This is a genomic window from Rhodococcus cercidiphylli, from assembly GCF_033042225.1.
GTDB lineage: Bacteria > Actinomycetota > Actinomycetes > Mycobacteriales > Mycobacteriaceae > Rhodococcoides.
In genome coordinates, this window is sequence record NZ_JAWLKE010000004.1 from 487,604 (window position 1) to 545,274 (window position 57,671).

The window sequence follows — 57,671 nt, forward strand, 5'->3', positions numbered from 1 at the left end:
CCAATCGCCGAAGTGTCGCTAGAGCCAGTCGTTCTTGTGGAACGTCCGCCACAGTCCGATACACACGCACAACACGACCGCGACCATCAGGTGATAGCCGTACGTCCAGTGCAACTCGGGCATGTTGTCGAAATTCATCCCGTAGATGCCCGCGACCATCGTCGGCACAGCGGCGATCGCCACCCACGACGAGATCTTGCGCATGTCCAGGTTCTGCTGCATCGTCACTCGCGCCAGCGCGGCGTCGACCAGTGAGCTGAGCACCTCGTCGTACTCGGAGATACGTTCGGCGACGGTCGTCTGATGGTCCTGCACGTCGCGCAGGTAGCGTCGCACCGCCTTGGGGACGCTCGGCTCCTGCACTAGACGCGCCAACGGCGTGGACAGCGGTGTCACCGACCGGCGCAGCTCGACGACCTCCCGCTTGAGGAGGTAGATGTTCTCGATGGGCACGTGGTGGTGCGGCGAGAAGACTTCCTCTTCCATGCCGTCGACGTCTCGCTCGATCGAGTCGGTCACCGCGAGGTACTCGTCGACGACGTGGTCGGCCACCGCGTGCAGTACCGCCGACGGACCGAGCGCGAGCTGTTCCGGGTTCGCTTCGAGGCGCTGACGCACGCCGGCCAACCCCGAATGCTCCCCGTGCCGAACGGTGATGACGAAGTCGCGGCCGACCATCACCATGATCTCGCCGCTCTCGACGATCTCGTTTGCGGTCGTCACCGACTCGTGTTCGACGTACTTCACCGTGCGCAGCACCAGAAATGCGACGTCGTCGTAGCGCTCGAGCTTGGGCCGCTGATGGGCGTGCACGGTGTCCTCGACCATCAGCTCGTGCAGGCCGTAACACTGGGCGATCGCGCTCATCTGGTGTTCGTCGGGTGCATGCAGACCGACCCACACGAATCCCTCGCCGCGGGCACGGACCTCCGCGATGGCCGAGGTGTGCGTGAATCTCCCGGGCAGTCGAGTCCCGTCGACGTAGACCGCGCAGTCGACGATCGCCCGGGCCGTGGGCACCGGAATGCGCGGTATCGGCTCGGGACCGGCCTTGGCCGAACGTCGATGCAGCGACGGCAGCGACGGGCGTGGTGGAAGGGACGGCATGGCGGGCAATCGTACGCCAGCAAAACGACGAGAGAGTGGGCCTGGAACACTGTGCAGGTGCTCATCGATCTCCACACCCACTCGACGGCGTCCGACGGGACCGACAGCCCGGCCGAGCTGGTCCGCGCCGCAGCCGAGGCGGGACTGTCGGTGGTGGCTCTGACCGATCACGACACCACCTCGGGGTGGGACGAAGCGGCCGCCGCACTGCCGTCCGGCCTCACGCTCGTGCGCGGCATGGAACTCTCCTGCACCGGGCGAGGCGAGGACGGCGAGCCGGTTCCTGTGCATCTGCTCGCGTATCTGTTCGACCCCGCGAACGAGGCGTTCGCGGGAGAGCGCGCACGGTTGCGCGGCGAGCGGGTCACTCGATTGCGTGCCATCGCCGAGAAGATGGCGGCGGACGGTCTGCCCATCGATCCCGACGCGGTGCTGGCCTCGGCCGGAGCGGCAGCCGGACGACCGCACCTGGGCCGCGCGCTGATCGATGCCGGTTACGTTCCGAACATGGACGCCGCGTTCGCCGGTCCGTTGGCGACGAGCGGCAAGTACTACGTCGAGAAGGTCGACACTCCCCTCGAGGTCGCGGTGGACATGATCGCCGCGGCAGGCGGTGTCAGTGTGCTCGCGCACGCCAGAGCTCGTGCCCGCGGTCGCATCCTCGACCTCGATCACATTCGCGAACTCGCAGCGCGCGGTCTCGGGGGAGTGGAAGTGCATCACATGGACCACTCGCCGCAGGACACCGCGGTGATGGCCGATCTCGCTGCCGAACTGGACCTGATCGTCACCGGATCCTCGGACTACCACGGCACCAACAAGACGGTGAAATTGGGCGAATACACTACGGCCCCAGAGCAATACGACCGTCTCGTAGCGGCGGCACGCCCATGACATTCGACGTGACGCTCTACCTGACGGTGCTCATCACCCTGTTCGTCATCATGGACCCACCGGGCGCGATCCCGGTGTTCCTGTCGCTGGTGGGCCGCAAGAGCAAAGAAGAACGCAACAAGGCCGCGTGGCAGGCACCCGCCGTCTCACTGACCGTCATCTCGGTGTTCGCGATCGGCGGCCAGGCGATCCTGAGCTACCTGCACATCGGCATTCCGGCACTGCAGGGCGCAGGTGGGTTGTTGCTGCTGCTCATCGCGTTGTCACTGCTCACCGGAAAGGGCGCGGGCGGAGACACCGCCGCGGAGGACGTCAACGTCGCGCTCGTGCCGCTCGGGACTCCGCTCATGGCCGGCCCCGGTGCCATTGCCGCGGTGATCGTCTACGTCAGCCAGGCCGACGGTGACGTCGGTTCGTTCCTGGCAATTGCGTTGGGCATCATCACCATTCACGTGCTGTTCTTCCTGGTGCTGCGATTCTCGACGGCGCTGATCCGGCTCCTCGGAGAAGGCGGCATCTCGCTGTTGGCCCGCATCGCCGGCCTGTTGCTCGCCGCCATCGCGGTGCAGCTGATCGCGGATTCTGTTCGCGGATTCGTGGCCGGCGGATGACCGGGGGATCGTTCGGGCTCCGATTCCTGCGCGGGCTCAGCGGCGTCGTCACCGCAGGACTGGTGGTGCTCGCCATCGGCGTCGCCGTCACGCAGTATCTGGGGCACTCCCGCGGATTCCCCGGTCCTGGTGGTCTCTCGGTCGCCGCACACATCGTCGCCGCGATCGTTGCCGTGTTCGCGCAGCGCGTCACCGATCACCGTCGCGGATTCTCGGCCGTTCTCGGGGCGATCGTGGTCTTCGTCGCCACCGGCCTCGTCCTGTGGACACAGTGGTGGCAGTGAGCGTCCGTTCTGACTCTGTGGTCAGGTGGGGTGGCGATGTGGCACACTGGGGCACCGACAGGGCTACAGCCCATCGCTGATCGTGCAGGCGCACCCGCCTCACATGCGAGACACGCTCTCGGCAGTTTGCAGCCAGCACTGGCGCACTCCGACGGCCCTCATCTCCACCACTCACTTCGTTGACATTTCGTCGCCTCGCCGGTCGAGGTCGACAGTGCGAGGAGCTTTCACCGTGACGGCAGTCGAAGACACCGCAGCAACACCCACAACGCCGGCCCTTCCCGCCGGAATCACCGACGAGGAGATCTTCGCCGGGCACCTCGGCGGGAAGCTGTCGGTCGAGTTGGCAGCGCCGCTCGAGACCCAGCGCGATCTCTCGATCGCCTACACTCCCGGAGTGGCCCAGGTCAGCCGCGCCATCGCCGCCGAACCCGCGCTGGCCAAGCGATACACCTGGACCGATCGCCTCGTCGCCGTCATCTCCGACGGTTCCGCAGTGCTCGGCCTGGGCGATATCGGTCCCCGCGCGTCGTTGCCGGTGATGGAAGGCAAGGCCGCACTGTTCAAGAAGTTCGCGGGTCTCGACTCCATCCCGATCGTGCTCGACACCAACGACGTCGACGAGATCGTCGAGACCATCGTGCGGATGCGGCACAGCTTCGGTGCCGTCAACCTCGAAGACATCTCGGCACCGCGCTGCTTCGAGATCGAACGCCGCGTCATCGAGGCGCTCGAATGCCCGGTGATGCACGACGACCAACACGGCACCGCCATCGTCGTCCTCGCCGCGCTCAACGGGGCTGCGAAGGTGCAGGGCCGGAGCACCTCCGAACTGAAGGTCGTCATCTCCGGAGCCGGGGCAGCAGGTGTGGCGTGCGCCAACATGCTCCTCCTGGCCGGCATCCGGGACGTGGTGGTGCTGGACTCGCGGGGGATCGTCTCTTCCGATCGCCAGGATCTCACCAGCGTCAAGGCCGACCTCGCTGCGCGCACCAACCCCCGTGCACTGGCCGGCGGAGCGGTCGACGCCCTGGCCGGAGCCGACGTGTTCCTCGGTCTGTCCGCGGGCAAGGTCGACGAGAGCTACATAGCCTCGATGGCCCCGGACTCCATCGTGTTCGCGCTGTCCAACCCGGATCCGGAGATCCATCCGGAGGTGGCGAGGAAGTACGCCGCCATCGTGGCAACCGGACGCAGCGACTTCCCGAACCAGATCAACAATGTTCTCGCCTTCCCCGGTGTGTTCAAGGGCGCGCTCGACGCAGGTGCCCGCCGCATCACCGAAGGCATGAAGCTCGCCGCTGCCGAGGCAATCCTCTCGGTTCTCGGCGACGAGTTGGCTGCGGACAAAATCGTGCCCAGCCCACTCGATCCTCGTGTCGCCCCGGCCGTTGCGGACGCAGTTGCGGCAGCAGCGCGAGCCGAGGGCGTCGCGTAGGAAAACGGAAAGAAAACACCGGCGAACCCGGCCCCCACCCGGGCCTGCGGTTCGCCGGTGTCTTTCGTCGTGGGACGAGTCAGACCTTCGCGAGTCCGGTCGGCATCCGCCGTAGGCGACCGGTTCCCGGGACGGACGTCCACACCGCGAGGGCGAGCAGACCGTCGACGATCAGGGTCAGCAGCGCCACCAGGATCGCGCCGACCAGAACGCGGCCGTAGTCGTAGAGCGCGAGCCCGTCGAAGATGTAGCGGCCGAGCCCGCCGAGGTTGACGTAGGCCGCGATGGTCGCGGTGGCGATGATCTGCAGTGTGGTGTTGCGCAACCCGCCGAGGATCAGGGGCAGAGCGTTGGGGATCTCGACGCGAAACAGCACTTGGGTTTCGGTCATCCCCATCGCGCGGGCGGCGTCGACGACGTTGGCGTCGACGTTCGCGATGCCGGAGTACGTGCCGGCCAACAGCGGAGGAATGCCCAGCAGTACCAGCGCGATGATCGGCGGGATCAGGCCCAACCCGATCACCAGAACCAGAAAGACGAGAATGCCGAGGGTCGGCAGCGACCGCAATGCGTTGACGAGCCCGACGATGACGGCTTCACCGCGGCGCAGGTGACCGATGAGCAGTCCGACCGGAACCGCGACGGCAGCCGAGAGCAACACTGCCAACAGGCTGTACCACATGTGTTCGATCAGCCGTGCGCCGATTCCCGTGGGACCGGCCCAATTTCCGCCGTCGAGAATGTACGAGAACGCCTCGGAGAAGAGATTCATGCGCGTGCCTTCTTCTTCGACGAGCCTGTGCTCAGCCGCGTCCATGGGGTGAGTCGACGCCCCAGCAGGTACAGGGCCGCGTCGAAGATCAACGCTAGGAACACGATCGAGATGATGCCCGCGAAAATTTGATCGGGATAGTCACGCTGGTAGCCCTGGGTGAACAGCTGGCCGAGGCCGCCGATGCCGATCACCGAGCCCACCGAGACCAACGAGATGTTCGTGACCGCGACGACCCTGATGTTGGCGATGAGTACCGGAAGTGCCAGTGGCAGTTCGACGGTCACTGCTCTCCGCAGTGTCGAGTAGCCCATCGCCTCGGCGGAATCGACCACGGCGAACGGCACCGAATCGAGTGCCTCGGGTACTGCGCGCACGAGCAGCGCGGTCGAGTACACCGCCAGCGCGATCACCACGTTCAACGGATCGAGAACGGGAAGACCGACGATCGCGGGGATGGTGACGAACAAGGCCAGCGACGGAAGCGTGAACGCAATACTGGCCACCGTCAGCGTGATTCGGCGAACCCAACGGGTGTTGCGAATGACGGTACCCAACGGGATGGCGATCAACAGTCCGATGAGCAGCGGGACGAGCGAGAGATACAGGTGCGTCTTCGTGTAGCCGAGAACCACATCGAAGTTGTCCAGCAGCCAGGTCACTGTTCGTTGTCCCCGGTAGCGAGGAAGTGGTGCCGGTTGCGTTCGGAGTCCTCCGAGTTGCGTTGTGCGGCAAGGTTTTCGAGTATCTCCGCCCCGTCGACGCTACCCACGGCCGCCCCAGATGCATCGACCGCGACACCGATTCCCGACGGCGAGGAGATCGCCGAGTCGAGTGCCTGACGCAGATCGCCGCCCTCGAGGAACAGGGAGCCGCCCGCCGCCGTGCTCTCGTCGATGCTCCGGCCTTCGCGCACCTTCTCGACTCCGGTCGCGTCGATCCATCCGAGTGGACGGCGCTGCCCATCGACGACGAGGACCCACTGCCCCTGGTCCAGCCTCAGACCGTGGATCTCGTCCTGCGTCGCCGTATGGATGGGGTGCATGGTCACCGACTGTGCCGACCGAAACGACAGGCCGCGGTAGCCACGATCGCGACCGACGAACGACGCCACGAAAGACGTTGCCGGTGAGGCGAGTACGGTCTCCGGCTTGTCGTACTGCTGCAATCGGCCCTGGGGTCCGAACACGGCGATGCGATCACCGAGCCGTACGGCCTCGTCGATGTCGTGGGTGACGAACACGATCGTCTTCTTCAGATCGGCCTGCAGTCGCAGCATCTCGATCTGCAGTTCTTCCCGAACCACCGGGTCGACCGCGCTGAAGGGCTCGTCCATCAGCAGGATCGGCGGGTCTGCGGCAAGCGCCCGGGCGACGCCCACACGCTGTTGCTGCCCGCCGGACAGTTGCGCCGGGTAGCGCGAGGCGAATGCCGGGTCCAGGCCGACGCGCTCGAGAACGTCGAGCGCGGCTGTGCGTGCTGCGCGACGCGATTCGCCGTTGAGTACAGGCACCGTGGCGACGTTGTCGACGACGGTGCGGTGCGGCAGCAACCCGGCACTCTGGATGACGTAGCCGATGCCGCGGCGCAGCTTCACCGCGTCGATGTCGGCGATGTTGCGCCCGTCGACGGTGATGACGCCCGAGGTGGGCGTGATCATGCGATTGATCATCCGCATCGAGGTGGTCTTGCCGCAGCCGGACGGCCCCACGAACACGGTGAACGAGTGTGGCTCGATCACCAGGTCCAGCGAGTCGACGGCCGTGGTGCCGTCCGGATACGTCTTGTTGATGCTCTCGAAGGTGATCATCAGCTGACCGGCTGATCCAGACCCTTGTCCTGGACCCAATCCGCTGCTGCTGCCGCGGGCTCGACCTTCTCGTCACCGGACACTCGCGTGTTCAGCGCAATGAGCTCCTCGGTGGTGATCTGCGCCGACACGTTGTCGAGCACCTGAGTGAGCTTGTCGGACTGCTTGGCCGTACGCAGCACCGGAATGATGTTCTGGGCAGCGAAGTTGTTCTCCGGATCCTCGAGGACGACCAGATCGTTCTGTGCGATCGAGGGCGCGGTGGTGAAGATGTCCGCTGCGACGACCTGTCCGGAGACGAGGGCCTCGACCGTCGCCGGGCCGCCGCCGTCGGAGATCGGGATGTAGTTGCCGGGCGAGATGTCCAGACCGTACTTGTCTCGCAGACCGGGCAGGCCGCCGACGCGTTCCTGGAATTCCGGGGTACCGGCGAAGGTCACCTCGGAGGAGAACGGGGCGAGGTCGCCGATGGTGGTGAGGTTGCGCTCGGTGGCGGTCTGGCGCGTGACGACGACGGCGTCCTTGTCCTCGCCCGGTGCCTGCGCTGTCACGGTGAGGTCGTCGCCCAGAGCCGCGGGCAGTGCGGCCAGGACGTCCTCGGAGGACGTGGCGGTCGCGGATTCGTCCAAGTACTGCAGCAGGTTGCCGGTGTAGTCGGGGATCAGGTCGATCGACCCGTCTCGCACTGCCGGAATGTAGGCCTCACGGCTGCCGATGTTGAGCTTGGTGCTCACCTCGAAACCGTTGGCGCGCAGAGCCTCGGCGTAGATGTTCGCCACGGTCTCGGACTCGGGGAAGTTGGCCGAGCCGATGATGATCGAGTTGGTGTCGCTGTTGCTCTCGCCGCCACCGCTGGACAGTGGATCCGAATTTCCGCCGCAGGCGGTCAGAGCGGTGACCGAGAGGGCGAGTGCGGCTACGGCGGCCACTGCCCTCGGAGCGGAGAACGCGCGCGTGATTCGGGAGGTGGTCATGGTGTCCTTCCATCGGTTCGGGCACAGTCCTACCCATCTCCGATCGCCGCCACCGGGCTGCGGGGGCATCGTCGAAACCAGGACTCGGGCTGCTCGGGATGGTAGTCGAATTCAGCGTGCCCATAAGGTTGGTTCGACTACCGTCTCGTTCGCACTAGTGCCCCGCGGCCGAGATCGGTAAACCACCCGGGCAGTGAACAGGAGAAAATGACAGTGCGATCGTCGGTTCTGGCAGCAGCCCTGGTGATGTCGATCGCCGGACTGGTCGGCGGTTGCAGTGCGGGTGCGTCGACCGACCCTGCCGGCGCGGCCGTCGTCGTCGGAGCAGGCAGCTCGGATCTGTCGCGTCTGCTCGCGCAGATCTACGCCGGTGGACTGCGATCGACGGGAGCGAACGTCGAGGTGAAGGAAGACCTGGGAGACCGGGCCGACTACCTCGCGGCGCTGGACCGCGGGGAGGTGACGATGGTTCCCGAACTCACCGGAGAGCTGCTGCGCACCTTCGACACTCTGTCTGCGGCAACCGAGGCCGAGGACGTGTACACCGAACTGAACCGATCACTGCCGGCCGGGTTGTCGGTGGGGGATTACGCCACCGCCGAGGATCGACTTGCCATTGCGGTGGCGTCGGACAGTGAATCGGGCGACGAGACGGTGACCGACTTCCTGGGGCGTGGGGAAAAGACCGTGGGAATCGTGGACGATCAGGTCGATCCGATGGACGTCCTTGCGCAAGGCACGAAGAGCCCCACGTTCACGGGGGCGTCGTTCACCGATTTCACTCCGTATGCCGATGGGCAGTCCGCCGTGGACGGGTTGAACGCCGGGGAGGTCGATGCACTGGCGATTCGCACCGCCTCGTTCGGCCCGTTGGCGAAGGATCTGACCACGCTGCCCGACGACGATCATGTGTATCCCGCGCAGAACGTGGTTCCGCTCTACGTCGACGGAGTGCTCAGCGAGAGTGCTCTGAGGTCGTTCTCGGTGGTGGCGGGGGAGCTGACGACTGCGGACCTCGCCGACATGATCGGCGAGGTCCGCAACGGCGTTCCGTCAGGCGAGGTCGCCGGCCGCTGGCTCGGTGAGCGCAACCTGTGACACTGTGCCGGTCTGCGTTGCCCTGACCTTGCGGCCCAGGTACGAGCCCATGTGATGGACGGCCTGAGCCGCCTCCCGCAGGATCGACGCCTGTAGATGGGCCACGTGCCAGAGCTTCTTGTACTCGACATGCTCGAGCTCCACGCCCGACAGACGCAGCTTGTCCGCGAAGGCGGTGATCTGCGCGTACAGCACCTCGTCGGTGCCGACGTGCATGACGATCGGAGGCAGCCCGTCGAGGTTGCCCAGCAGCGGTGCGAAGCCTTGGTCGAGCGGATCGCCCGCGCCCAGATAGGCGTCGGCCGAGCTGTAGGACCAGCCGGTGTTGACGACGAGATCGCGGTCCTTGGCTGCGTCGCGTGCACCGGGATCGACCCAGGGCGAGATCAGGCCGAGGGCGGCCGGGCTGGTGCCGTCGTCCACCAGACGCCTGGCGGTGGCAACCGTCAGACCTCCACCGGCGGAATCGCCTGCGATGGCGATGCGGTCCGCGGTGAATCCGTGAACACGGACCAGCTCGCGGAAGGCCGCGACAGCGTCGTCCAGACCGGCCGGGTACGGGTTCTCCGGGGCCAACCGGTAATCGAGCACGTAGACGGCGCTGGCCGATTCCCGCGCCAGATGCGCTGCCAACGACCGGTGCGTGTTGATCGAACCGATCGTGTACGCGCCGCCGTGCAGGTACAGAATCGCGGTGTCGCGTTCGGTTGCCCCGACGGTGATGCGCTCCGCTCGCCGTCCGGCGAGTGTCAACTTCTGCGCGACGGTTCCGTGCGGAAGAGTCTGCGCCGGAGCCGCCGCCTCGAGCAGGGCCCGCTGGGCTCGGAACGACAGACGCGGATTCAGCGCCAGGCGATAGAAAGGCTTGAGTGCTGCCGCGACGATCGGCAGGGGAACGTAGAAGGACTTCACGGGCTCGCCTACTTCTTCGTTCGGGGAAGCGCGCGCTTGGACACCGCGGCGATCAGGCCTTGGTAGCGCGAGCCGGTGATGCGCTGCAACAGATCGAGGGCGATGGCGTCGGATCCGATGAGCACCCGGCCCTTGCCCTTCTCGACGCCCTTGAGAATGGTCTTGGCAGCGTCGATCGGGGTGGTCTTGGCGAGCTTGCTGTCGAAGAACTTGGCCACGTCGGCCTGATCGAAGTTCTCGGCGACGGTCGCGTTGCGGGCGATGGCGGTCTTGATGCCACCGGGGTGCACCACGGTCACCTTCACCGGTGCCTTGGAGATCAACATCTCCATCCGCAGCGATTCACTGAACCCGCGGACGGCGAACTTCGCGGCGTTGTACGCGGACTGCGACGGCATGGCGAGCAGGCCGAAGAGGCTGGAGATATTGATGATGTGGCCGTCGCCGGAGGCCTGGATGTGCGGCAGAAATGCCTTGGTGCCGTTGACGACTCCCCAGAAATCGACGTCGACGATGCGCTCGATGTCCTTGAACGAGGACTTGTCGACGTCGCCGTGGTACGCGATGCCTGCGTTGTTGTAGATCTGGTTGACCTTGCCGAAGTGCGCGACGACGGCCTCGGCGTAATCCAGCACGGTCTCGCGCTGGGACACATCCAAGAAGTCCGACTTGACCTCGGCACCCAACGCCTCGACTCGTCGAACGGTTTCGTCGAGTCCGGCGGTGTCGACGTCGGACAATGCCAACTTCGCTCCGCGGCCGGCCAGCTCTAGGGCCAGGGCGCGGCCGATTCCCGAGCCCGCGCCGGTGACGACGGCCACCTTGCCTGTGAATGTGCTCATCGTGCGGACACCTTGTCTGTGTTGTTGCCGGCGGAGTTGGTCGCCGACGATCCGGAGGGCAGGTCTGCGGTAGCGACGCTACGGTACGCATCGAGATCGAAGTTCCTGGTGATTCTGCGGAACTCGAAGGTGAAGCCCGGCCACAGCGTCGTGTTGTTGCCGTGCTTGTCGAGGTACCAGCTGGCGCATCCGCCGTTCATCCAGACACTCTTGGAGAGTTGGTCCTGCAGCGTCACGTTGTACTCGTCCTGCACGTCCTTGCGCACCTCGATGGTGCCGATGTCGTGCTTGTCGATGGTGTTCAACGCGTCGACCAGGTAGTTGATCTGCGACTCGATCATGAACACCATCGACGTGTGGCCCAGGCCGGTGTTGGGGCCCACCAGGAAGAACATGTTGGGGAAGTTCGCGACCGCCGCGCCCTTGTAGCCCTGCTGACCGCCGTCCTCGAAGGTTTCGGCCAGTGTGCGGCCGTCCTTGCCGGTGATGCCGTGGTACGCGGGGGAGTCGGTGACGTGGAAGCCGGTGGCGACGACGAGCGCGTCGATGGGGCGCTCGGTGCCGTCCTTGGTGACGATGGAGCCCTCGCGGACCTCGGCGATACCGTCGGTGACGAGATCGACGTGGCTCTTGGCGAGCGCGGGGTAGTACGCGTTCGAGATCAGCATGCGCTTGCAGCCGATACGGAAGTTCGGCGTGACCTTCGCGCGCAGGGCCTTGTCCTTGATCTGCGTGCGCAGGTGGTTCTCCGACGCCCACTGCAGCGGCTTCATGAAGGCCGGAGCCTTCGCAAGTCCGACGACCTGCGTCTCGCGCATCGCGTAGATGCCGGTGCGGGAGAGACGCTGGAATCCGGGAACGTGCTTGAAGGCGAAGCGCTCGAGCTTGGTGTACGGGCGGTCCGCGCGGGGAAGAATCCACGGCGCGGTGCGCTGGTACACGTCGAGGTGCTTCACCTGATCTGCGATGGCGGGCACGATCTGGATCGCCGACGCACCGGTACCGATGACGGCGACGCGCTTGCCGGCGAGCGAGACGTCGTGATTCCACTGGGCCGAATGAAAGACGTCGCCCTTGAAGTCGTGAATTCCCTTGATGTCGGGCAGGTTCGGCTCACACAGCGCGCCGACGGCGGAGACGACGATCTTCGCGGTGTAGTTGCCCGTGGTGGTCTCGACGTCCCAGCGGTTGGACTCGGCGTTCCAGCGGGCCGAGGTCACATCCGTGCCGAACACGTGCTTGTCCATCACGCCGTACTTGCGCGCCACCCCGGCGATGTACTTCTGGATCTCGGGCTGCGTGGAGAACGAACGCGTCCAGTTCGGGTTCAACGCGAACGAGTAGGAGTACAGGTGCGACGGCACGTCGCAGGCGGCACCGGGGTAGGTGTTGTCGCGCCAGGTGCCACCCACATCGTGGCCGCGTTCGATTACGACGAAGTCCTTCTTGCCTGCCTTCGTCAGCTTGATCGCGGCACCGAGGCCGGCGAATCCGCTGCCGATGATCAGCGTATCGACGTGACGCGGCGTCGTTGCACGGTCCGAAGTATCTGTTACGGGAAGACTCATGTAGGGGAGCGTAGAAGCTTATTGAGTGTGAGTCAATAGTTATTGACTAACATTCAGTAGGGTGGTTGCATGGCGTTCGTGAACAGCCCCGGCACATCGACCACGAAGAGGACCAGACTCAGTCCGCAGCAACGACGAGCGCAACTGATCGAGCTCGGCACCGAAATGCTCGCCGACCGCCCCCTCGAACAGATCTCCGTCGAGGACATCGCAGACCAAGCAGGCGTCTCCCGCGGTCTTCTGTTCCACTACTTCGCCTCCAAGCAGGAGTTCCACCTCGAAATCGTGCGTGAATCCTCGCGCGTCATGCTCGAGCGCACCGCACCCGATCCGTCGTTGCCACCGTACGAGATTTTGCGCGACTCCATCGCGAACTACGTCGATTACGTCACCGACAAGCGGCAGATGTACGTCTCGCTCCTGCGCGGCACTCCCAGTGGTGATCCGCAGATGCGCGCGGTGTTCGAGGACACCCGCTCCGCCATGGCCGAGCGAACCGTCGCGCAACTCGGGGGACTCGACATCGAGGTCACCCCCACCATCGTGCTGGCCGTCCGCGGCTGGATCGCCTTCGTCGAGGAAACGACGATCAACTGGCTCACCGCGCCCGAACTGAGCCGCGACGAACTGATCGACCTCAACGTCAACGCTCTGCCCGCGGTCGCACTGGCACCAGGAATGATCACCGCACTCCTGGGAACCGACGCCGACGCCTCAGCCTGACCGACGCCCGCCCCGGTTGGGATCAATGTCCCTTTGTTGCAGTCTGACCGACTGAATCTCGCATTGATCCAGCTGGTGGCCCCGCCCGTCGCCCCGCCCCGACGCCGACGCCGACGCCGACCGACGCCCGCCCGCCCCGTCGCCCCGCCCCGCACGCGTCAATGGACCCTTGCACTTCCCAGACGTATGCAGCGGTCCATTCACTCAGCCCCCAACGCTGCGTGGATGGACCGTTGCACTGCTCAGACGCATGTGATGGTCCATTGACGCGGAGCGGGGAGCCCCGAAACGACAACAGCGGCCCACTTCCGAGGAAGTGGGCCGCTGTTGTTGTCGAATTTTCTAGCCTTCGCCGACTGCGTTGAAGGCCTCGTCGATGATTTCGAGTTGCTCGACGGCGTGCACCTTGCTCGATCCCGACGACGGGGCGGACATTGCGCGACGCGAGATGCGCTTGATGCCGACCAGCTTCTCGGGCACGAGCTCGGGCAACGCGAGACCGAAGAACGGCCAGGCACCCTGGTTCGCAGGCTCTTCCTGAACCCAACGGAATTCCGTTGCGTTCGGGTAGCTTTCGAGTGCTTCCCGGATGCGGCGGACCGGCACGGGGTAGAGCTGCTCGATGCGGACGATGGCGACGTCGTCGCGGTTGTCCTTCTGCTTGCGTGCGAGCAGCTCGTAGTAGAGCTTGCCGCTGACCATCAGAACTCGCTTGACCGCGCTGCGGTCACCGGTGCCGGTGTCGTAGGTGGGCTCGTCGAACACCGAGTGGAACTTGCCGTCGGTGAAGTCCTCGATGTTGCTCACCGCTGCCTTGTTGCGCAGCATCGACTTCGGGGTGAAGACGATCAGCGGGCGACGGATGCCGTCACGCGCGTGCCTGCGCAGCAGGTGGAAGTAGTTCGCGGGGGTCGAGGGGAGTGCGACGGTCATCGAGCCCTCGGCGCACAGCGTCAGGAAGCGTTCGATGCGTCCGGACGTGTGGTCGGGACCCTGGCCTTCGTGGCCGTGCGGCAGCAGCAGCACGACGTCGGAGAGCTGACCCCACTTGGCCTCACCGGACGAGATGAACTCGTCGATGATGGACTGCGCGCCGTTGACGAAGTCGCCGAACTGCGCTTCCCACATCACCAGCGCGTCCGGGTTGCCCACGGAGTAGCCGTACTCGAAGCCGACTGCAGCGAACTCGCTGAGGGCGGAGTCGTAGACCATGAACTTGCCGGGGTTGTCGCTGCCGATGTTCTGCAGCGGGGTGTACTCGGCACCGGTCTTGCGGTCGATGATCACCGAGTGACGCTGGGTGAACGTGCCGCGTCGGGTGTCCTGGCCGGAGAAGCGGATGTTGCGTCCCTCGTCCACCAGCGATCCGAGCGCCAGCAGCTCGCCGAAGGCCCAGTCGACCTTGCCCTCGTGCGCCATCTCGCGACGCTTCTCGAGCACCGGCTTGACGCGCGGGTGGACGTTGAATCCGTCGGGGACGTCGAGGTGCGCATCGCCGATGCGGTGCAGCACTGCCTTGTCGACGGCCGTGGTGAGCTTGGCAGGCAACTGCTGGTCGAGTTCGACCGATTCGCTGGGCTCCGGGGTGTACTTCTCGAGTTCGCGTACCTCGTTGAAGACGCGTTCGAGCTGGCCCTGGTAGTCGCGGAGTGCATCCTCGGCTTCCTTGAGCGAGATGTCTCCACGGCCGATGAGCGATTCGGTGTAGCTCTTGCGGACGCTGCGCTTGGTGTCGATCACGTCGTACATCGCCGGCTGCGTCATCGAGGGATCGTCGCCCTCGTTGTGGCCGCGACGGCGGTAGCAGATCATGTCGATGACGACGTCCTTGTGGAACTTCTGACGGAAGTCCACCGCCAGCTGAGCCACCCAGGCGCAGGCCTCGGGGTCGTCGCCGTTGACGTGGAAGATCGGCGCGGCGATCATCTTCGCCACATCGGTGCAGTACTCGGACGAACGCGAGAACTCCGGTGACGTGGTGAAGCCGACCTGGTTGTTGACGACGATGTGCACGGTGCCGCCGGTGCGGTAGCCCCGCAGATCGGACAGGTTCAGCGTCTCGGCGACGACGCCCTGGCCTGCGAATGCCGCGTCTCCGTGCAGCATCAGCGGCAGAACGGAGTAACCGCCCTGGCCGGTGCCCTTGTCCAGCAGGTCCTGCTTGGCGCGGACAAGGCCTTCGAGAACCGGGTCGACGGCTTCGAGGTGCGACGGGTTCGCGGTGAGCGAGACCTTGATGTCGTTGTCACCGAACATCTGGATGTACGTGCCCTCGGCACCGAGGTGGTACTTCACGTCGCCGGAGCCGTGTGCGGCAGCCGGGTTCATGTTGCCCTCGAACTCGGTGAAGATCTTCGAGTAGGGCTTGCCGACGATGTTGGCGAGCACGTTGAGGCGACCGCGGTGCGGCATGCCGATGACGACCTCGTCGAGGGCGTACTCGGCGCTCTGGTCGATGACGGAGTCCATCATCGGGATGACCGACTCGGCACCTTCGAGCGAGAAGCGCTTCTGCCCGACGTACTTGGTCTGCAGGAACGTCTCGAACGCCTCGGCTGCGTTGAGCTTGCTCAGGATGTACTTCTGTTGCGCCACAGTCGGTTTGACGTGCTTGGCCTCGACGCGTTCCTGCAGCCAGGTGACCTGCTCGGTCTCGAGGATGTGGGTGTACTCGACGCCCACGTGGCGGCAGTACGAGTCGCGCAGAACGCTGAGCACGTCCCGCAGCTTCATCTTGTCCTTGCCGTGGAATCCACCGACCTTGAATTCGCGGTCGAGATCCCACAGCGTGAGGTCGTGGCTGATCACGTCGAGGTCCGGATGCATCCGGAACTTGTCCTTGGTGAACTGCAACGGGTCGGTGTCGGCCATCAGGTGACCGCGGTTGCGGTACGCCGCGATGAGTTCGAGCACGCGGGTGTTCTTGTCGACCGTGCCCTCGGGCAGATCCTTGCGCCAGCGAATGGGCTCGTAGGGGATCTTCAGCGAGTGGAACAGCTCGTCGTAGAACTCGTCGCTGATCAGCAGGTTGTGGATCGTCTTGAGGAAGTCACCCGACTCCGCACCCTGAATGATGCGGTGGTCGTACGTCGAGGTCAGCGTCATGAGCTTGCCGACGCCGAACTCGGCGAGACGCTCGTCGCTGGCTCCCTGGAACTCTGCCGGGTACTCCATGGCACCGGCACCGATGATGGCTCCCTGGCCGTTCATCAGACGCGGCACCGAGTGCACGGTTCCGATTCCACCGGGGTTGGTCAGCGAGATGGTGACGCCCTGGAAGTCCTCACCGGTGAGCTTGCCGTCGCGAGCGCGACGCACGATGTCCTCGTACGCGTTGTAGAACTGCGTGAACGTGAAGTCCTGCGTGTTCTTGATGGCAGCGACGACTAGGGAACGGTTGCCGTCCTTGCCGGGCAGGTCGATGGCGAGACCGAGGTTGATCGCGGCCGGAGTGACGGCGTTCGGCTTGCCGTCGACCTCGGCGAAGTGGCGGTTCATGTTCGGGAACGCCTTGACGGCCTGCACGATGGCGTAGCCGAGCAGGTGTGTGAACGAGATCTTGCCGCCGCGGGTACGAGCGAGATGGTTGTTGATGACGAGGCGGTTGTCGACCATGAGCTTGGCCGGAATCGCACGCACGCTGGTCGCGGTGGGAATCTGCAACGAGGCGGACATGTTCTTCGCCACCGCGGCAGCAGCGCCGCGCAGAATCTTGCTCGACTCTTCACCGAACTCGGCTGCGGCGGGCTTCGCGGGAGCGGACTTGGCCGGCGCTGCCTTCTTCTCGGCAGGCTTGGCAGCAGCGGCAGGCTTCGCGGCCTCGGCCTTGGGAGCGGCGGCTTTCGGAGCGGCCTTGGGTGCTGCGGCCTTCGGCGCGTCGGTCTTGTCGGGAGCAGAGGCGGCCGGCTTGGCTGGTGCTGCGGGAGGCGCGGACTTGGTCGAGCTACCGTTCGAGGCTGCGCCGTTACCGGCAGCACCGTTGGATCCGGCGGTCTCGTCGGTTGCTGCCTCGGGGTCGTAACCGGTCAGAAACTCGTGCCAGCTCGCGTCGACGGATGAAGGGTCCTGCTTGAATCGCTGGTACATCTCGTCGACCAGCCATTGGTTTTGTCCGAATTGGGTAGTAGAGCTGCTGCTCACGGCAGTAGTTCGCCTCGTTTCTGTCTTCGTTCCCGTTCAGCGCGCGTACGTGTCAAGGCTAGACCGTTGGTCCAGCTCACGTGCGTCCGGGACGTAGCTGTGATATGTACTCACCGGTAACCATCGACCTCGTTGTCGATGACACCTTCGATTATCGAATTATTCCCTCGGTTCGTTTCGGCTGCAGTCCACAGCTGCGCGTAGAAGCCGCCCTGCGTGCGTAGCTCCGAATGTCGACCTACTTCCACGATACGGCCGCCGTCGACCACCACGATCAGATCTGCCCGCGCGGCGGTGGCCAAGCGGTGCGCGACGACCACTGCCGTGCGGGTCCGCGCGACGGCACTGCCGGCTGCGAGCACGGTGCGTTCGGTCGCGGGATCGAGCGTGGCGGTGGCCTCGTCGAGGAGCAGCAGGTCGGGGTCGACCAGCTCGGCCCTGGCCAGTGCGATCAGCTGTCGTTGGCCTGCGGACAGTCCTTGGCCGCGCTCACCGACGGGTTGGTGCATGCCGCCGCGAAGTGCGGCGATGGTGCTCAGAGCACCCACCGAGCGTGCCGCGTTCTCGATGTCGGTGCGGCTGGCATCGGGTCTGCCGTAGGCGATGTTCGACGCCACGGTTCCGGTGAACAGGTGCGCTTCCTGCGGTACGACGCCGAGTCGGTGGCGGTAGTCCGAGAGGTGATAGTCGCGTAGATCGTGGCCGCCGACCCGCACCGATCCGGAGGTCGGATCGTAGAAGCGGGCCAGCAGTTTCACCACTGTTGATTTGCCCGCGCCGGTGCGTCCGACCAAGGCGACGGTGGTCCCGGCGGGAATGGTGAGATTTACCTCACTCAGGGCGTCGGAGTGGGCCCCGGCATACCGGAAACCGACATCGACGAGTTCTATGTCGGCGCGAAGGCGTCCGCCGGGAAGTGCGGTGGTGTTCGCGTCGGCGGAGGTTTCGATCGAACTCGTGGTGCGCAGGAGATCCCCGATGCGGCCGACACCGACACGTGCCTGCTGGTAACCGTCGAACACCTGCGAGAGCTGCTGGATGGGTCCGAAGAGCAGCCCGAGATAGAGCACGAACGCCACGAGGGTGCCCGCTGTGGTGGTGCCGGTGGCGATCTGATGCGCGCCGACGAACACGACGACGGCGAGGGCGATGTCGGAGAGCAACGTGATGAGGGGGAAGAACACCGAGATCGCGGTCTGCGATCGCATTCGACTCGCGCGGTAGCGGTCGGAGCGTTCGGCGAATCGGGATGCGGCGTACTCCTCGCGCCGGTAGGCCTGTGCCGCGCGCAAGCCGGTGACGTTCTCCTGGAAATCGGCGTTGACGATGGAGATTCGCTCGCGGGACGTCGAGTACGCCGCCGAGGAGATGCGCCGGAAGATCACGGTGGCCACGGCAAGCGGTGGCACGACGGCCAGCGCCACCAGCCCGAGAGTGGGGTCGGTGACGAGAAGAGCGGCGGCGATACCGACGACGGTCAACACACTCACCACCGCCGTCGATGCCCCGGTCTGAATGAACGACGACAGTGCGTCGACGTCGGTGGTCATGCGGGTCATGATGCGGCCCGACAGCTCACGTTCGTAGTAGTCGAGGCCGAGCCGCTGAATGTGCGCGTAGCTGCGGACGCGGAGTCCGAAGAGCACTCGCTCACCCGCCCGCGCGGTGATCACCGTCGTCCAGCAGACGACGAACCAACTCGCCGCTGCCAACACGACGCCGATCGAGGTGGCGATCCACAGGGTGTTCGAGTCTCCACTCGCCACTCCGTTGTCCACCGCGTAGCGAACGAGCGAGGGGAAGGCGATCGAGGCCAGTGAGTCCAGCGCGAGAAGCACCACCACGACGGCGAGCAACGAGCGCACGGGGCTCAGCAGTCTCGACAGCCGGAACTCCGGGTCGGGTCGACGCAGCTGCGATCCGGATGTGCCCGGATCCTCGGTCGCAGGCGGCAGGGCCGCGACTGCCCGGGATATGGCGGGTGTGGGTGCGAGCGATCCGAAAGCCCCGGCCATCGCAGTTCCGTGACCACCGCCGCCTCCGGGCGCGGGTGTCGAGACTGCGCCGGGCTCGACCGTCGACTCCGGATCCGTGTCCGGCCAGAGCGTGTCGGCGGAGGGGTCGACGGTCGGCTCCGCACCGGGATCGTCGTTCTCCTCGCCGTCTCCACCGGCCAGGAGGGCCCGGAACAACGGACAACGCCGATCGAGTTCGTCGACGGTTCCGGTGTCGATGATGCGGCCGTTGTCGAGCACGGCGACGCGGTCGGCCAGGGTCAGGGTCGAGCGGCGATGAGCGAGAACGAGGGTCGCGCGCGTCCGGACGCCACGCAACGCGTCGAAGATGGCGGCCTCGGTCTCGGCGTCCACTGCCGAGGTGGCGTCGTCGAGGATCAGAATTCGAGGCTCGACGAGAAGAGCACGGGCCAGTGCGATGCGTTGGCGCTGGCCGCCGGACAGGGTGAGTCCGCGTTCGCCGACGAGGCTGTCGTATCCCTCGGGCAGCGCGTCGATGAAGGTCGATGCCTGTGCCAGCCGCGCCGCATGCTCGATCTCCTCCGCTGTGGCGTCGGGCCTGCCGAGGGCGATGTTGGCGGCGATGGTGTCCGAGAAGAGGAACGGCTCGTCGAACACCAGCGAGACCGCCTCGCGGAGCGACGTCGAGTCGAGGTCGTCGATATCGAACGACGTTCCGTCGGATGTCAGCGCAATCTGTCCCTCGGAGGGGCGATAGAAACGGGGGAGCAGCAGGGCGAGAGCGGTCTTTCCCGAGCCCGCGTGGCCGACGACGGCCACCGTCTCACCCGGCGAGATGGTCAGATTCAGGCCGGTCAGCACATCGCGTTCGGGCTCGTACCCGAAGGTCACCTCGGAGATGCGGACTCCGAGCGGGCCGTCGGGCAATGCGACGGGGGCGGCCGGTTCCGGGTCGGACGGCTGGGTATCGACCACCTCGTAGACGCGCTCGACGGCCGCGCGGGAGAGCTGAGCCATGATCACCACCGACGAGACGGTGCGGGTCACGGCGGACAAGGTTGCGACGTAGGTGGCGAAGGCCAGGAACGTGCCGATCGTGATGTGGCCTTGCAGGGCCAGATAGCCGCCCAGGGCGATGACTCCGACGAGTCCGAGTTGCGGAATGGTGGCCAGCGACGGTGCGAACCGCGAGTTGATCTTCGCCGATCGCATGCGCTCGGCGAAGAGCGTGCGACCGAGCGTCTCGATGCGATCCACCGCGCGGGCTTCCTGGCCGAAGCCCTTGACGACTCGAACGCCGGTGACGGTTTCCTCGACGTGCTGAGCCAGATCGGCGGCGCGTTGTTGCGCCGACCAGGTGGCCGCGAAGAGAGTGGGCCGCATTCGGTAGACCACGATGCTGACCGCAGGAACGATGAGTACTGCGACAACGGTGAGCAGCGGCGACAGATACGCCATCACCGCCAGCGCCAGTACGAACTGCAGGACGGCTCCCGCGGACAGCGGCACCATGGCCAGCAGACCCTGCACGAGTTGCAGGTCGGTGATCGATCTCGACACCACCTGGCCTGTGCGGATCTCGTCCTGCTTCCGACCGTCGAGCCGCTGCAGCGACGCGAGCAGGTCCAGGCGCAGATCGTGCTGAACGTCGATCGAGAGCCGGCCGGCGAGCATGCGTCGACCGAATTGGCATGCGAACCGGACCAGACCCAACAGTGCGATGGCGGCGGCGACGGTGGCGATCTTCTCGCCGTTGCCTGCGGTCGCGTCGTCGATCGCCGCCCTGGTGAGCAGCGGGAACGAGATGTCGATGACCGCGGCGATCATCGTCACGCCCAGGGCTCCGAGTGCCGTCCGTCGATGCAGCAGGCACTGCGCGATCAGACGTCTGATCCACCCACGCCGGATACTCGGCGCGGGTTCTGCGCTGTCGAGTGTCGGCGAGCCGCGTCGGGGTGCCGCTGCACGGTCTTTCACCGCATTACTGTGTGCCATCGATTCACCACGGTAGACCCGAGCACCGACAGCGTCGGCCTGCGAATGTGGGGACCGGATGTCTGGGTCGTTCCGCAGGCTCCACTCCCGGTACCGACCTCAGTCGATGTCGCGAGTGCGGGCCAGGAACCAACCGACGCCGGTGAGAATCGCCGCCCACAGCGCGAGGCCAAGCGGTGCCCACGGCCACGACGCCAGGTCGCCCGCGTCGTCGAGTTGCGTCGCCGCCATGGTCGGCAGGGTCAGGTTCGACGGAAGCGCCACGGCGACCGATCCGAGCCCGAGTCCGAACAGGATCAGCGAGAGCAGACCCTCGCCGAACGGGAGCCAGGCGACGAGCACGACGGCGGCCCACGTCGGAGATCTGAGCAGCAGACCGAGGCCGGCACCGATGATCGACCACAGCACGACTGCGAGGAGGCACGACGCCACCACGCCGATGAACGCGCCGTCGAGCAGAACGGTCCGCTCGTTGAAGATCAGCAGGCAGATCAGGCTGGCCAGCAGCACCACCATGCCGTATCCGAGGCCGAACAAAGCAGTGACGACGAGCTTGGCGGCGATCACTCCGTCTCGGCCGCGAGCGGTGAGGAAGCTGGTGGTGATGGTCTGGTGGCGGAACTCGGTTCCGGTGTTGACGGCACCGAAGATGCCGGCGAACAGAATCGCGGCACCGGCGGCGACGTAGAGACCGATGGAGGCGACCCCGCCGGAGATGTCCAGGTCCTCCTCGAACTCGCCCAGCTGGTTCGCGATCACCGACGTGATGACGGATGCGAAGACTCCGACGACAATCGGTGCGATCGCCAGTGCCCACCAGAACTTCAGTGTCGTGACCTTGCGGATCTCCGACGTCAGCAACGCGTTCATCGCTGGCCCCCGTTCCAGTTCTGCGGCGGAGCGTAACTCTGCGGCGGTGGGCCGTAACCCGGCGGCGGGCCGTAACCCTGCTGCGGCCCGCCGTACGGGTTCTGTTGGACGGGTGCGGCGTTGTACTGACCCGCGGTCATGGACAGGAACACCTGCTCGAGGTCGACGTGTTCACTCGTGGTCCCGAAAATCGTCACCTGGGCGTCGGCTGCGATGCGGGCGATCGTGGCCGCGTCGGTCCCGGCAACACCGATGCGTCCGTCGGGCAGCAGTTGGGAATCGTTGAAGCCGTTCGACGCCAACGCGAGCGCCAGTGTCGCCGGATCCGAGGCGGCGACGAGCACGCGGCTGGGGCGGGTGGACCGCAGTTGTGCGATGGAACCCTGGTATTTCAGCGAGCCGGCGCTGACGATCACCAGGTTGTCGACGGTCTGCTCGACCTCGCGCAGAATGTGACTCGATATCAGGACCGTTCGCCCCGATGCGGCGTATGCCTTGAGGAAGTCCCTCAGCCAGGCGATTCCCTCGGGGTCCAGACCGTTCGCGGGTTCGTCGAGCACGAGGATTTCCGGATCCCCCAGCAGCGCTGTCGCCAAAGTGAGGCGTTGACGCATGCCGAGGGAGAAGCCGCCTGCGGCGCGGTCGGCAACGTCGCCGAGGCCGACGAGTCGCAGTACGTCGAGGGCGCGGCTGTCGGGTACGCCGATCGCGGCGGTGTAGATCTTCAGGTGATGGGCAGCGCTGCGCTTGGGGTGCACGCTCAACGAGTCGAGGACGGCCCCCACCGTGCGGGCCGGGTGTTCGGTCGTGCGGAACGGCGCGCCGTTGACGAGGCCGACGCCCGAGGTGGGTGCAACGAGCCCGAGGAGCATGCGCAGCGTCGTCGACTTACCCGAGCCGTTGGGGCCGAGGAATCCGGTGACGGTGCCGCGCGGGACGACGAAGCTCAGATCCGACACTGCGCGAACGGTGCCGAACTGCTTGGTCAGCGCCTGCGCTTCGAGCGCTGCTCCCGGATAGCTGGTCATCTGCGCGCAATCCCCCTTGCCGTTGGTCACCTCGTGTACCGGCTGCTCGCGGCAACCGGTACCCGAGGCTACGGGGTGCACCCGACATCGCCCTCGAGAGCGCCGTCTTCGGTCAGCGATGCAGCGCGGCGGCGATCTCTCGGTACGTCTCGAGCGGATCGGCCAGGTCGGGTAGCGAGTGCAGGGTCACGTGCGACGCACCCGCGTCGAGGTGCTCGTTCAACCGTGCTGCGATCGCGTCGGCGGTGCCGTGCGCCACCAACGCGTCGATCAGTCGGTCGCTGCCGCCGTCGCCGATCTCCTCGTCGGAGTAGCCGAGTCGGTTCAGATTGTTGGTGTAGTTCCGCAGGTGCAGGTACGGGTTGTTGACCGGTGGTCGGCCGATCGAGCGCGCCTTCTCCGGATCCGACTCGAGGACCACCTTGTGCTCGGGTGCCAGAATCTTGCTCGGGCCCAATGCTTCTCGCGCTTCTCGGGTGTGCTCGGGGGTCGTCAGGTACGGATGCGCACCCGCGGTGCGGTCGGCCGCCAGCGCGAGCACCCTCGGTCCGAGGGCTGCGAGGACGCGTCGTTCCACCGGAACTCCGGCCTCGTCGAGAGCGTCGAGGTAGGCCACCAAGGCGTCGTACGGCTTGGTGTATTCCTGCGTCGCCTCCGGGTGGCCTGCACCGATCCCGAGCACGAAACGGCCCGGGTGCTTGCTCTCCAACCGGTGATACGACGCGGCGACGTCGGCCGCTGCGTCCGACCAGATGTTGACGATGCCGGTGGCGACGACGACCGTCTCGGTGGCGTCGAGGATCTCCTCGGTGGTGGTCAGATCCGCAGGCGGTGAGCCGCCGAGCCAGATCGTGCCGTAGCCGAAGGATTCGATCGCGCGTGACAGTTCCGGGGTGAACGCCGAATGCAGTCGCCAGACGCCGTACTTGCCGAGTTCAGGTGTGGAAGTCATATCGGGTTCAACGCCGTCCTCGCGTGATGATTCCGCGGATGCCCCATCGGTTCAGGCATCCGGCTCGATGATGCGGTTCTCCGGGAACCGGGCAGGCGGAGGACCGAACGCGTCGCGGGCGTTCTTGATGACGCCCTTGCCGACGGCGCGGTTTCCCGCCCCGCCGATCGCCGCGCCGATGCCGGCGGGAAGCAACTTGCCGACCAACAACGCGCTGCGTTTGGCGAGGTACTTGGTGATGAACTTCTTCACCAAGGACTTGTTCATGCTGGTCATCGATCCACCGGGAATTCGAGACGTGATCAGCGGTCCCCAGTTCTTGGCAGTCTTTCCGACGGTTCGCTGCACGATCTGCATGCCCGATTCGCCCAGCGCGACCGAGAGCACCAGGGCGCGTCGCTGCTGGTGGTTTTCGACGGGTATGCCGTGGACGGCCGCGACCGACAGCGTCAGCAATGCCGAGGACTCGATGAAGAACGCGGTTTCGGCACCCACCGCGGCGATCGAGGCGACGGTCCCGACGCCGGGGATCGCCGCCGCCCCGCCCACCGCGGAGCCGCTGCCGGTGACCGCGAGCAGAAATCGCTTCTCCAGCCGTTCGATGATCTGCGCCGGGGTGTCGTACGGGTGTGCTCGACGCACGTGCGCGACGTATTTGTCGACGGCGGGTCCCTGGAGGCGGCTGGCGTTGTCGAGGATGTTGACGAGCGCGCGTTCGAGCTTGCCTCCGTTCGAGACCTCGACCTGTGCGTCGTCCTTCTTGCCTGCCATCGATGTCTCTTTCGGTCGCGTGTGTGGTTGCCGGTCGAACCTGGGGTTCAACGCACCCAGTGATCGGGCGGAACGAGCTCGTCGGGCTTCGGCGGCGAGGGAGCGGTGCCGTCGCCGAAGGGTGATCCTCTCAGGGCTTCGCGGCCGTGGGGTTCGAGCCACCCGGTCAGGTCCGGTCCGTTCGGCACGATGCCCGACGGATTGATGTCGGTGTGCACCTCGTAGTAGTGCCGCTTGATGTGGTCGAAGTCGACGGTGTCGCCGAATCCGGGGGTCTGGAACAGGTCGCGTGCGTAGTTCCACAGCACCGGGATCTCGCTGAGCTTGCTGCGGTTGCACTTGAAGTGGCCGTGGTAGACGGGATCGAAGCGCACCAATGTGGTGAACAGGCGCACGTCGGCCTCGGTGATGTGGTCGCCGACCAGGTATCGCTGCGTGGAGAGGCGTTCGACGAGCCAGTCGAGGCGGGCGAACAGTCGGTCGTAGGCCTTGTCGTATGCCTCCTGCGATCCAGCGAATCCGCAGCGGTAGACGCCGTTGTTGACGTCCTCGAACACCAGCTGGGCCACTTCGTCGATCTCGGTGCGCAGGGCCTCCGGGTACAGATCGGGTGCGCCGTCGCGGTGATACTGCGTCCACTCGGTCGAGAAATCGAGGGTGATCTGCGGGTAGTCGTTGGTGACTACTTGGCCGGAGGGAACGTCGACGATGGCGGGGACGGTGATGCCGCGCTCGTAATCGGGGAAGCGGGCGAAGAACGCGTCCTGAAGTCGAGGGATCTGCAGAACAGAGTCGACGCCGCCGGGCTCCTCCTGGAAGTTCCAACTCCGAGGATCATGGGTCGGACCCGGAATGCCGAGCGAGAGAACATCTTCGAGGCCGAGCAGCCGTCGGACGATGATGGATCGATGGGCCCATGGGCAGGCGCGCGCGGCGATCAGTCGGTACCGTCCCGGCTCCACCGGATACCCGTCCCGGCCGTCGGCGGTGATCCGCGTCGGGATGTAGTTGGTGTCGCGCTTGAATTCCTTGCCCGGTTCCACATATGCGGCATCGTCGGCCATGCTCTCGAACTCCTCACATCGATCGGTCTCATCTCGACGCTACCCAGTTCGTTGCCGGCTCAACCGGGTCACGGTCGGAGCACTGCGGTGTGGCACGCGCCGATTTCCACATATCCCAGCCGCGCGGCGAGGCGTCGAGCAACGGCGTTCTCGGGTCGCGATCGCCACTGCGGAATCAGGCCGTCGTCGATGGCGTCGTTGGTGGCCAGCCTGCCGACCACCTGGGCGTGGCCCCGTCGGCGATGGTTCGGGTCGGTCAGGACCCGCATGTCGGCCAGGATCAGTTGCTCCTCCGAGTAGCCGGCCGATGCGAGCGAATGGGCCGAGTCGGCAGGTCGGTCGTCGCCGAGCAGCGTGAACCAGTTTCGCGAGACCGGCTCGCCGAATGCTTCGGCGACGTCGGCGTCACTGCAGTGCGCGGCGAGGTTGCGTGCGTGCTGCGCATCATGGGAGATCAGCGGGTCGTGTACGTCGATGGTGTGGCCGATGTCCGAGCCGTACGCCAGCGTGTGGGTGCCGATCTCGTACTGCGCCGAACGGTCGCCGAGCAGTGACGTGATCCAGGTTCGGTCCGCGCTCGCCGGGCCGCTGATCGCGCGAGAGGCATCAACGGCCCAGGACGGTCCGACGATCACGGTGGTCTCGGCCAGTCGCAGCACGGTGACGTCGTCGGTGGCACCGACATGTTCGACGCGCTCGGCGTCGGTGTCGAGGGCTCGATCGTCCATCTGCAGTCGGCGGCACCAGGCCAGACGGACGATGTCGAGTCGATGGGGATCGAAAGGGCCGGCATCGAGAAGGGGGAGATCCACGTCTGAACCCTAGCCACCGAGGCGCTGAGCGACGTTCCGGTTTCACCGTCCAAAAGCAATCTTTCGAACTTTTTCGCCCCCGGTGTTTCGCTCAGCGCCGATAGATGGCAGACTCACTTTTGAGATTAGAGCTTCGACGTGAAGATCTAGCTCGCTTACAGAAGGTTTACAGAATGACGCAGGGCAGTGTGAAGTGGTTCAACGGCGAAAAGGGCTTCGGCTTCATCGAGCAGGATGGTGGCGGACCGGACGTTTTCGTTCATTACTCGGAGATTCAGGGTAGCGGCTTCAAGTCGCTCGACGAGGGCCAGCGCGTGGAGTTCGAGGTGGGCCAGGGTCAGAAGGGCCCCCAGGCTACCGGCGTCCGCGCCATCTGATTCAAGCTTCGTAACCCGACTTCTCCTGGTGGAGTGACCTTTCCGAAGTAAATTCCACCAGAAACTCGGTGACAAGGCCGGATACACGGAAGAAATTCCGAGTATCCGGTCTTCGTCTGTTTCGAAGTGCCTGCGGCAGTGGTGCGGTTTGGTGCCTTCCAGGGCACTTGTTCACACCACTGCCGCAGGCACTCACAGCCCCAGATCGCGTCCGATCAGTTCCTTCATGATCTCGTTCGATCCGGCCCAGATCTTCGTCACGCGAGCGTCTTTCCACGCCCGAGCGGCGCGGTATTCGTTCATGAATCCGTAGCCGCCGTGTAGCTGGACGCAGTGGTCGAGGATTTCGTTCTGCACCTGCGAGCTCCACCACTTCGCCTTGGCGGCGTCGATGGCGGTCAGTTCACCGATCCCGTGTGCGGCAATGCAGTTGTCGATGTACGCCTGTGCCACATCGAGTTTGGTGACGAGCTCGGCGAGCAGAAACTTGTTCCATTGCAGTGAGCCGATCTGCTGGCCGAAGGCCTTGCGATCCTTGGCGTACTGCAGCGTCTCCTCGAGAATGGGACGGACGTGTCCGAGGTTGGCCACCGAGCAGCTGATGCGTTCCTGGGGGAGTAGCTGCATCATGTGGATGAAGCCGCCGTCGAACTCGCCGATCATGTTCGAGCTCGGGACTCGTACGTTCTCGAAGAACAGCTCGGCCGTGTCGGATTCGGGCTGACCGACCTTGTCGAGCTTGCGGCCGCGGGAAAACCCTTCGGTGCCGTTCTCGACGGCGAACAGCGTGATGCCCTTGGCCTTCTTCTCCGGCGTGGTGCGGGTGGCGACGATGACCAGGTCTGCGGAGTTGCCGTTGGTGATGAAGGTCTTCGAACCGTTGATGATGAAGTCGTCTCCGTCCTTGACAGCAGTGGTCTTCAGCGCGGCCAGGTCGGAGCCACCGGACGGTTCGGTCATCGCGATCGCCGTGAGGATCTCGCCGCTGCAGAAGCCGGGCAGCCAGCGCTTCTTCTGCTCTTCGGTGGTGAGCTTGACCAAGTAGGGCGCGACGATGTCCACGTGGATACCGAAGCACGACGCCACCGCGGCGCTCGAGCGGGCGAGTTCCTCGGCGAGGACGGCGTTGAATCGGTAGTCCTCAGCTCCGCTGCCGCCGTATTCTTCCGGTACTTCCAGTCCCAGGAAGCCGTTGCGTCCGGCTTCGAGCCAGATCTCGCGGTCGATGTATCGCTGCTCGACGAGCTTTTCCTCGACCGGTGTGATGGTCCGGGTGACGAATTCGCGTACCGACGCGCGGAAGTCCTCGTGATCGGCCTCGAACAAGCTGCGCTTCATCTATCTGTTCCTCTCGGTAACGGTGAGTTATCAGCGAACAATACTCGTTGGTAACAACCGTCCCGGACCGGTGTGGCACTATGCGAACCATGGCTGACGCACCCACTTCGCTCGTTCGATCGACCACCGCGGCAGGCGCCGAGCTCGCCGTCCTGACCTTCGACCACGGTCCGCTCAACCTGTTCGATCAGGCCATGTTCGACGCGGTTGCCGCGAACGTTGCCGATCTCGTCGCGAGACCTCCCCGGGCGGTGTTGTTGCGCGCCGAGGGCAAGGTGAACTCTGCGGGCGTCGACGTGCACGTCTTCGATGGTCTGTCCGCTGCGCAAGGTGCCGATCTGTGGCGTGGATTGTTCGCACAGATCGCCCATCCGCTCGAGGCGCTGCCCTGCCCGGTGATCTACGCCGCGCACGGTCTGACGCTCACGGCGGCGTTCGAGATCTCGCTGGCGTGCGACATCATCCTCGCCGGACCCAGGGCCAAGTTCGGTCTGGTCGAGACCGTCGTCGGTCTGACACCGTCGATGGGTGGACCGCAGCGCCTCGCCGAGCGGGCCGGTTCGGGTCGAGCTCGCGAGCTCGTCATGACCGGTGATCTGTACGACGCGCAGACGCTGAAGGAGTGGGGCGTGGTCAATCAGATCCACGACGACGTCGATGCCGCGGCGCTCGCGCTGACGCATCGACTGGCCGACGGCCCCACCGTCGCGCATGCGGCCACGAAACAGATTGTGGCAGCCTGGCGTTCGGGCGGCGTGGCCCACGCGGACGAGATCACCTCGGAGGTCTCCGGAGCACTGTTCGAGACCGAGGATCTGCGGGGTGCGGTGAAGAGCTTCCTCGAGGTCGGCCCGGGGAAGGCTACGTACACGGGCAAGTAGCATCGGGTGAGTGAGTACCGATCAGCTGGCCGAACTGCACCTGCACATCGAAGGGTCGCTCGAGCCTCCGCTGATATTCGATCTCGCCGAGCGCAACGGATTGTCACTGCCGTACAACGACATCGATGAATTGCGGGCGAAGTACGAGTTCAGCGACCTGCAGTCGTTCCTGGATCTGTACTACGCGAACATGGCCGTGCTGCGCACTGCCGAGGATTTCGCCGATCTCGCCCGCGCCTACTTCCGCCGCACCGCGCAGGCCGGGGTGACGCACGCGGAGATCTTCTTCGATCCGCAGGCGCACACCGAGCGTGGTGTCCCGCTCGAGGCCGTAGTCGAGGGATTGGCCGACGCCTGCGCATCCAGCGAGCGCGAATTCGGTGTCTCCAGTGGGTTGATCGCGTCGATCCTGCGGGACAAGCCGGTGCTGCATGCCAATCAGCTGTTGGACGATCTGTTGGCCATGCAGGCCCCGATCATCGGTCTCGGCCTCGATTCCGCAGAGGTGGGCTACCCGCCGTCGCTGTTCGTCGACGTGTTCGCCAAGGCCCGCGCCGAGGGTCTGCACGTCGTCGCCCACGCCGGTGAGGAAGGTCCACCCGACTACATCTGGCAGGCACTGGATCTGCTGAAGGTCGAGCGCATCGACCACGGAGTGCGATGCCTCGAAGACGAAGCACTAGTCGATCGTCTTGTCGAGGAACAGATTCCGCTCACCGTTTGCCCGCTGTCCAACGTTCGGCTCAAGGTGATCGACAACGTCGAGCAGCTGCCGTTGCGGCAGATGCTCGAGCGGGGCCTGTCGGTGTCGATCAATTCCGACGATCCCGCCTACTTCGGCGGCTACGTCGACGACAACTTCTCTGCCCTCGAAGCGGGAATGGGCCTCACCGCGGCCGAGCGAAAGCAGTTGGCCGAGAACTCGATCCGCGCGAGCTTTCAGACTGTCTGAATCAGCTCGCCGTCACCGAGATTCGTGGGTAGCCGGTGGCACCGTCGGGAACGGTGTCGGCGGTCTGGTTGGTCTGCAGTTCACCGGCCGAGTTGGTGGCGCGGGCTCGGATCGAGTGTTGGCCTGCGGGTAGGTCGAGCTCCACTGTCCATTGCCGCCAGGTGTCCTTGGAGTACTCCTCGGACAGTGTTGTCGGCACCCAGTTGCCCTCGTCCACTTGCACTTCCACGGCGTCGATACCGGTGTGTTGGTCCCAGGCGACGCCCGCGATCACGGTCCGCCCGGCGGGCACGGAACTGCCCGATCGTGGAGTGTCGATCCGGGAGGCCGTCTTGATGGGTCCGAGTGCGCCCCAGCCGCGGTCGGTCCAGTATGCCGTCGCGCGGTCGAATCGAGTGATCTCGATGTCGGTGACCCACTTGGTCGCCGAGACGTATCCGTACAGACCGGGGACGACGAGTCGCGCCGGGTAGCCGTGTTCGACGGGCAGCGGTGCACCGTTCATGCCGACCGCCAGCAGGGCGTCGCGGCCGTCGAGCAGAACCTCGAGGGGAGTGCCAGCGGTAAAGGCGTCGCTGCTCGACGACAGCGCCATGTCGGCGTCGGGGGAGATGCCTGCTTCTTCGAGAATGTCCTTGAGCGGGTAGCCGATCCACGTTGCGTTGCCCACGAGATCGCCGCCGACGATGTTGGACACACAGGTCAGGGTGACCGTCTTCTCCACCGCCTGTCTTTGCGCAAGATCGGCGAACGTCAGCTCGATCTCGCGGTCCACCATGCCGTGGATCCGCAACGACCACGTATCCGACGCCACCCGCGGCACGACCAGTGCGGTGTCGATGCGGTAGAAGTCGTCGTTCGGGGTGATGTACGACGCGAGGCCGTCGATCTTCAGGTCCGCCCCGTCCGGGATCGGCGGTTGGGGAGTGGGTGTCGGGAGCATGAAGCCGAGTCGGTCCGCGGTGACTGCTCGGGCCGAGGTCAGCATCCGTCCGGCTGTTCCGGCGACCACACCGAGGACCGCGGCACCGGCGGCGAGGGTGAGGAAGCTGCGTCGGTTCATGCCCTCGGTCGCAGGGGCGGCGGCACCGATGAGGGCGTGCAGCACGACTATCCCCACGGCGACGCCGCCGATGGTCGGGACTGCGTAGAAGGCCGTCGCGTCGGGTCGAGTCACTGCCGCGAGTACGCCCACAACGCCCAGTGCGGCGAACACCACCGCACCGATCGGCTTGCGGGCGATTCCGGCCGCTGCGGCGATCGCTCCGATCACCACCGCCATGCCGACGAACAGGGCGAGCTTGTCGGAGGTGCCGAACGTGTCGATGGCCCATTCACGGATCGGGGCCGGACTGTTGTCGACGGCCGAGGACCCGACGGCGGTCAGTGGTGACGAGTTGGGTCCGATGGGGACGGCGATCAATTCACCGACACCGAGGACGACTCCGGCGGCGATGATGCCGGACAGCGCGCGTTTTCCTGTGCTCACTCGCTCCAATGTAAGCGAATCGGTGGTGAGCGGTACTTCGTAGCCTGCTACGAGTTACCGCTCACGACAGCAAACGCTCGACGTAGTCGCTGCCGAACAACTTCTTCGGGTCCATCGAATCGCGAACACGCAGGAAATCGTCGAAGTGTTCGTAGGTATCGCGCAGCTCGTCGCCGCCGAGGGAGTGCAGTTTGCCCCAGTGCGGCCGCCCACCGACGCTGCGGCAGATGGCCTCGACGGCGTCGAAGTATTCGCGGTGATCGCGGCGGTGGTACTGGTGCACAGCGATGTAGGCCGTCGGGCGTCCGTACGCGGTGGAGAGCCAGATGTCGTCGGCCGCGGCGAAACGCACTTCGACGGGGAACGCGATGGACATCGACGACCGCTTGAGCCATCGATCCACCTCGCGCAGCACCCAGCCGATCTGGGCGACCGGCACCGCGTACTCCATCTCGACGAATCTGACGGTCCGCGACGACGCGAACACTCGGTACGAACGGTCGGTGTATTCGCGAGCCGACAACGCTCGGGCCGAGACCGCGTTGACCCGGGGAATCAGGGCCGGGATTCGCGTCACCATGCGGTTGAGCCCCTCGAAGACCGTGTTGGACAGCAGCTCGTCGTCGATGTACGAGCGCACCTTTCCCAACGGCTTCAGCACCGCGTCACCGGGCAGCCGGGTGTTGCGTTTGGTCAGCACGCGGTCGGTGTGCGGAAACCAGTAGAACTCGAAGTGGTCGACGTCTGCGACGGTCTCATCGAGCTCGGCGAGCGTTCCCTGCAGCGTCGACGGCTCCTCGACGGCGCGCAGGGCGAACCTCGGTACGCACTCGAGCGTGACTCGCGTGATGACGCCGAGCGCACCGAGACCGATGCGGGCGGCGTCGAACAGTTCCGTGTTCTCCTCGCGAGAGCACTGCACGAGTTCGCCGTCCGCGGCCATAAGCTCCAGAGCATTCACCTGGGTGGCGATGCCGCCGAAGCGGGCACCGGTTCCGTGGGTACCCGTGGAGATCGCTCCGGCAATCGATTGTTCGTCGATGTCGCCGAGGTTGGTCATGGCCAGGCCGAGGTCCCACAACCGCGCGGTCAGATCGCGCAGCCGAGTGCCTGCGAGCACCGTCACCCGGGCGGAGCCGTCGTCCTCGTGCACCACCGATTCGATCTCCTGCAGCGAATCCAGGCTGATCTGAACGCCGTCGGTGACCGCGATCGGGGTGAAGGAATGTCCGGCCCCGACGCACCGCACCGACCGAGACCGGTCGACGGCATCTCGCAGAATCGCACGTAACTCGTCCATCGATGAGGGCTCGGCGCGATGCGCCGGAAACGCATGGTGATTGCCTGCCCAGTTCCGCCACGACCGCTCGACCATCGAATCACTATCGCACTCCTGCAACCCAGGGGCGTTCCCCCTGGGGCAAACCACGGCACAGACGGTGGCCGCGCCCTAGGATCGGGTCATGCAATCGAGGCTGCCCGCTGATGTGCGGCGCGCACAACTGGTGCAGTCTGCGATCGATGTCGCGGAGCGGGTCGGCATCGAGTCTCTGACCGTGCGTGCTCTCTCGGAGCACGCCGATGTCACCAAGGGCATCGTGCAGTACCACTTCGAGACCAAGCAGGATCTGGTGATCGCGATGGGGGAGCACCTCATCGTCGACGTCACCGAGATTCTGCATGCCGCGTTGGACAGCGCGGTGGGCACGCGCGAACTCCCGGGTGTCCGGGGTCTGCGCGAGCTGGTGCACGGCGGTCTGAGCGCGGTGTGGTTGCTGATCGAGAAGTCACCGGGTCGGCAGTTGCTCGCGTACGAGATCAAGACCTATCTGCTGCGCCATCGTGCGCTCGGGTCCGCCACGGCCGCCGAGATCGCCAGTGGGCAGTACCGAATCCGGGACTCCGAGGCCCGGTTGTTCTTCGAGAAGTGTTCCGCCCACACCGGGACGCGATGGCTGGAGCCGGTGGCGTCGATCGCGCGTTTCGGGATGGCCACTCTCGACGGCCTGGTGCTGCGATGGTTGGTCGACGGCGACGATCTCGAGGTGCTGGCGCAGATCGACGACCTGTCGGGTCTGATAGCGGCCAAGGCTCAGGACCGCTGAATGCTCGCCGGGACTTCTCGGCTGTGGAGTGTTTGACTGTTCGGACCTGGCAACGACAAAGGAATGAGCCGCATGAGTTCGATCGCCGGTGTCGCAACCACCGACACGACACCACTGTCCCGTATCGCCGCTGCCACCGAAGGGCTCGAATCACCCTTGGCTGCAGTCGATCTGGCGGCTCTCGATGCCAATGCTGCGGCGCTGCGAGCACGGGCGGACGGAGTGCCGATCAGGATCGCGAGCAAGTCGGTTCGGTCCCGGGCGGTTTTGGAGCGGGTGCTCGCGGCCGACGGCGTGAGCGGGGTCATGGCGTACTCCCTGCGTGAGGCGATCTGGTTGGCACGCCACGGCGTCGAGGACATCCTGATGGGGTACCCGACGGTCGACCGCACCGCCCTCGCCGAGGTCGTCAACGATCGTGTTCTGTCGGGGCGCATCACGCTGATGGTCGACGACGTCGCACAGCTGGACATCGTGCGCGACGCCACCGCCAGCGATCTTCTCAAGCCCCGTATCTGTCTCGATGTCGATGCCTCGCTGCGGATCGGGCCGCTGCACATCGGTGTCAGACGTTCGCCGCTGCGCGAACCCGAGCAGGTCGCCGCCTTCGCGCGGGCGGCGCAGGCGCGGGGGTTCCGGGTGGTCGGGCTGATGTTCTACGAGGCGCAGATCGCCGGTGTGCCCGACGCCAATCTCGCGGTGGAATGGATGAAGTCGCTGTCGTCTCGTGAGATCTCCACGCGCAGAACGGCGGTGGTCGAGGCCGTGACCGCGGCAGTCGGCCGGATCGAGATCGTCAACAGTGGCGGTACCGGGTCGATCGAGTTCTCGGCGGCCGATCCGGTCGTCACCGAGGTGACCGCGGGATCGGGTTTGTTCGCGCCGACGCTCTTCGATCGGTATCGCGCGTTCTCGGCCGAGCCCTCGCTGTTCTTCGCGCTGCCCGCGGTGCGCAAGCCGACGCCACAGATCGCGACGTTGTTCGGCGGCGGCTACATCGCGTCGGGTCCGGCGTCGACGTCGAGGTCCCCGCGGCCGATCGCGTGGTCGAGAAAGGCCAGGGGCGTGGTGACGTCGAGTCTGAAGTTGCTGCGCAACGAAGGTGCGGGCGAGGTCCAGACTCCGGTGAGCGGAGCGGCAGAGATCAGGATCGGTGACCGCGTCTGGTTCCGGCATGCCAAGGCCGGCGAGCTGTGCGAGCGATTCGACACCCTGCATCTGGTACACGCCGACGGGTCCGTCGAGGCGGTCCCCACCTATCGTGGTGAGGGCATGGCGTTCGGCTGAATTCCGTTCTCGCACAGGCTCATGAAAGTGCCGAGGGTGACCAGTCCGGCCGGGGTCGACGGCAGGTACCGGGTCAGTGCCCGCGACCGGACCAATATCGCGGCCCACTGGCCTCGCGAGACGGCGACGTTGAGTCTGTTGCGGGACAACAGGAATCCCATGCCCCGTGGCACGTCTTCGATTGCCGACGCGGCCATCGAGATCAACACCACCGGTGCCTGCCGTCCTTGGAACTTGTCGACGGTGCCCACCGAGACCTCGTCGAGTCCGGCGGCCGCGAGTCGCAGGGCGATGACGGCCACCTGCGCGTTGTAGGCCGCGACGACCAGGAAGTCGCCCTGGTCCATCGGCCGCGCACCCTCGAAGGATTGCGGGTCGCTCCACAGTCGGCCCAGCAGCTTCTGCACGTGAGTGACGATCTCGTCGGCTTCCTCCACCGAGTCGGTGGAGTTGCCGTGGTGGTCGAGGTAGACGAGGTGCAGGCCGGGTTCGAGCGACTCCAGTGAACGTGCCTGTGTCACAGCACGGTTGGACTCGAGCTTGCCCTCGTACGACAGTGCCGAGACCGGCCCGCACAGATCGGGATGCATCCGCCACGTCGTGGCCAGGAAGTACCCGCGGTCGACGGGCAGCGTCGGGTGACCGCTGGTGATCCAACCCAGAGCCGACTCGTCCACGGGTTCGGGGTGAGTGCCCTGGCTGACCTGCGGCAACTGTGCCGGATCGCCGAGCAGCAGCAGGTTGCGTGCGGACACCGAGACGGCGATGGTATTGGCCAGGGAGAACTGCCCGGCCTCGTCGATGACCAGCAGATCGAGCGACTCGGGCGGAATGCGGCCGGGGTTGGAGAAGTCCCAGGCAGTACCGCCGATGACGCAGCCGTCCTCGGCCTCGGTGACGAAGCGCGAGTACTCCGCCGGGTCGACGACGGTGTGGGCGGTCGGGGCTTTCTTACCCACCCGACCCGGGTCGACTCCGGCCTGAACAATCGTGTCCAGCAGATTGTTCACCACGTGATGCGACTGGCCCACCACCCCGACCTTCCAGTGATGGACATCGACCAACTCGGCGATGACCCGCGCGGCGGTGTACGTCTTCCCGGTCCCGGGCGGCCCCTGCACGGCAACGTACGACCGGTCCAGATCGAGCAGTGCCGCCGTGACGGCCGCCGCGTAGTCGCCGGCGTGCACCTCGGGAAGTCCGGTGCCGGAACGGGTTCGGGGCGGCGACAGCGTCAGCAGATCGGCGACGGCCGTGCGCGGAAGGTGGGGCAATGCGGCGTGGACCTCGGCCGCGACGGCAACGATCGCCTGCTCCAGGTACTTGGTGGCCGGGGGCGGCTCGGGTGCGGTGGCGACGGGGAAGTCGGAGTACTCGTCCACTCCCTTGCGCAGGTTCTCCTGCACCACCACCATGTCGAGGGTGCCCTCGTAGCCCGCTTCCACGATCTCGACCGTCGTGGTCGCCCGATGGGTCGGCTGCTGTTTCGGTAATCCCTCCGGGGCCGGGTTTTCGTAGAGCAGCTTGACCCTGGAGCTCGACAGGACTCCGCTGCTCAGATGTCCCAGCAGCTTGAGCTGTCGTCGCAGGACCCGTTGCTTCGGTGCAGTCTTCATCCAGTCGTGCACCAGCTCGGCGCGCTCGACCTTCAGCACGTCGGCTGCGTCGGCCCACTCGTCGAGCGGGTGGGTGAGGCGATCGAAGTGCGCCCACCAGAACGGCTTTCGCTCGCGGCGGTGGTAGCCGATGGAACCGGAGAACAATGCGACGGCCTGCTGCGTCGAGGTGCGCTCCCACGGCAGACCGGCGTAGTCGGCGAGTTCGAGCTCCAGCGGGCTCGCGGTGTCCGTCGCACCGTCTTCGAGTTCGAGATGCTGCCGAGCCCGCGGGTGCACACCGGCGTCCGACGCGCGCCCAAGTAACCAATCCCGCAGTCGCAGCGTCGATTCGCAGTCGGTGCGGTTGTACTCGGCGATATCGGCGAGGAGCGCAGCAGCCTCGGCGTCCTTGCCCTGGTCTCGTAGATCGCACCAGTTCGCGTATTCGACGATCGACGCGGCCGCATCGGTGACGTCCCCGTCGCGGGCCGCGGGCATGTACAGGGGTTCGAGCTTCTTGATGCTGTACGACCTGGCTCCGATGCGCACCGCAGATCGCACGATCGGGTAGAGGTCGACCAGAACGTCGTCCCGCAGTAGGTCGTCGACTGCGTCCTCACCCACTCCGTAGCGTCCGGCGAGGCGCAGTAGCGCGGTCTTCTCGTACGGCGCGTAGTGGTAGACGTGCATGTTCGGGTAGGCGGCGCGACGGGTGGTCACGTAGTCGAGGAAGTCGATCAGGGCGCGGCGTTCCTGCGCGCGATCGTGCGCCCAGAACGGGAGGAAATCGCCGTCGGCGGTGTAGACACCGAACAGGTACTCGAGTCCCCATTCGGCACTGCCGGCCTCGGCCCACAGTGGGTCGCCCTCGAAGTCGAAGAAGATGTCTCCCGGATCGGGCTCGGGGATCACGCCGAGGGCGTCGGCGTCGAAGATCTCGAACTCGGCGTCGCCGCTGTGTTCCTGACGAACCTGCAGCGCGGCCTGAGCTCGCAGATTCGTGACCGTGCGAGACGACATGCCGTCCACGCTTCCGGTCGATGCAGCCAGTTCGTCGACCGTCGAGATGCCGGCGTCGAGCAGTCTGTCCCTGGTGCTCGCGCGCATGCCTGCGACGAGAACCAGGTCGCGGTGCTGTTCCACCTCGACCGTGCAGGCCTCGCACTGTCCGCAGCCGGAATAGCGCGAGTCGAACCAGTCGACGACGGTCCCCTCGGCGTGGTGCTCGTCGAGGATGTGTTGCAGGTGTTCCCTGGACTGTCGGTAGACCGGCAGGATCTCCGCGAGCGAGTGCGCGGAGTCGCTGCCGTCGCCGAGCATCAGGTGCACCTCGTCGCTCGGGGTGATGCCGCCGGACCGCAGCGCGTCCGCGTAGGCCGCCAACTGCAGCAGTGCCGACACCTTCGCGTGCCGCGACAGCTTGGTGTCGTACACGGCGTACCGATCGCCCTCGGCCACCAGGAAGTCGCAGAAACCGAGAAATCGGCCGTCGAAGAACGTGGCCTGATAGACCACGGGTGTGCGGGAGGTCAGGGCGGTGAACGTCGCCCAGGCCGCGTCGGCCATTTCCTGCGCTGTGCGTCCCGGTCGGTCCATCGTCAGGACGCCGCCGGGAAACCGCTGCTGGAATGTCTCGAGTTGACGGCGTTCGTGCTCGAATCCGAGTGCAGAGGTGCGGTCGAGCATCGGATCCGGCTCGGCGGTGGCCTGCGGGATCAGACCGGTGAGGCCGTCGAGTCGGCGCAGCAGTCCGAATTCGCACGACGCTGCCGCGGCGAGGTCGCTGGCGCTGTAGATGACGCGATCGCCGATGAGGAACACGCGCCCACCCTAGTCACCGCCGCGAGCGGTTCCGGTCACGTTGCGCGCGGATGCCGTCGCGAGGAGGCAAAATGATCGAATGCCTTTTTTCGACGGAGCCACCGGCGCGGTCCATTACCGAAACTGGACTGTCCCCGATGCTCGTTTCGGTCTCGTTTTTCTGCACGGTCTCGGCCAGAACAGCGGCCATTATCACCGTTTCGCTCGCGTCCTCAACGGACGCGGAGTCGATGTGTGGGCGGTCGATCACGTGGGCCACGGCCTCACCGAAGGTGAGTTGACGGACGCCGCTCAGATTCCCGCACTCGCTCAGAACGCGCTGCAGTTGCTCGAGATCGCAGAGGCCGAACACCCGGAATTGTCGTTCGCACTGATGGGTCATTCGTTGGGCGCGGCGACGGCCATCGCAGCCCTCGGCGCGCATCCGGAGGCGGTGCAGTGCGCCGTACTGTGCGGAACACCCAAGTCGGTGACCGGCTCGGTCACCGATCTCGCCGACAACGTCATTCCGCTGCTGGCCGTGCACGGCGTGGACGATCGTCTGGCTCCGGTCGATGCGGTGCGCGAGTGGATCGGCGGTGTTCCCGACGCGTCCCTGCGTGAATTCGAGGACGGTGGCCACGACCTGCTGCACGAGAAGATCCATCTGCAGGTGACGTCGGTGGTGGCGGAGTTCCTCGACGACCACATGTCCTGACAAACGAAAAAGAACGGGCCCGGCGCGAGGATAGCGCCGGGCCCGTTCTCGTTCGGTCGATCTACGAGTAGATGGCTTCGATGTCGCTGCCGCGCTCGGCATGAATGATGTTGCGCTTGAGCTTCATCGTCGGGGTGAGCTCACCGGTTTCGACGGTGAAGTCGTTCTCGAGGATCGTGTACTTCTTGATCTGCTCCGGGCTCGAGACCTTCTTGTTGGCCTCGGCGACGGCCTTGTCGATCTCGGCGACCATCTCGGGATTCTTGGACAACTCGGAGAACGGAATGTCCGCGGACAGGTTGTGCCGCTCGAGCCAGCCCGGCAGCGCCTCCGGGTCGAGCGTGATGAGCGCACCGATGAACGGCTTGGCGTCGCCCACGACGAGGCACTGGCTGATGATCGCGTTCGCGCGGAGGGCATCCTCGAGCACTGCGGGGGCGACGTTCTTGCCACCCGCGGTCACGATGATCTCCTTCTTGCGGCCGGTGATCGAGACGTAGCCTTCCTGGTCGATTGCACCGAGGTCGCCGGTGTGGAACCAGCCGTCGACGATGGCCTCGGACGTGGCCTTCTCGTTGTGCCAGTAGCCGCTGAACACGACCGGTCCCTTGAGCAGCAGTTCGCCGTCCTCGGCGACCTTCACCGAGTGGCCGTCGATGGGCTTGCCGACGGTGCCGACGCGCTGTTCCTTGGTGGTGTTGACGGTGATGGCCGCGCTGGTCTCGGTCAGGCCGTAGCCCTCGTAGACCGGGACGCCCGCACCGCGGAAGAAGTGGCCGAGGCGGGCACCGAGAGGTCCGCCACCGGACACCGCGCGGGTGCAGTTGCCGCCGAGTGCGGCGCGTAGCTTGGAGTACACGAGCTTGTCGAACACCGTGTGCTTGAGGTTCAGAACCAGCCCGGCTCCGCCCTTCTCCTGGGCCTCGCTCCACTCGATGGCCGTCGCGGCGGCCTTGTCGAAGATGGAACCCTTGCCGCCGTCGTGTGCCTTCTGCTTGGCGGAGTTGTAGACCTTCTCGAACACACGCGGCACCGACAGGATGAAGTCCGGCTTGAACACGGCGAACTGATCCACCAGCGTCGTCACGTCCGAGGTGTGTCCGACGGTGACCTTGGACTCGAACGAGCCGAACGAGACGGCGCGGGCGAACACGTGCGCCATCGGGAGGAACATCAGCGTGCGATTGCCCTCCTTCATCGAGTCGTGCAGCGCGATCTGGGTGGCCTGCACCTCGGCGTAGAAGTTGGCGTGCGTGAGCTGAACGCCCTTGGGCCGCCCGGTGGTGCCCGAGGTGTAGATCAGGGTCGCGGGCGATGCCGCGCTGACCTGATGGCGTCGTGCATGCAGTTCCTCGTCGCTGACCGAGGCTCCGCGGGTGGTCAGCTCGTCGATGGCTCCGGCGTCGATCTGCAGAACCTCACGCAGATCCTTGGCACCCTCGGTGACCTCTTTGAGGTTCGAGGCGTGCGCTGCGGTCTCGACGACGAGCAACTTGGTGGCGGAGTCCTCGAGAATCCACTGCGCCTGGTCGGCGGAGGAGGTCTCGTAGATCGCGACGGTGCAGCCACCTGCGGACCAGATGGCGTAATCGAGGACGACCCACTCGTAGCGCGTCGCGCTGAGGATCGCGACACGGTCGCCGAGTTCGATACCGGAGGCGATAAGTCCCTTGGCTGCTGCCGCGACCTCGGTCGCGAAGCGAGCTGCGGTGACATCGGTCCAGTTGCCGTTCACCAGACGTTGGAAGGGTACGAAGTTGGGCGATTCCTTCTCGTACCTGTAGACGGTGTCGGCCATGGATGCGTCGTCAGGAATGGTGAACGACGCCGGCACAGAATATTCGCGCACTGCTGGACCCCTTACGGAAAAATAGCGTGGTAGTTGTGCATTTCATCACATTCGAGGCCGTGGCGCACCATCCGGGGTGTCCGGTTTGTCGACTTTGCCGCGAGTCCGGGGTAGTTGAGTGTGACTCGGGGTACAACTTAACGGTCCGCAGTCGCGTTCGGGTGTCGGGTCGCCGGTGTGAGGCCGCTCGCACCGCAGGCCGTTGTGACCGTTTTCGTCACCTGATCAGCGTAGAAGGGTTCGCAGGGCCCGAGCAGGTACTAAACTCGTGCGACATATGAGCACTTCAGAAACTGAACAGGATGCCGCCGTGACGTCCGACGAGACGAATTCGACCCCGCAGGAGTCCGCCGTTCCAGCGGGCGACGACATCACCTTCGCCGACCTCGGGATCGACGAGCGGGTCCTGAAGGCCCTCCGCGATGTCGGCTACGAGAGCCCGTCGCCCATTCAGGCGGCCACCATTCCGCCGCTGATGGCCGGCAACGACGTCGTCGGACTCGCGCAGACCGGAACCGGCAAGACCGCCGCGTTCGCGGTGCCGATCCTCTCGCGTCTCGACGTCTCGCGTCGGGTGCCGCAGGCTCTGGTACTGGCCCCGACCCGTGAGCTGGCGCTCCAGGTCGCCGAGGCGTTCGGCAAGTACGCCACCCACATTCCGGGTCTGCACATCCTGCCGATCTACGGCGGTCAGGCGTACGGCATCCAGCTGTCCGGTCTGCGCAAGGGCGCGCAGATCATCGTCGGTACTCCCGGCCGCGTCATCGACCATCTCGAGAAGGGCACCCTCGACCTGTCCGGGCTCGAGTACCTGGTGCTCGACGAGGCCGACGAGATGCTCAAGATGGGTTTCCAGGAGGACGTCGAGCGCATCCTCTCCGACACCCCGGAGTACAAGCAGGTCGCGTTGTTCTCGGCCACGATGCCGGCCGCGATTCGCAAGATCTCCAAGCAGTACCTGCACGATCCGGTGGAGATCACCGTCAAGACCAAGACGTCGACGGCACCGAACATCACCCAGCGCTACGTCCAGGTGGCACATCAGCGCAAGCTGGAGGCGCTCACTCGAATCTTCGAGGTCGAAGAGTTCGAGGCGATGATCATGTTCGTCCGTACCAAGCAGGCCACCGAGGAGCTCGCCGAGAAGCTGCGCGCACGGGGCTTCTCGGCCGCGGCGATCAACGGCGACATCGTGCAGGCCCAGCGTGAGCGCACCATCGGGCAGCTCAAGAACGGTCAGATCGACATCCTGGTGGCCACCGACGTCGCGGCCCGCGGTCTCGACGTCGACCGCATCTCGCACGTCATCAACTACGACATCCCGCACGACACCGAGTCCTACGTGCACCGCATCGGTCGTACCGGTCGCGCCGGCCGCGCCGGGCAGGCACTGCTCTTCGTCGCGCCGCGCGAGCGGCACCTGCTCAAGGCCATCGAGCGTGCGACGCGTCAGCCGATCACCGAGATGCAGCTCCCGAGCGTCGACGACGTCAACGCGCAGCGCGTGACGAAGTTCAAGGACTCCATCACCGAGAGCCTCGGCAACGAGAATCTGGCGCTGTTCCGCCGGCTCATCGAGGACTACGAGCGCGAGCACGACGTGCCGTTGGTCGACATCGCGGCAGCGCTGGCCATTCAGTCCCGCGACGGCGAAGCGTTCCTGCTCAAGCCCGAGCCGCCTGCCCCGCCGCGGGCACCGCGCGAGCCGCGCGAACCCCGGCCACCGCGCACGTTCGACGAGGACGCGGCCAGCTCGCATCATCGCAAGACCGGCCAGGAAATGGCGACGTACCGGATCAGCGTCGGCAAGCGGCATCACGTCGCCCCGGGAGCCATCGTCGGTGCCATCGCCAACGAGGGCGGTCTGCGTCGAAGCGACTTCGGGCACATCAGTATTCGTCCCGATCACTCGTTGGTGGAGTTGCCGGCCGACCTCGCCGACGAGACCGTCGAGGCGTTGCGCCGCACCCGCATCAGTGGCGTACTGATTCAACTGCAACCCGATTCCGGTCCTCCCGGACGTAGCGGCGGCGGGAAGTACAAGGGCAGGCGCTAGAGCACGTGCACGGCACTTCGTAGCCCACTACGAGTTTCCGCGCACGACCCAAGCGCGAGCGTTTGGTGGCCGAGGCCGCGGGTATCCGCTCGTGCATGACCAACGTCACTCTCCGTGTCAACGGGACCGACCGCGCTTTCGACTGCGATACCCGAACCACCCTGCTCGACGCTCTCCGCGAGAACCTGGACCTGATCGGTGCCAAGAAGGGGTGTGACCACGGGCAGTGCGGGGCCTGCACGGTGCTGGTGGACGGACGGCGGATCAACAGCTGCCTGACGTTCGCAGTGGCGCAGCAGGATCGTGAGATCACCACGGTCGAGGGGTTGGCCGACGGCGACACCCTGCACCCCGTGCAGCAGGCCTTCGTCGATCGCGACGCGTTCCAGTGCGGGTACTGCACATCCGGGCAGATCTGTTCGGCGGTCGCGGTGATCGAAGAGGCCAAGCAGGGATGGCCCAGCGCGGTCACCGAGGACATCGAGGGTGCCGACGTCGAACTCGATCCCGACGAGATACGAGAACGTATGAGCGGCAACCTCTGTCGTTGCGGTGCCTACTGCAATATCGTGTCGGCCGTACGGGACGCGTCGTGAAGACCTTCGAGTACGACGCAGCCACCGCAGTCGACGACGCCGTGGCCCGCCTCGCCGAGAACGAGAACGCGATGCTGCTCGGCGGGGGAACCAACCTCGTGGACCTGATGAAACTCGGAGTCGTGGGCCCGACGACGCTGATCGACGTGACGCGACTTCCGTTGCACGACATCGATGTATCCGACGACGGCTCGCTTCGTGTCGGTTCCGGCGTGAGCAACAGTGATCTTGCGGTGCACCCGGTGGTGCGTCAGCGTTATCCGGTGCTCTCGCGGGCGGTGCTGGCCGGTGCCTCGGGTCAGTTGCGCAACATGGCCACCACCGGCGGGAACCTGTTCCAGCGCACTCGGTGCGTGTACTTCATGGATGCATCGAAGCCGTGCAACAAGCGCGAACCCGGGTCGGGCTGCCCGGCCCGGACCGGTGAGCACCGCAACCTTGCCATCCTCGGGGCCTCGGAGGCCTGCGTGGCGACGCATCCCTCCGACATGGCGGTCGCGCTGTCCGCTCTCGACGCGCGTGTGGTCGTGCGCGGAGTCGACGGAGAGCGCACCCTCGCTATCGATGACTTCTATCGGCTCCCCGGCGACGCGCCCGAGCGCGACAACACGGTCGCGCGGGACGAACTCGTCACGGCCATCGAGATACCGGCACCGGCGGACGGCACCGTCTCCACCTACCGCAAGGTGAGAGACCGGCAGTCCTACGCCTTCGCGATCGTCTCGGTCGCCGCCACTCTCGATGTCGAGGACGGAATCGTGCGCGGGGTGTCGATCGCGCTGGGCGGTGTGGCGCACAAGCCGTGGCGGGCTCGCACGGCCGAGCACACGCTGCTCGGAGCGGCCGCCGAGGAGGCGTCGTTCCGGCGGGCCATCGCGCTGGAACTCGACGCGGCGGAACCGTTGCGCGACAACGCGTTCAAGATCCCACTGGTGACCAATCTCGTCACCCGCACCTTGGCGGAACTCACAGTGTCGGGAGACCGGTCATGACTGCATCGATCGGACAGCCGATTCAGCGCACCGAATCGATCGCGAAGGTCACCGGCCGGGCTCGGTACGCCGCCGAGCAACCGCCGGCCGTCGGGCAGCTGTACGCCTGGTACGTGCCCGCGACAGTTCCTGCGGGCACGGTCGAACGAGTCGAACTGGACGACGACCCCACGGTGCATGCGGTCGTCTGGCACGGCAACGCGGAGAAGCTGGGTGAGGTCGAGGACGCCGAACTGCATGTCCTGCAATCGAACACCGTCGCGTACCGCGGTCAGATCGTGGCCGTCGTCGTGGCAGATACTCTTCAGGACGCCCGCGCCGCCGCAGCCCGAGTGCGGGTGCAGTACACCGATGTCCGCTCACCCGACAACACTTTGACGGCCGAGCACGGCTCGCTCTACGCACCCGAGTCCGTGAACGCCGGCTTTCCCACCGACGTGACGATCGGGGATCCCGATGCAGCGCTGAAGACGGCCGAGCATGTCGTCGACAACTGGTATTCCACCGCGCCGATGCACAACAGTCCGATGGAGCCGCATGCCACCACGGCGCAGTGGGCCGACGGCGTTCTGACGCTGTGGGACTCGACGCAGGCACCGTCGGGTGTGCAGGGCGATCTCGCCACGGCGTTCGACCTCGAGCCCGAGAACGTTCGCGTCGTCGCGGAGAACGTCGGCGGCGGATTCGGAGCCAAGGGAAGTACTCGGCCCAACGCGATCCTCGCTGCGATGGCCGCGCGAGCCACCGGCCGCACCGTGAAATTGGTGCTGCCGAGGCAGGCGTTGTTCGATGTCGTCGGGTACCGCACGCCGACGCTCAATCACGTTCGTCTGGGCGCTGATTCGACCGGTGCGCTGCAGGCGATCGCGCACGATTCGTTCCAGCAGACCAGCACGATCTTCGAGTTCTGTGAGCAGACGTCGGAATCGACTCGGCACATCTATGCGGCCCCCAACCGTCGCACCACCCACCGTCTCGCGAAACTGGACGTCGGAACGCCGCGGTGGATGCGGGCACCCGGCGAGGCACCCGGCATGTTCGCCGTCGAGACGGCCATCGACGAATTGGCCGCGGCCACCGGCGTCGATCCGATCGAACTGCGCGTTCGCAACGAGCCGGACGTCGATCCCGCCAGTGGTAACCCGTTCAGCTCACGCAGTGTGGTGCAGTGCCTTCGCGAGGGTGCGGAGCAGTTCGGCTGGGACCGCCGCGATTCCACGCCCGGTCGGCGTAGAGAAGGCAACTCTCTTGTCGGCATGGGAGTCGCGACGGCCAGCTACCCGGTGTTGATCTCGCCGAGTACCGCGTCGGCGCGAGTGGAGTCGGACGGCACGATCACGGTGTCCGTCGCCGCGTCGGACATCGGTACCGGCGCGCGCACCGTGCTGCGACAGATTGCCGCCGATGCTCTCGAGGTCGATGCAGACAGCGTGACCGTCGAACTCGGCGACAGCGCTCTGCCGACCGCTCCGGGAGCCGGTGGGTCCTCGGGTACCTCGTCGTGGGGCTGGGCCGTCACCAAGGTCTGCCACTCGTTGAAGTCTCAGGGTTCGTACGAGCCGGGCAACTCCGCCGAGGCCGACACCACCGACGACGTCGAGGGGCAGAAGGAGCTGGCGCGCATGGCTTTCGGTGCCCAGTTCGCCGAGGTCGCGGTCGACGTCGACACCGGTGAGGTGCGGGTACGTAGGATGCTCGGTGTCTTCGGCATCGGCGCGGTGATGAACCCGCGGCTGGCGAGGTCTCAGCTCATCGGCGGCATGACGTTCGGACTCGGCATGGCGCTGATGGAGAACGGCATCACCGATCACGAGTTCGGCGGGTTCGCCAATCACGATCTCGCCGAGTACCACATCCCGGCGTGTGCGGACGTCACCGATCTCGAGGCCGTGTGGGTCGAGGAGGTCGACACCGAACTCGCGCCGATGGGCGGCAAGGGAATCGGTGAGATCGGTGCGGTCGGATCCTCGGCGGCCATCGGCAATGCCGTCTACAACGCCACCGGCGTCCGAGTCCGCGACCTGCCGATCACCCTGGACAAGGTGCTGCCGCACCTCTAGAGCGGCTTTGCCGCAGGTGAGTGGAAACTCGACCCCTGCTACGAAGTTCCACTCACATGGGGCGCAGCCCCTCTACGCAGCCCCGCTACGCCAATATCCGCTGCAGGAACTGGCGGGTACGGGGCTCCGTCGGGTTCACCAGCACCTGTTCCGGTGTGCCGCGTTCGAGGACGACGCCGTTCTCGATGAACAGCACCTGATCGGCGACTTGCTGGGCGAAGCGGATTTCGTGGGTGACGATCACCATCGTCCAGCCCTGCGCGGCAAGACCTTTGATGACGCCGAGCACCTCGCCGACGAGTTCGGGATCGAGTGCCGAGGTGGGCTCGTCGAACAGCATCAGCTTGGGGCGCAGGGCCAGAGCTCGGGCGATTCCGACGCGTTGTTGCTGGCCTCCGGACAGTTGGAACGGGTACTGGTCGGACTTGGCGTCGAGACCGATCTGATCGAGGATCGCGTGCGCGTCACGGATGGCGTCGTCCTTGGCTCGCTTCTGCACGATCACCGGTCCCTCGATGATGTTCTGCAGCACCGTCTTGTGCGGAAACAGGTTGTGGCTCTGGAACACCATGCCGCTCTGAGCGCGGAAGTGTCGGAGCTGCGCCGCGCTGACGGATTCTGCGAAATCCACCGACACGTCCCCGATGCGGATGATGCCTGCGTCGGCCTGATCGAGTGCGTTCAGTGTGCGCAGCACCGTGGTCTTGCCGGATCCGGACGGTCCGATGATGACGGTGACGGTGCCGGACGGCACGGTGAACGAGATGTCCTTCAACACCTCGAGTGGCCCGAACGATTTCTTCAGTGCGGATACTTCCAGCAGGTCTGTCATTTGGCCACGTACCTGTCGAGTCGGACTTCGAGTTTGCCTTGGAAGAACGAGAGAACGATGCAGATCACCCAGTAGTAGAGCGCCGCAACGGTATACAGGGTGAAGAAGTCGAAGGTCGGTGCCGCTGCCAGCTGTGCGACGCGCAGCAGCTCGGTGACCAGGATGGTCGATGCCAGCGAGGTGTCCTTGACCAGCGAGATCAGCGTGTTCGACAACGGTGGTACCGCGGTGCGCAGCGCCTGCGGAAGCACGATGCGCTGCAACGTGGTTCGGTAGCCCATCCCGATGGTCTGCGCGGCCTCCCACTGCCCCTTGGGCACACTCAGTATCGCGGCCCGGATCACCTCGGCCGCGTAGCCACCGACATTGAGCGAGAACGCGACCACCGCGGCCGGGAACGGCGAGATCACGATGCCGAACTGCGGTAGCCCGTAGAAGATGATGAACAGCTGCAGCAGCAGGGGAGTGCCGCGGATGATCGAGACGTAGAACCGGGCGACCGCAGCGAGCGGTGCGATCGACGAGATCCGGGCCAATGCCACCGTGAGGGCGATGACGAGCCCGACCACGAAGCTGATGGCGGTCAGCGGAATCGTCATTGTCACCGTGGCTTTGAGCATCGGCCACAGGTTGTCGAGAACGAGCTGCGTTTTGGACGGTGCCGTCGACGCTGCGTCGTCGCTCGTCGGAACCACGGTGTCGGCGGTCGGTGCGGCGACATCACTGCCGAAGTACTTGTTCGAGATCTCGGCGATGGTGCCGTTCTCGCGCAGCGTGTCGATGGCGGTGTCGACCTCGTCCATCAGCCCACTGTCCTTGCGGGCCACGAAGGATTGCAGCGTCGTGTCGCCGGTCTCGCCTGCGATCTTCACGCCGGTGTCGCCGGTCTGCTGCAGGTATTCGGCGATAGCGAGGGAATCGTTGACGGTGGCGTCGACGCGGCCGTCCTTGACGAGAGTGACCGCCTGGACGAATCCCTCGACGGCTTCGACGTTCGCGCCTGCGTTCGCCGCGACCTCGGCCCAGTTGCTCGTCGAGGATTGCGCGGTGGTCTTGCCGGCCAGATCGGCGAGAGAGGTGATGGTGGAGTCGTCTGCGGCCGTGAGGATCTGGCCTTCCGACACCGTGTACGGCGTGGACAGGTCGTAGGCCGACTGGCGCGCAGGGGTGATCGAGACCTGGTTGGCGATCAGGTCGAAGCGTTGGGATTGCAGTCCGGCGAAGATCGAGTCGAACGGGGTCTGCACGAAGTCGACGCGTACGCCCAACTCGGCTCCGACGGCGTTGATGACGTCGATGTCGTATCCGGTGAGTTGTCCGTCCGCGCCCTGATAGCTGAACGGACTGTAGGTGCCCTCGGTGCCGACGACCAGTACGCCCTCGTCCTGCACCCGGTCCAGCAGTGACTGTGAGGACGAGCTGCAGCCGGACAACCCGAGGATGCCGATGAGAATCGCGACCAGAGCAAGAATCGATCTGCGCACCATCTGCGCCCGCTTTCGCCGTATGTACGAGTGGAGCAAAACCTACCCGTCGATCTCCAGTTCCGCTGACACCACGACGGTGTTGTTCATCGGCAATGCAGACACCCCGAGTGCGGTGCGGGCATGAGCGCCGATCTCCGGACCGAAGATGGCGAGCACCAGATCGGAGAAGCCGTTGACGACCGTGGTGGTCTGAGTGAAGCCGTGGTCGGCATTGACCGACCCGGTCACGGTCAGCCACGCGCTGATTCGATCGAGGTCGCCGATTGCCCTGGCGACGCTGCCGAGGAGCGCCAGCGCGGTGTCGCGTGCGGCGTCGGTGGCCGAGTCGAGATCGACCTGCGACGGCACCGCACCGAACGGGCCGGCCAGGGTGCCGTCCGGGTCCAAGGGCGAATGGCCGGAGGCGAAGACCCGGTTGCCGCGTACGCGCACCCATTCGAACGAGAACTCGAAACCGGGTGGGGCGGTCGGTTCACCGGGCAACGTGAAGCCGAGTTCGGTGATGCGACGTTCGATCTCCATGAAGGAAAACTCTGTCAGACCGGGATGCCGTTGATGGTGCGAACGGTCCAGCGAGAACCGTCGTGTTCGAGGGTGGAGACGCCCGCGTTGAGGATGCGCGGGGAGTGGCGTCGCCGGATCGCGTCGAAGATCGCCCGGATGACGCCGCCGTGCGCCACGGCGATCACCGCGGAGTCCGGGAAACGCGACGCGATCTCGTCCACGCCGCGCACACCTCGCACGATCAGGTTCGAACGCGGCTCCAAGCCCGGGTACCGGCCGTCCGGCCAGTGCGAGTACGCGTCCCAGTCGGTGAAGCCCTCGGCGTCACCGAAGTGCCGCTCGGCCAGATCGGGGAACTCGGCGGTGCGGGTCAGACCCAGGTGCGCGCCGATGATGTCTGCGGTTTCCGCTGCTCGGATAAGCGGGGAGCTGACCAGGTGGTCCCATGTCCGGTACTCGAGTTCGTAGCCGGCCTCGCGGGCCTGAGCGCGGCCGGTGTCGTTGAGAGGAATGTCCGAAGAGCCCTGCAGGCGCCCGTGCAGATTCCAGTTCGTTTCACCGTGCCGAACCAGTGCCAGAAGAGTCATAGTGAGCGGAGAATATCCCAGAGTTACCAGGGAGTACGGTCGATACGAAGATACGCGAACGAGCTTGGAGGATTGTCGATGAATCTTGCCCTGACAGAAGAAGAGGCCGCGTTCCGTGACGAGATGCGGACGTTCTTCACCACGAAGGTCCCCGCCGAGATTCGCGAGAAGAGCGCGACGGGTCAGGAGTTGAGCAAGGACGAGGTGGTCACGACCATGCGAATCCTCAACGAGAACGGCCTGGCGGTGCCGCATTGGCCCGCCGAGTTCGGTGGCCGCGACTGGACCGCTGTACAGCGTCACATCTGGCTCGACGAAATGCAGTTGGCGTCGGTGCCCGAGCCGCTGGCGTTCAATGCCTCGATGGTCGGCCCGGTCATCGCGACGTTCGGCTCGCAGGAGCTCAAGGAGAAGTTCCTGCCCAAGACGGCGAACCTCGACATCTGGTGGTGCCAGGGCTTCTCCGAGCCCGAGGCCGGATCGGACCTGGCGTCGTTGCGCACCACCGCCATCCGCGACGGTGACGACTACATCGTCAACGGACAGAAGACGTGGACCACGCTCGGCCAGTACGCCGACTGGATCTTCGCCCTCGTGCGCACCAACCCGGACGCGCCGAAGAAGCAGGCCGGAATCTCGTTCCTGCTGATCGATCTGAACACTCCCGGCATCGAGATGCGTCCCATCAAGCTGGTCGACGGCAGTGTCGAGGTCAACGAGGTCTTCTTCGACAACGTCCGCGTTCCGGCGGAGAACCTCGTCGGCGAGGAGAACCAGGGCTGGAGCTACGCCAAGTTCCTGCTCGGCAACGAGCGCACCGGCGTCGCCCGGGCCGGACACACCAAAGTCCATCTGGGACAGGCGAAGAAGCACGCGGCGCAGACCAAGGTCGGCACCGGCACGCTGCTCGACGATCCACTGTTCGCGGCCAAGATGGCCGAGGTCGAGAACGAACTGCTCGCCCTCGAGCTGACTCAGCTGCGCATGGTGTCGAGCTCGGACGACGGCAAGCCGAATCCGGCGTCGTCCATCCTCAAGCTGCGGGGATCGGAACTGCAGCAGACCACCACCGAATTGCTGATGGACGTCGCCGGGCCGGACTCACTGCCCTACGAGGCGGGCGAGGACATCGAGAGCGAGGGCTGGGCGCAGCGCTCGGTACCGGGGTATCTCAACTACCGCAAGGTGTCGATCTACGGCGGCTCGAACGAGGTTCAGCGCACCATCATCGCCTCTGCGATTCTCGGACTGTAAGGGAGCATCTGAAGACATGGATTTCGAACTCAACGAAGAGCAGAAGCTGCTGCGCGACACCACTCGTGAGGTTCTCTCGCGGGCCTACGACACCGAGAAGCGCAACAAGATCGTTGCCGGTGAGCTGGGCTGGAGCACCGACGTCTGGAAGCAGTTGGCCGAGGTCGGCCTCCTGGGTCTGACGTTCAGCGAAGAAGACGGCGGGATGGACGCCGGTCCGGTGGAGATCATGGCCGTGATGACCGAGGTCGGACGACGGCTCGCACCGGAGCCGATTCTCGACGCCGTTCTCGTTCCCGGCGGGTTGATCTCCGAGCTCGGCAGCGCCGATCAGCGCGCGCGGCTCCTGCCGCCCGTCGCCGAGGGATCGTCGATGTTGGCGTTCGCGCACAACGAATCCGGTAGCCGCTGGCCCAACATCGAGGTCGCCACCGCCGCCACCGAGGACGGTGGGTCGTGGTCGATCAGCGGCGTCAAGAATCCGGTTCCGCACGGTGGTAGCGCAGACGTGATCGTCGTCAGTGCGACGCTGCCCACCGGTGGAACAGGATTGTTCGTCGTCGACGCCGACGCGACCGGTCTCACGCGTAAGTCCTACGCCACCCACGACGGTCAGCGCGCCGCGCAGATCGAATTCGTCGACGTCGCAGCCGAACCGCTCGGCACCGCCGAGAACGCGGCCGCGGCCATCACCGGTGCCGAGGTGCGAGCGCAGGCCGCGCTCTGCGCCGAGGCGATCGGTGCGATGGAAGAGGCGCTTCGGTTGACCACCGATTACCTCAAGCAGCGCAAGCAGTTCGGGGTTCCGCTGGCCAAGTTCCAGGCGCTCACCTTCCGTGCGGCGGACATGTACGTGCTGCTCGAACTCGCCCGCAGCATGAGCCTGTACGCCACGATGTCCTTGGCCGACGGCAACGTCGACCCGACCATCGCGTCGCGAGCGAAGCTGCAGATCTCGCGGTCCGGTCGCAAGATCGGCCAGGAGGCCATTCAGTTGCACGGCGGAATCGGCGTGACGGCCGAATATCCGGTGGGGCACTACACCAGTCGACTGGTGGCCATCGAGCACACGCTCGGTGGTGCCGACGAGCACCTACGCATCCTTGCCGCGAAGGTCGCCGATCACGATCTCATCGGGATCTGACGCTCGTCCTAACACTCCTCGGGCCCGGCCACCGTCGACAGGTGGCCGGGCCCGAGGTCGTTTCGTGAGGTGTCAGCTGCCCGCATCCGCCTCGGCGACGAGGTCGGCCACGGCTGCGGGGTTCGAGACCAGGATCGCGTGCGAACCCGGCACCTCGGTCACCCGAGCACCCGCCCGCTGCGCCATGAACCGCTCGGCCGAGGCCGGGATGATCTGATCCTGCTGGGGAATCAGCGCCCACGACGGTGTGTCCGCCCAGGACGGCGGACCGCTCGGCTCGAGCAGCGCACCGGCAGCGATCGTCTTCTGGTGAGCGACCATGCGCGCGGCCTGCTCCTCGGTGACATCAGGGGCGAAGAACGGCCGGAACAGGGCAGGCGTGATGTACGAGTCGACGTTCTTGCCGATCAGGTTGGAGGAGTCGTCGACGATCGACAGGCCGATCACCGGCGGTACCAGCGCGGTCACCGGGAATCGGATGGGGTCGAGTTCCAGGGCGACGGGTTCGCCCTCGACGGGCATGAACGCGGCGACGTAGACCAGCGCTTCCACGTTGTCGGCGTGCACGTTGCTGATCACCGTGCCGCCGTACGAATGGCCCACCAGTACCACCGGCCCGTCGATGCTCTCGACGACATCGGTGACCGAGGCCGCGTCGAACGCCGGTCCGCGCAGCGAGTTGTCCGCCGTCACCACCGGGTAGCCGCGGCCACGGAGGTTGTCGGCTACGCCGTCCCAGCTGGTGTTGTCCGCGAAGGCTCCGTGCACCAGCACCACGGTCGGCAGCTCCTGCGCGGCAGCGGGCGCGACGCCGATGCCGACCATCGACCCCACCGTCAGTCCTGCAGTTGCGAGAAGGGTGGTCAGCTTCGGTTTCGTCATGCTCTCAACCTGTCACACGCCGGATGTTGGTGCGGTGTTCACCGCGTAGATCCGACCAGCTTTTTCTCAGTGAACGCTCGTATGCTTGGGTTGCAACAGTGGCGTTCGCCCGGCCGGGTGAACGTGAAACGGTAGGTCCGATCGTGAGCGAGAGTTCGATGAAGTCTCGGATGGCCGAGTACCCACGTCCCCATCACTGCTTGCTGCATATCAGCGACACGCATCTCGTCGACGGCGGAGGTCGGTTGTACGGGGGCGTGGACAGTCATTTGCGGCTCGAGCAGGTGATGACCGACGTACGCAACTCCGGTGTGCGGCCCGACGCATTGGTGTTCACGGGGGATCTGACGGACAAGGGTGAGCCGGGCGCGTACGAGAAATTGCGCGCGTTGGTCGAGCCGGTGGCCGAGGAACTCGGTGCGCAGATCGTCTGGGCGATGGGCAATCACGACGACCGGGCGACGTTTCGTCAGAAGCTTCTCGACGCCGAACCCACCGGGCAGTCCATCGATCGTGTCCATGACGTCGACGGTCTTCGTGTGGTGACGCTCGACACGACGGTCCCGGGCAGGCATCACGGCGAGCTCGGCGACGAGCAATTGGCTTGGTTGGCAGACACTCTCGCTACCCCCGCCGAGTTCGGCACTATTCTCGCGATGCATCATCCGCCGGTACCGACCGTGCTCGATCTCGCCGTGCTGGTCGAGCTGATCGATCAGCCTCGCCTGGCCGACGTGCTACGCGGAACCGATGTGCGATCCATTCTTGCTGGGCACCTGCACTATTCGACGACGGCCACGTTCGCGGGTATCCCGGTCTCGGTGGCGTCGGCCACCTGCTACACCCAGGATCTGAACGTGCCCGCAGGCGGATTGCGCGGACGCGACGGTGCCCAGGGCTACAACCTGGTCCATGTCTACGAGGACACCGTCGTGCATTCGGTGGTGCCCACAGGGTCGTACGACACTGTGGGAGAGCCGGTCTCGGCTCAAGAGACCGCGCGCAGGCTGAATGCGGCGGGAGTGACCATCGCAGACAGCGCGCGGCGCAAGACGTTCAGCGACGCCTGAGCATCAGCGTTCGTCGGTCCTCGCCCGTTCCCAGGGCGCGACGATGGGGAAATACTTGTCCAGGAACTGTGTCACCGTTCGGGTGCGCAGGTCCAGGTCGACCTCGGGGAAGCTGCCGTCGTTGAGGCAGAAGAAGTCCACCGAGCGCTTGGGGAGCAGCTTCTCCATCAGGTCGAGACCGGCCACGGTGGTGGTGTCGATGTACCGGACCTTGGCGTCCTTCTGGACCACGGCGCGACCGCTCATCAGCGCGTAGTAGTGGTACAGCGAGTTGGTCACCGAGATGTTGGTGCTCGCCCGGAACGCGCTCGCCGCGGTGGAGGCGAACTCGTCCGGGAACTCGTTCTCCATCTCCTGCATCACGCTGCGCCGCAGCGGTGTTGCCGCGTGTTCGAGATGCCGGGTTGTGGTCATTCCGAATCGGTTCTGCAGGATTCGACGGTTCACCCGCGCCGCGTTCTCGAAGCCGCTGCGGTCGGCGTCGCTGTAGCCCAACCCGATTCGGGTCGTCGCTTCGATGAACATGCTGATTCCGCCGGGGGAGAAGAACATCGACGGACTGACCGGTCGACCGAAGAACATGTCGTCGTTCGAGTACAGAAAGTGCTCGGACAATCCGGGGATGTGGTGCAGCTGGCTTTCGACGGCCTGCGAATTGTGGGTCGGCAGAACGGATGTGTCGACGAAGAAGGCCTCGCTCGGCACGAACGTCACCTTGGGGTGGTCGGCGAGCCATGCAGGCCTCGCCGAGTCGGTGGCCACGAAGATGCGCCTGATCCACGGTGCGTACATGTGAATCGACCGCAGCGCATACTTCAGTTCGTCGATCTGCCGGTAGCGGGCTGCTGAGTCGTCACCCTCACCGACGACGTAGTTCGCCATCCGCCGCGCGCGCTGGGCCTGGAATTCTGCCGAGGAGCCGTCGACCCAGGAGAACACGATGTCGATGTCGAAATTGATGTCCGACGCGTGGTCGGCGAACATGTTCTCGATTGTCGGCCACGTTCTGCCGAAGCGTTCGACCGTTCCGCGGACGGCCTCGTCGGGCCGAATGTTGCGACGGGTCAGCGAATTCTCGATCGGAAGCACGATCTCGGACGGCGAGAACGACCACAGTTCGATCTGCACTGCCGTCGATGCGCCGTAGTACAACCCGCTGAACGGTTCGACTCGCGGACGGTACAGCCGCACGATCCTGGCGTTGGCCGACGGTGAGAGTGTGCCGTCGGCAACCAGCACGGCTTTCCCGCGGGCGTCGACGGTCTTGGAGTAGAACGGCTCGGCGCGGCAGGCGTGTACCAATGCGGTGGTGAGCGCGTCCCGGGCAGCGAGTTCTATGGCGATGACCGGTCGTTCGTCGTTGCCGCGGACGAGCAAATACTTGATGCGGGCGGCGTCGAGCACGGCGCGGACGAACAGCAGATCCTCGACCATCGCCTGGTGCGGGGTGGTGGAGGTGATCGTCAGTGCGTAGCGGCCGTCGTGGCTGACCACGTCGGATCGTTCGCTCAGGCGTGCTGCGGACGCTGCGGATTCTCGGGTGACGGCATCATTGGTCTCGTGCTCCGGTGGAACGAGGTAGATATCGTGCGGGGCAGAGGACGAGGTGATGGCGTTCCTTCCGGAGTGTGCGCGCAGGCCGGGGAAACCCGGTGCAGACACAGTCTAGTGCAGGTCCGCGGCATTTCCGACGGGCCGCGGTAGTACCCGGCTCGCCGCGACCAGGCCCACAGCAACTCCGGCGGCATCGGCGAGAGCGTCGGCGACCGATCCGGAGCGTCCCAGCGGCAGAATCGCTTGCAGGACCTCCGAGATCGCCGCGAATGCCAGTACCCACAGCGCGGTCCTGACCCAGTCGATTCCGGCCAGGCGGGAGGTGTACGCGAGGACCGCGAACAACACGAAGTGAATGATCTTGTCGCTGTGCTGAAATCCCGACGGCACCCCGGACGCGGGGGTGAACAGCACGATCAGCGCCACCATGAAGGTGACGGCCAGGGGAATTCGATACGTCGACTGCGAGAACACCGCCCGAGTTTACCGGCGCTGCAATACCACCACCGTGTCGATTCGCTCGTCGCCGTCGGGCGTCGTACGAGTGCGGTGTTCGGCATGGATCTGCTCGAACCCGTCGCCCGCCGCGGTGACCACCGGTTCCGGAGCGAACAGCCGGTTCTTGGCCGGGTGCTGCGAGGCGTGGCTGTCGCTCGGACTGTGCCCGACGATCAGAAGACGTCCCCTCGGTGCGACAGCAGCCGCGAACCTGCGCGTGGTCAGTGCGAGCTCGTCCGGCGGCACCTGCAGGAAGTGCACCGACACCAGATCGAACGCCGCGGCAGGGGGAGTCCAGTCCAGAACGTCTTCCTGACGCCATTCCACCGCGAGTGTTCGCGGCTCCAGCGCCTGCTGCGCCGTGCGAGCCCGGCCGAGAGCGACATCGGAGATGTCGACGCCGGTCACGTTCCAGCCTTCGCCGGCCAGCCACAGGGAGTCCGCACCTTCACCGCAGCCGATGTCCAGTGCGCGACCCGGAGTCAGCTCGGACGCTTCCTGTACCAACACGGCATTGGGATTGCCGCTCCAGATGGTGGTGCGCTGGTTGTAGAGGTCGTCCCAGAACGCCTCGTCGAAGGCGCCGTTCTCGAAATCCGGTTCCACGTGGGTCCCGTCGGCGGCATGAGTGTGAGTATGTGTGTGGTCGGCCATGGTTCGAGACTGCCCGCTGTCAGGCCTTCACGCAAACATCTTTGCTGGATCGGCAAAATTCGGTGCTGGGTAGAGTGATGCTCCATGACCGAACAGGAACGTGAAGTACTGACGTGGGCGACGTTCGGAGACGCCTCGCGTGACCTGACCGAGAAGATCGTCGACGACGGGTTCGTCCCGGACATCGTCATCGCGATCGCTCGCGGCGGACTGATTCCCGCTGGTGCGATTTCCTACGCGATGGGCGTCAAGGCGGCGGGCACCCTCAATGTCGAGTTCTACTCCGACATCGAGGAGACCCTGCCCGATCCTGTTGTCCTCGAACCACTTCTGGACACCGACGCAATCGTCGGCAAGAAGTTGCTCGTTGTCGACGACGTCGCCGATTCCGGCCGCACACTGGCTCTGGTCATCGACCTACTGAAGGCGCATACCGCCGAGGTGCGGTCGGCCGTGATCTACACCA

The 57,671-nt window shown here is 65.5% G+C and carries 49 protein-coding genes (1 of these 49 cut by a window edge); 20 read left to right on the plus strand and 29 right to left on the minus strand.

Annotated elements, in window-relative coordinates:
• Window positions 1-18 precede the first annotated feature (18 nt).
• On the minus strand, window positions 19-1,107 hold the full coding sequence (locus tag R3P95_RS12860) for a magnesium and cobalt transport protein CorA (RefSeq protein WP_300518868.1): 1,089 nt from the start codon (window positions 1,105-1,107) through the stop codon (window positions 19-21).
• A gap of 57 nt (window positions 1,108-1,164) precedes the next feature.
• On the opposite strand from R3P95_RS12860, the gene R3P95_RS12865 reads away from it, so the two are divergent.
• The 4 genes from R3P95_RS12865 (at window position 1,165) to R3P95_RS12880 (ending at window position 4,334) form a co-directional block, all read left to right on the plus strand.
• Window positions 1,165-2,001 (plus strand): PHP domain-containing protein, encoded by an 837-nt coding sequence (locus R3P95_RS12865; RefSeq protein WP_317534033.1) that lies wholly within the window; start codon window positions 1,165-1,167, stop codon window positions 1,999-2,001.
• Window positions 1,998-2,612 (plus strand): MarC family protein, encoded by a 615-nt coding sequence (locus tag R3P95_RS12870; protein ID WP_149407942.1) that lies wholly within the window; start codon window positions 1,998-2,000, stop codon window positions 2,610-2,612. The genes R3P95_RS12865 and R3P95_RS12870 overlap by 4 nt, the downstream gene beginning before the upstream one ends.
• Window positions 2,609-2,896, plus strand: a complete 288-nt coding sequence (locus R3P95_RS12875; RefSeq protein WP_149407943.1) for a hypothetical protein — start codon at window positions 2,609-2,611, stop codon at window positions 2,894-2,896. The genes R3P95_RS12870 and R3P95_RS12875 overlap by 4 nt, the downstream gene beginning before the upstream one ends.
• A 232-nt stretch (window positions 2,897-3,128) precedes the next feature.
• Window positions 3,129-4,334: an NAD(P)-dependent malic enzyme gene (locus R3P95_RS12880; RefSeq protein ID WP_269596195.1), complete on the plus strand. Its 1,206-nt coding sequence runs from the start codon at window positions 3,129-3,131 to the stop codon at window positions 4,332-4,334.
• Window positions 4,335-4,413: 79 nt separating this feature from the next.
• Here R3P95_RS12880 and R3P95_RS12885 read toward each other — a convergent pair whose 3' ends face one another.
• Genes R3P95_RS12885 through R3P95_RS12900 form a run of 4 tightly spaced genes read right to left on the minus strand, consistent with a single transcriptional unit; the run spans window position 4,414 to window position 7,890 of the window.
• Entirely contained in the window at window positions 4,414-5,106 is a 693-nt protein-coding gene (locus R3P95_RS12885; protein ID WP_149407944.1) for an ABC transporter permease, read from the minus strand.
• Complete coding sequence (locus R3P95_RS12890) at window positions 5,103-5,768, minus strand: ABC transporter permease (protein ID WP_068053154.1); 666 nt, start codon at window positions 5,766-5,768, stop codon at window positions 5,103-5,105. Before R3P95_RS12890 ends, R3P95_RS12885 begins: the two co-directional genes overlap by 4 nt.
• Window positions 5,765-6,916, minus strand: coding sequence for an ABC transporter ATP-binding protein (locus tag R3P95_RS12895; RefSeq protein WP_300525096.1), 1,152 nt, complete (start codon window positions 6,914-6,916; stop codon window positions 5,765-5,767). The genes R3P95_RS12890 and R3P95_RS12895 overlap by 4 nt, the downstream gene beginning before the upstream one ends.
• A complete protein-coding gene (locus R3P95_RS12900; protein WP_300525093.1) occupies window positions 6,916-7,890 on the minus strand; it encodes an ABC transporter substrate-binding protein in 975 nt (324 codons plus the stop codon). The genes R3P95_RS12895 and R3P95_RS12900 overlap by 1 nt, the downstream gene beginning before the upstream one ends.
• A 207-nt stretch (window positions 7,891-8,097) precedes the next feature.
• On the opposite strand from R3P95_RS12900, the gene R3P95_RS12905 reads away from it, so the two are divergent.
• Window positions 8,098-8,988, plus strand: a complete 891-nt coding sequence (locus R3P95_RS12905) for a glycine betaine ABC transporter substrate-binding protein (protein ID WP_317548503.1) — start codon at window positions 8,098-8,100, stop codon at window positions 8,986-8,988.
• Here the strand turns inward: R3P95_RS12905 and R3P95_RS12910 are convergent.
• From R3P95_RS12910 to R3P95_RS12920, 3 genes are read right to left on the minus strand one after another with little or no spacing between them, the layout of a single operon-like run.
• Entirely contained in the window at window positions 8,944-9,900 is a 957-nt protein-coding gene (locus tag R3P95_RS12910; RefSeq protein ID WP_269596198.1) for an alpha/beta hydrolase, read from the minus strand. The genes R3P95_RS12905 and R3P95_RS12910 overlap by 45 nt on opposite strands.
• A gap of 8 nt (window positions 9,901-9,908) precedes the next feature.
• The gene (locus R3P95_RS12915; RefSeq protein WP_068053168.1) at window positions 9,909-10,742 is read right to left on the minus strand and encodes an SDR family NAD(P)-dependent oxidoreductase; all 834 of its coding nucleotides are present in this window, start codon (window positions 10,740-10,742) and stop codon (window positions 9,909-9,911) included.
• The gene (locus R3P95_RS12920; protein ID WP_317548504.1) at window positions 10,739-12,310 is read right to left on the minus strand and encodes a flavin-containing monooxygenase; all 1,572 of its coding nucleotides are present in this window, start codon (window positions 12,308-12,310) and stop codon (window positions 10,739-10,741) included. The genes R3P95_RS12915 and R3P95_RS12920 overlap by 4 nt, the downstream gene beginning before the upstream one ends.
• 69 nt (window positions 12,311-12,379) lie before the next feature.
• Here R3P95_RS12920 and R3P95_RS12925 point away from each other — a divergent pair, with 69 nt between their 5' ends.
• The gene (locus R3P95_RS12925) at window positions 12,380-13,033 is read left to right on the plus strand and encodes a TetR/AcrR family transcriptional regulator (protein WP_149407950.1); all 654 of its coding nucleotides are present in this window, start codon (window positions 12,380-12,382) and stop codon (window positions 13,031-13,033) included.
• Window positions 13,034-13,375: 342 nt separating this feature from the next.
• Here R3P95_RS12925 and R3P95_RS12930 read toward each other — a convergent pair whose 3' ends face one another.
• The 8 genes from R3P95_RS12930 to R3P95_RS12965 form a co-directional block, all read right to left on the minus strand.
• Window positions 13,376-17,173 carry a multifunctional oxoglutarate decarboxylase/oxoglutarate dehydrogenase thiamine pyrophosphate-binding subunit/dihydrolipoyllysine-residue succinyltransferase subunit gene (locus tag R3P95_RS12930; RefSeq protein WP_317548505.1) on the minus strand — a complete coding sequence of 1,266 codons (3,798 nt, stop codon included), beginning with the start codon at window positions 17,171-17,173 and terminating at the stop codon, window positions 13,376-13,378.
• Between the two features lie 110 nt (window positions 17,174-17,283).
• Window positions 17,284-21,144, minus strand: coding sequence for an ABC transporter ATP-binding protein (locus R3P95_RS12935; RefSeq protein ID WP_317548506.1), 3,861 nt, complete (start codon window positions 21,142-21,144; stop codon window positions 17,284-17,286).
• A 99-nt stretch (window positions 21,145-21,243) separates the two neighbouring features.
• Window positions 21,244-22,014 carry an ABC transporter permease gene (locus R3P95_RS12940; RefSeq protein WP_317548507.1) on the minus strand — a complete coding sequence of 257 codons (771 nt, stop codon included), beginning with the start codon at window positions 22,012-22,014 and terminating at the stop codon, window positions 21,244-21,246.
• Entirely contained in the window at window positions 22,011-23,042 is a 1,032-nt protein-coding gene (locus R3P95_RS12945) for an ABC transporter ATP-binding protein (protein ID WP_317548547.1), read from the minus strand. The genes R3P95_RS12940 and R3P95_RS12945 overlap by 4 nt, the downstream gene beginning before the upstream one ends.
• 112 nt (window positions 23,043-23,154) lie before the next feature.
• On the minus strand, window positions 23,155-23,994 hold the full coding sequence (locus R3P95_RS12950) for an LLM class F420-dependent oxidoreductase (protein WP_149407952.1): 840 nt from the start codon (window positions 23,992-23,994) through the stop codon (window positions 23,155-23,157).
• A gap of 51 nt (window positions 23,995-24,045) precedes the next feature.
• On the minus strand, window positions 24,046-24,765 hold the full coding sequence (locus R3P95_RS12955; RefSeq protein ID WP_094668546.1) for a hypothetical protein: 720 nt from the start codon (window positions 24,763-24,765) through the stop codon (window positions 24,046-24,048).
• 47 nt (window positions 24,766-24,812) lie between these two features.
• The gene (locus R3P95_RS12960; protein WP_188078853.1) at window positions 24,813-25,829 is read right to left on the minus strand and encodes a glutathione S-transferase family protein; all 1,017 of its coding nucleotides are present in this window, start codon (window positions 25,827-25,829) and stop codon (window positions 24,813-24,815) included.
• 68 nt (window positions 25,830-25,897) lie between these two features.
• Entirely contained in the window at window positions 25,898-26,641 is a 744-nt protein-coding gene (locus tag R3P95_RS12965) for a GNAT family N-acetyltransferase (protein WP_317548508.1), read from the minus strand.
• 173 nt (window positions 26,642-26,814) lie between these two features.
• Here R3P95_RS12965 and R3P95_RS12970 point away from each other — a divergent pair, with 173 nt between their 5' ends.
• Window positions 26,815-27,018 carry a cold-shock protein gene (locus tag R3P95_RS12970; protein WP_008714360.1) on the plus strand — a complete coding sequence of 68 codons (204 nt, stop codon included), beginning with the start codon at window positions 26,815-26,817 and terminating at the stop codon, window positions 27,016-27,018.
• Between the two features lie 192 nt (window positions 27,019-27,210).
• Here the strand turns inward: R3P95_RS12970 and R3P95_RS12975 are convergent, their stop codons facing one another.
• Window positions 27,211-28,356, minus strand: coding sequence for an acyl-CoA dehydrogenase family protein (locus R3P95_RS12975; protein ID WP_032396497.1), 1,146 nt, complete (start codon window positions 28,354-28,356; stop codon window positions 27,211-27,213).
• Between the two features lie 89 nt (window positions 28,357-28,445).
• Between R3P95_RS12975 and R3P95_RS12980 the strand changes: the two genes are divergently transcribed.
• Both R3P95_RS12980 and R3P95_RS12985 read left to right on the plus strand, forming a co-directional pair.
• Window positions 28,446-29,237 (plus strand): enoyl-CoA hydratase/isomerase family protein, encoded by a 792-nt coding sequence (locus tag R3P95_RS12980; protein WP_317548509.1) that lies wholly within the window; start codon window positions 28,446-28,448, stop codon window positions 29,235-29,237.
• Window positions 29,238-29,247: 10 nt separating this feature from the next.
• Entirely contained in the window at window positions 29,248-30,189 is a 942-nt protein-coding gene (locus R3P95_RS12985) for an adenosine deaminase (protein ID WP_317548510.1), read from the plus strand.
• Between the two features lies 1 nt (window position 30,190).
• Here the strand turns inward: R3P95_RS12985 and R3P95_RS12990 are convergent, their stop codons facing one another.
• Together R3P95_RS12990 and R3P95_RS12995 are read right to left on the minus strand one after the other, a co-directional pair.
• Window positions 30,191-31,678, minus strand: a complete 1,488-nt coding sequence (locus R3P95_RS12990; RefSeq protein WP_317548511.1) for a molybdopterin-dependent oxidoreductase — start codon at window positions 31,676-31,678, stop codon at window positions 30,191-30,193.
• A gap of 61 nt (window positions 31,679-31,739) precedes the next feature.
• Complete coding sequence (locus tag R3P95_RS12995) at window positions 31,740-33,053, minus strand: D-arabinono-1,4-lactone oxidase (protein ID WP_317548512.1); 1,314 nt, start codon at window positions 33,051-33,053, stop codon at window positions 31,740-31,742.
• 88 nt (window positions 33,054-33,141) lie between these two features.
• Here R3P95_RS12995 and R3P95_RS13000 point away from each other — a divergent pair, with 88 nt between their 5' ends.
• Both R3P95_RS13000 and R3P95_RS13005 read left to right on the plus strand, forming a co-directional pair.
• Window positions 33,142-33,783, plus strand: a complete 642-nt coding sequence (locus tag R3P95_RS13000; RefSeq protein ID WP_068053247.1) for a TetR/AcrR family transcriptional regulator — start codon at window positions 33,142-33,144, stop codon at window positions 33,781-33,783.
• Between the two features lie 72 nt (window positions 33,784-33,855).
• Entirely contained in the window at window positions 33,856-35,070 is a 1,215-nt protein-coding gene (locus R3P95_RS13005; RefSeq protein WP_317548513.1) for an alanine racemase, read from the plus strand.
• On the opposite strand, the gene R3P95_RS13010 is transcribed toward R3P95_RS13005, so the two are convergent.
• The gene (locus tag R3P95_RS13010) at window positions 35,040-38,489 is read right to left on the minus strand and encodes a TM0106 family RecB-like putative nuclease (RefSeq protein WP_317548514.1); all 3,450 of its coding nucleotides are present in this window, start codon (window positions 38,487-38,489) and stop codon (window positions 35,040-35,042) included. The genes R3P95_RS13005 and R3P95_RS13010 overlap by 31 nt on opposite strands.
• A gap of 79 nt (window positions 38,490-38,568) precedes the next feature.
• Here R3P95_RS13010 and R3P95_RS13015 point away from each other — a divergent pair, with 79 nt between their 5' ends.
• Complete coding sequence (locus R3P95_RS13015; RefSeq protein WP_068053245.1) at window positions 38,569-39,186, plus strand: alpha/beta hydrolase; 618 nt, start codon at window positions 38,569-38,571, stop codon at window positions 39,184-39,186.
• Between the two features lie 61 nt (window positions 39,187-39,247).
• Here the strand turns inward: R3P95_RS13015 and R3P95_RS13020 are convergent, their stop codons facing one another.
• Window positions 39,248-41,035 carry an AMP-dependent synthetase/ligase gene (locus tag R3P95_RS13020; RefSeq protein WP_300525300.1) on the minus strand — a complete coding sequence of 596 codons (1,788 nt, stop codon included), beginning with the start codon at window positions 41,033-41,035 and terminating at the stop codon, window positions 39,248-39,250.
• Window positions 41,036-41,312: 277 nt separating this feature from the next.
• Here R3P95_RS13020 and R3P95_RS13025 point away from each other — a divergent pair, with 277 nt between their 5' ends.
• The 4 genes from R3P95_RS13025 (at window position 41,313) to R3P95_RS13040 (ending at window position 46,739) form a co-directional block, all read left to right on the plus strand.
• Entirely contained in the window at window positions 41,313-43,091 is a 1,779-nt protein-coding gene (locus R3P95_RS13025) for a DEAD/DEAH box helicase (protein ID WP_317548515.1), read from the plus strand.
• Window positions 43,092-43,186: 95 nt separating this feature from the next.
• Window positions 43,187-43,687, plus strand: a complete 501-nt coding sequence (locus R3P95_RS13030; protein ID WP_068053261.1) for a 2Fe-2S iron-sulfur cluster-binding protein — start codon at window positions 43,187-43,189, stop codon at window positions 43,685-43,687.
• A complete protein-coding gene (locus R3P95_RS13035) occupies window positions 43,684-44,679 on the plus strand; it encodes an FAD binding domain-containing protein (RefSeq protein ID WP_317548516.1) in 996 nt (331 codons plus the stop codon). Before R3P95_RS13030 ends, R3P95_RS13035 begins: the two co-directional genes overlap by 4 nt.
• Window positions 44,676-46,739, plus strand: coding sequence for a xanthine dehydrogenase family protein molybdopterin-binding subunit (locus R3P95_RS13040; protein WP_317548518.1), 2,064 nt, complete (start codon window positions 44,676-44,678; stop codon window positions 46,737-46,739). Before R3P95_RS13035 ends, R3P95_RS13040 begins: the two co-directional genes overlap by 4 nt.
• 85 nt (window positions 46,740-46,824) lie before the next feature.
• Here the strand turns inward: R3P95_RS13040 and R3P95_RS13045 are convergent, their stop codons facing one another.
• From R3P95_RS13045 to R3P95_RS13060, 4 genes are read right to left on the minus strand one after another with little or no spacing between them, the layout of a single operon-like run.
• Window positions 46,825-47,571 (minus strand): amino acid ABC transporter ATP-binding protein, encoded by a 747-nt coding sequence (locus R3P95_RS13045; protein ID WP_317548519.1) that lies wholly within the window; start codon window positions 47,569-47,571, stop codon window positions 46,825-46,827.
• Window positions 47,568-49,058, minus strand: a complete 1,491-nt coding sequence (locus R3P95_RS13050) for an ABC transporter permease subunit (RefSeq protein WP_317548520.1) — start codon at window positions 49,056-49,058, stop codon at window positions 47,568-47,570. The genes R3P95_RS13045 and R3P95_RS13050 overlap by 4 nt, the downstream gene beginning before the upstream one ends.
• A gap of 39 nt (window positions 49,059-49,097) precedes the next feature.
• Window positions 49,098-49,580, minus strand: a complete 483-nt coding sequence (locus R3P95_RS13055; RefSeq protein ID WP_317548522.1) for a RidA family protein — start codon at window positions 49,578-49,580, stop codon at window positions 49,098-49,100.
• Window positions 49,581-49,594: 14 nt separating this feature from the next.
• Window positions 49,595-50,149: a histidine phosphatase family protein gene (locus tag R3P95_RS13060; RefSeq protein ID WP_094669582.1), complete on the minus strand. Its 555-nt coding sequence runs from the start codon at window positions 50,147-50,149 to the stop codon at window positions 49,595-49,597.
• A 78-nt stretch (window positions 50,150-50,227) separates the two neighbouring features.
• Between R3P95_RS13060 and R3P95_RS13065 the strand changes: the two genes are divergently transcribed.
• Both R3P95_RS13065 and R3P95_RS13070 read left to right on the plus strand, forming a co-directional pair.
• Window positions 50,228-51,403 (plus strand): acyl-CoA dehydrogenase family protein, encoded by a 1,176-nt coding sequence (locus R3P95_RS13065; RefSeq protein ID WP_317548523.1) that lies wholly within the window; start codon window positions 50,228-50,230, stop codon window positions 51,401-51,403.
• A 16-nt stretch (window positions 51,404-51,419) separates the two neighbouring features.
• Window positions 51,420-52,547, plus strand: coding sequence for an acyl-CoA dehydrogenase family protein (locus tag R3P95_RS13070; protein WP_317548524.1), 1,128 nt, complete (start codon window positions 51,420-51,422; stop codon window positions 52,545-52,547).
• Window positions 52,548-52,619: 72 nt separating this feature from the next.
• Here the strand turns inward: R3P95_RS13070 and R3P95_RS13075 are convergent, their stop codons facing one another.
• Window positions 52,620-53,429, minus strand: coding sequence for an alpha/beta fold hydrolase (locus tag R3P95_RS13075; RefSeq protein WP_094641337.1), 810 nt, complete (start codon window positions 53,427-53,429; stop codon window positions 52,620-52,622).
• 158 nt (window positions 53,430-53,587) lie between these two features.
• On the opposite strand from R3P95_RS13075, the gene R3P95_RS13080 reads away from it, so the two are divergent.
• Window positions 53,588-54,499, plus strand: coding sequence for a phosphodiesterase (locus R3P95_RS13080; protein WP_068053283.1), 912 nt, complete (start codon window positions 53,588-53,590; stop codon window positions 54,497-54,499).
• Between the two features lie 3 nt (window positions 54,500-54,502).
• Here R3P95_RS13080 and R3P95_RS13085 read toward each other — a convergent pair whose 3' ends face one another.
• The 3 genes from R3P95_RS13085 to R3P95_RS13095 form a co-directional block, all read right to left on the minus strand.
• Window positions 54,503-56,011 carry a stealth family protein gene (locus R3P95_RS13085; protein WP_188078858.1) on the minus strand — a complete coding sequence of 503 codons (1,509 nt, stop codon included), beginning with the start codon at window positions 56,009-56,011 and terminating at the stop codon, window positions 54,503-54,505.
• 153 nt (window positions 56,012-56,164) lie between these two features.
• Window positions 56,165-56,527, minus strand: coding sequence for a VanZ family protein (locus R3P95_RS13090; protein WP_317548525.1), 363 nt, complete (start codon window positions 56,525-56,527; stop codon window positions 56,165-56,167).
• A gap of 9 nt (window positions 56,528-56,536) precedes the next feature.
• Window positions 56,537-57,205: a class I SAM-dependent methyltransferase gene (locus R3P95_RS13095; protein ID WP_317548526.1), complete on the minus strand. Its 669-nt coding sequence runs from the start codon at window positions 57,203-57,205 to the stop codon at window positions 56,537-56,539.
• 84 nt (window positions 57,206-57,289) lie between these two features.
• On the opposite strand from R3P95_RS13095, the gene R3P95_RS13100 reads away from it, so the two are divergent.
• A protein-coding gene (locus R3P95_RS13100) for a phosphoribosyltransferase (protein ID WP_300518190.1) crosses the window boundary here: on the plus strand, window positions 57,290-57,671 show its 5' portion. The gene runs 92 nt beyond the window's last position; the window shows 382 of its 474 coding nt (coding positions 1-382); the start codon lies at window positions 57,290-57,292; the stop codon falls past the right edge of the window.

Excerpts from the sequence above, each read along its gene's own strand:
- R3P95_RS12975 (WP_032396497.1), bottom strand. The coding sequence starts at position 28,356 with ATGAAGCGCAGCTTGTTCGAGGCCGATCACGAGGACTTCCGCGCGTCG.
- R3P95_RS13040 (WP_317548518.1), top strand. The coding sequence starts at position 44,676 with ATGACTGCATCGATCGGACAGCCGATTCAGCGCACCGAATCGATCGCG.
- R3P95_RS12875 (WP_149407943.1), top strand. The coding sequence starts at position 2,609 with ATGACCGGGGGATCGTTCGGGCTCCGATTCCTGCGCGGGCTCAGCGGC.
- R3P95_RS13005 (WP_317548513.1), top strand. The coding sequence starts at position 33,856 with ATGAGTTCGATCGCCGGTGTCGCAACCACCGACACGACACCACTGTCC.
- R3P95_RS13025 (WP_317548515.1), top strand. The coding sequence starts at position 41,313 with ATGAGCACTTCAGAAACTGAACAGGATGCCGCCGTGACGTCCGACGAG.
- R3P95_RS13045 (WP_317548519.1), bottom strand. The coding sequence starts at position 47,571 with ATGACAGACCTGCTGGAAGTATCCGCACTGAAGAAATCGTTCGGGCCA.
- R3P95_RS12950 (WP_149407952.1), bottom strand. The coding sequence starts at position 23,994 with ATGACTTCCACACCTGAACTCGGCAAGTACGGCGTCTGGCGACTGCAT.
- R3P95_RS13050 (WP_317548520.1), bottom strand. The coding sequence starts at position 49,058 with ATGGTGCGCAGATCGATTCTTGCTCTGGTCGCGATTCTCATCGGCATC.
- R3P95_RS13065 (WP_317548523.1), top strand. The coding sequence starts at position 50,228 with ATGAATCTTGCCCTGACAGAAGAAGAGGCCGCGTTCCGTGACGAGATG.
- R3P95_RS13055 (WP_317548522.1), bottom strand. The coding sequence starts at position 49,580 with ATGGAGATCGAACGTCGCATCACCGAACTCGGCTTCACGTTGCCCGGT.
- R3P95_RS12970 (WP_008714360.1), top strand. The coding sequence starts at position 26,815 with ATGACGCAGGGCAGTGTGAAGTGGTTCAACGGCGAAAAGGGCTTCGGC.
- R3P95_RS12980 (WP_317548509.1), top strand. The coding sequence starts at position 28,446 with ATGGCTGACGCACCCACTTCGCTCGTTCGATCGACCACCGCGGCAGGC.
- R3P95_RS12945 (WP_317548547.1), bottom strand. The coding sequence starts at position 23,042 with ATGACCAGCTATCCGGGAGCAGCGCTCGAAGCGCAGGCGCTGACCAAG.
- R3P95_RS12915 (WP_068053168.1), bottom strand. The coding sequence starts at position 10,742 with ATGAGCACATTCACAGGCAAGGTGGCCGTCGTCACCGGCGCGGGCTCG.
- R3P95_RS12885 (WP_149407944.1), bottom strand. The coding sequence starts at position 5,106 with ATGAATCTCTTCTCCGAGGCGTTCTCGTACATTCTCGACGGCGGAAAT.
- R3P95_RS12895 (WP_300525096.1), bottom strand. The coding sequence starts at position 6,916 with ATGATCACCTTCGAGAGCATCAACAAGACGTATCCGGACGGCACCACG.
- R3P95_RS13095 (WP_317548526.1), bottom strand. The coding sequence starts at position 57,205 with ATGGCCGACCACACACATACTCACACTCATGCCGCCGACGGGACCCAC.
- R3P95_RS12860 (WP_300518868.1), bottom strand. The coding sequence starts at position 1,107 with ATGCCGTCCCTTCCACCACGCCCGTCGCTGCCGTCGCTGCATCGACGT.
- R3P95_RS13075 (WP_094641337.1), bottom strand. The coding sequence starts at position 53,429 with ATGACGAAACCGAAGCTGACCACCCTTCTCGCAACTGCAGGACTGACG.
- R3P95_RS12955 (WP_094668546.1), bottom strand. The coding sequence starts at position 24,765 with ATGGCAGGCAAGAAGGACGACGCACAGGTCGAGGTCTCGAACGGAGGC.
- R3P95_RS13030 (WP_068053261.1), top strand. The coding sequence starts at position 43,187 with ATGACCAACGTCACTCTCCGTGTCAACGGGACCGACCGCGCTTTCGAC.
- R3P95_RS13000 (WP_068053247.1), top strand. The coding sequence starts at position 33,142 with ATGCAATCGAGGCTGCCCGCTGATGTGCGGCGCGCACAACTGGTGCAG.
- R3P95_RS12920 (WP_317548504.1), bottom strand. The coding sequence starts at position 12,310 with ATGAGTCTTCCCGTAACAGATACTTCGGACCGTGCAACGACGCCGCGT.
- R3P95_RS12900 (WP_300525093.1), bottom strand. The coding sequence starts at position 7,890 with ATGACCACCTCCCGAATCACGCGCGCGTTCTCCGCTCCGAGGGCAGTG.
- R3P95_RS13080 (WP_068053283.1), top strand. The coding sequence starts at position 53,588 with ATGAAGTCTCGGATGGCCGAGTACCCACGTCCCCATCACTGCTTGCTG.
- R3P95_RS12870 (WP_149407942.1), top strand. The coding sequence starts at position 1,998 with ATGACATTCGACGTGACGCTCTACCTGACGGTGCTCATCACCCTGTTC.
- R3P95_RS12925 (WP_149407950.1), top strand. The coding sequence starts at position 12,380 with ATGGCGTTCGTGAACAGCCCCGGCACATCGACCACGAAGAGGACCAGA.
- R3P95_RS12905 (WP_317548503.1), top strand. The coding sequence starts at position 8,098 with ATGACAGTGCGATCGTCGGTTCTGGCAGCAGCCCTGGTGATGTCGATC.
- R3P95_RS12935 (WP_317548506.1), bottom strand. The coding sequence starts at position 21,144 with ATGGCACACAGTAATGCGGTGAAAGACCGTGCAGCGGCACCCCGACGC.
- R3P95_RS12940 (WP_317548507.1), bottom strand. The coding sequence starts at position 22,014 with ATGAACGCGTTGCTGACGTCGGAGATCCGCAAGGTCACGACACTGAAG.
- R3P95_RS12960 (WP_188078853.1), bottom strand. The coding sequence starts at position 25,829 with ATGGCCGACGATGCCGCATATGTGGAACCGGGCAAGGAATTCAAGCGC.
- R3P95_RS13060 (WP_094669582.1), bottom strand. The coding sequence starts at position 50,149 with ATGACTCTTCTGGCACTGGTTCGGCACGGTGAAACGAACTGGAATCTG.
- R3P95_RS13070 (WP_317548524.1), top strand. The coding sequence starts at position 51,420 with ATGGATTTCGAACTCAACGAAGAGCAGAAGCTGCTGCGCGACACCACT.
- R3P95_RS12995 (WP_317548512.1), bottom strand. The coding sequence starts at position 33,053 with ATGGTCGAGCGGTCGTGGCGGAACTGGGCAGGCAATCACCATGCGTTT.
- R3P95_RS13015 (WP_068053245.1), top strand. The coding sequence starts at position 38,569 with ATGCCTTTTTTCGACGGAGCCACCGGCGCGGTCCATTACCGAAACTGG.